Genomic DNA, 55696 nt, shown 5'->3' on the forward strand with positions numbered 1-55696 from the left:
GCCCGGTCCCATTCCGAACCCGGAAGCTAAGGCCACCTGCGCCGATGGTACTGCACTCGACAGGGTGTGGGAGAGTAGGACACTGCCGGAACATCTTTGCGAAAGGCCCTCCAACTTCGGTTGGAGGGCCTTTTTGCGTTCCGAGGACCGTCGCCTACAGTGCTTTGGGTGCGCCTCGTCATTGCTCGTTGCCAGGTCGACTATGTCGGTCGACTGACCGCCCACCTCCCGATGGCTCGTCGGCTGTTGCTGATCAAGGCCGACGGATCGGTGCTCGTGCACTCCGACGGCGGCTCCTACAAGCCGCTGAACTGGATGAGTCCGCCGTGCTGGCTGGTGGAGCAGGACGTGCCGGACGCGATGCTCGCCGAGCTGCCAGACGGTGTCACGCCACTGCGGGAGGGACAGACACCGGAGCCCGTGATCGCGAAGGCGCTGTGGGTGGTGACCAACAAGGCCGGCGAGGAATTGCGGATTACCATCGAGGAGATCGAGCACGATTCCTCGCACGAACTCGGCGTCGACCCCGGCCTGGTGAAGGACGGCGTCGAAGCGCATCTGCAGGAGCTGCTCGCCGAACACGTGACGAAGCTCGGGGAGGGTTACACCCTGGTGCGACGCGAGTACATGACCGCGATCGGCCCGGTGGACCTGCTGTGCCGCGATGCCGACGGTGCCACGGTGGCGGTGGAGATCAAGCGACGCGGTGACATCGACGGCGTCGAGCAGCTCACCCGCTACCTCGAACTGCTCAACCGAGACCCGCTGCTGGCGCCGGTGTCCGGGGTGTTCGCGGCGCAGCAGATCAAGCCGCAGGCTAAGACGCTGGCCGAGTACCGTGGAATCCGCTGCCTCACGCTCGATTACGACGAGCTACGTGGCACGGAGAGCAACGTTTTCCGCCTGTTCTAGGAGGAAGTGGGATGCCGCGACGTAAACCACGCACGGGACGTCCTACGGGGCCCGCGCCGATCGGCGACGTCTACGGCCGCACCGAGGACGGCCCTGGCGATGAAACCTATATCGTGCGAACGGTTCCCGGTGCCCGCGCGGTGAAGACCTACCGGTGTCCCGGCTGCGACCACGAGATCGCGGTCGGTGTCGCCCATATCGTCGCCTGGGCCGCCGAGGGCGGCGAGGACGACCGCAGGCACTGGCACCAGGGTTGCTGGAACGGCAGGCGTACCCGCGGCATCACCCGCCGCTGGTCCTGACGCGCAACCGACCAGCATACGAAGAAAACCGAAGGCCGCCTCGATTATTCGAGGCGGCCTTCGGTTTTCCAGGTGAATGTCGTGACGAGTCCGACAGACTGATTAGTTGACGTCGGCGCTCTCGCGGTCCTCGTCGACGATGTCCTCGTCGGCGACCTCCGGGATGGCTTTGTTCTGGCGCGAGCTCGACACCGACTTGTTGCTGTTGCCGTTGCTGATCGACTTGCGCTCGGGGGTGCCGTCGAGCAGCTCGCTCTCGCGGTTGACGGCGGCGAGCATGGCGGGCACCGAGTCGAGCTGACCACGGATACCGAGCAGCTGGGCCAGGACCCGGCCGCGCAGCACGCGCATCTCCTCGGCCAGTTCCTTCGCGTGCGCGATCTTGCGCTCGGAGGTCTGGGTGGCGGAGCTGATCAGGCGGTTCGACTCATCGGTCGCGTCCTTGATCCGCTGAGCGGCCTCGGCGCGACTGGTGGCCTCGAGCTCCTCCATGGCACGGGTCAGCTTGGTGCGCCGATCGTTCATGGTGGCCTCGAAGTCCTGCTGGGTGGCCTTGCGCTTGGCCTCGGCCTCCTTGCCGAGACGTTCCACATCGGCCTGGGCGGCCTCGATGATCTTGGCGGACTCGGTGCGCGCGTTCGCGAGGGTCTGCTCGAACTCGATCTCGAGCGCCTCGCGCTTCTCCTTGGTCTCCGCGAGCAGCGACTCGTACTTGCCACGCATCTCGGTGGCCTGCTGCTCGGCGATCGACACCATCTCGGCGGCTTCGGCCTGCGCCAGCGCGCGGACCTCGGACGCTTCGTCCGAGGCCAGGCGCAGCATGCGCGAGATGCGGTCGGACATGCCTTCGGCGGTGGTCGGCGGCACGGAAAGCCGGTCGACCTCCTTGCGGAGCTCGTCGATCTCGTCACGTGCATCTTCCAGCTGGCTGGCGAGATTGCGGGCCTGCGCTGCGGCAGCGTCCCGGTCGGTGGCGGTGACGCGGAGCTCAGCGTCGAAGCGGTCGAAGTAGTTGCGCACCTCGTCTTGCGCATAACCCTTGCGCACAACGGTGAAGGGCAGTGCAACGAAGCGATTGCGATCGGACTCAGGTGACGACATGGCACACAAAATACAGCCTCGAGCGAGGCTATGGAGACTCGACCGTGATTGTGATCTCGCCGAGATTTACCGACAGTACCGGCGTACTAGTGCGTAACATCCGGGTTCGGCTCCACGAGCTCGACCAGCACACCGCCAGCATCCTTCGGATGGATGAAATTGATGCGGGAATCCGCGGTCCCGTGGCGGGGGGCTTCGTACAGCAAACGCACGCCGCGCCCGCGCAGGAAGTCCGAAACCGCCTCGATATCGGTGACCCGGTAGGCCAGCTGCTGCAGTCCGGGGCCGCTGCGGTCGATGAACTTGGCGATGGTCGACTCGGCGGTGAGCGGGGCCAGCAACTGCAGGGCGGTCGCGCGGTCGGCGGCGGCGGGGCATGACAGCATGGCCTCCACGACGCCCTGGGCCTCGTTCACCTCGCGGTGGGTCTCGACCATGCCGAGATTGTCGGTGTACCAGGCCACCGCGATGTCGAGGTCGGGCACGGCGATACCCACGTGGTCGATGGCGATGACGTAGTCGGCGGGGATGAACTTCTCGTTGGTCACCCCACGAAGCTAGCGCTTGTGTGTGCGAGTGGGGAGCCCGCCCGCGCGTTGCGCACGGCCGCAGCGTAGACGCAGGTACGCCGACCTGCGTGCCGGGCGCGGGCCGATACCGGTTACCGTGGAGGTCAACTCCTGAACCCGTGCGGCGATGCCGCCTGCGTCCGGCGAGGTTCGACTCAATGAATGCGAGGCTTTCGTGACCACTTCTGTCATCGTGTCCGGTGCGCGTACCCCGGTCGGTCGGCTGCTCGGCGGTCTGAAGGGCTTCAAGGCCTCGGATCTGGCCGGTGTCGCGATCAAGGCCGCGCTCGAGAAGGGCGGCGTCGCGCCCGAGCAGGTCGACTACGTGATCCTCGGCCAAGTGCTGCAGGCCGGTGCGGGGCAGCTGCCCGCGCGTCAGGCAGGCATCGCCGCGGGCATCCCGATGGATGTGCCGTCGATCCTGATCAACAAGGTCTGTCTGTCGGGCATCAACGCGATCGCGCTGGCCGATCAGCTGATCCGCGCGGGTGAGCACGAGATCGTGGTCGCCGGTGGCATGGAGTCGATGAGCCAGACCCCGCACCTGCTGCCCAAGAGCCGTGAGGGCTTCAAGTACGGCGACACCACCCTCGTCGACCACATGGCCTACGACGGTCTGCACGACGTGATCACCGACCAGGCCATGGGCCTGCTCACCGAGGATCGCAACGACCTGGACAAGGTGAGCCGCGAGGAGCAGGACGCGCTGGCCGCGGCCTCGCACCAGCGCGCTGCCGCCGCGTGGAAGAACGGTCTGTTCGAAGACGAGGTCGTGCCGGTCGCCGTGCCGCAGCGCAAGGGTGAGCCGGTCTACGTGACCGAGGACGAGGGCATTCGCGCCGACACCACCGTCGAGTCGCTGGGCAAGCTGCGTCCGGCCTTCCGCAAGGACGGCACCGTCACCGCGGGTACCGCCTCGCAGATCTCCGACGGCGCGGCCGCGGTGATCGTGATGAGCAAGGCCAAGGCCGAAGAGCTGGGTCTGGAGTGGATCGCCGAGATCGGCGCCGCGGGCCAGGTCGCCGGTCCGGATTCGACCCTGCAGGACCAGCCTGCCAACGCCATCCTCGCCGCGTGCGCGAAGGAGGGCATCACGCCCGCCGATCTGGATCTGATCGAGATCAACGAGGCGTTCGCGGCCGTCGGTGTGTCTTCGACCCGCAAGCTCGGCTTCGACCCGGAGAAGGTCAATGTCAACGGTGGCGCGATCGCGATCGGCCACCCGCTCGGCATGTCCGGCGCGCGCATCCTGCTGCACCTGGCGCTGGAGCTGAAGCGTCGCGGCGGTGGCGTCGGTGCGGCCGCCCTGTGCGGTGGTGGCGGTCAGGGTGACGCGCTGATCATCCGTGTTCCTGCCTGATCCTGTTCGACCACGAAAGCCCTGGTATTCCTCGCGAGTACCAGGGCTTTCGTTGTGACCGGTCCAACTACTCGGTGTCGTAGATCATGCTGCACAATGGGGGCCATGGGTTTCTTCGATTTGCGGTCAACGGCCAGTCGGTTTCGGTTCTTCGCGGTGCTCGAGGCACTGTCCTGGATCGGGCTGCTGACCGGTATGGCGTTCAAGTACCTGCCCGCGGAGGGCAACGAGATCGGCGTGAAGATCTTCGGACCGGTGCACGGGGTGATCTTCGTGCTGTTCGTGATCACGGCGCTGCTGGCCTCGCGCGAACTGAACTGGAACTGGAAGACCACGGTGCTGGCGCTGGCGTCGAGCATTCCGCCGCTGTTCACCGTGATCTTCGAGGTCTGGGCAGTACGCACCGGTCAGCTGGGTGAGCTGAGCGCCGACGCGAGCAAGGGCTCCGCGGCTGCCACGCCGACGGCTTCGTGACAAACTGGAAAGCGTGACTCGACCCGCTGCCCGCCGTCCTTCGCCCACCGCTGCCGCCGCCATGTCCGGTGCGGTGGATCTGTCCGCGCTGAAGCAGCCGCCCGCCGCACCCGGCGGTGCCGCTGCTCCGGCCTCGGGGAACCACACGGTCACCGAGGCGGATTTCGAAGCCAAGGTGATCCGGCGCTCGACGCAGGTGCCCGTGGTGGTCGTGCTGTTCTCGCAGCGCAGCGCGGGCAGCGTCGAGCTGGTCGGCACGCTGGAACGGTTCAACGCCGAAGACCGCGGTGCCTGGGATCTGGCCGTCATCGAGGCCGAATCCAACATGAACATCGTCCAGGCGCTGCGCGTGCAGGGCATTCCGACGGTGATCGCGGTGGCGGGCGGGCAGCCGCTGGCCGATTTCGAAGGCGCGCAGCCGGACCCGCAGGTGCGCCAGTGGCTCGACGCGGTGATGGACGCGACCGCGGGCAAGCTCGAGGGCGACCCCGACGCGGCCCCCGCCGAACCCGAGGTCGAGGACCCGCGCTTCGTCGACGCGGAGGACAAACTGTCCGAGGGTGACTTCGCCGGCGCCGAGGCGGCCTACGAGGCGATCATCGCCGAGGAGCCCGGCAACGAGGAAGCCAAGGCCGCCTTGCGTCAGCTGCGCTTCCTGACCAGGGCCCAGCAGCTCGACCCGGCCGTGGTCGCCACCGCCGACGCCGACCCGGCGAACCTGGACGCCGCACTCGACGCCGCCGACATCGAAATGTTCGAGCAGCGCCCCGAGGCGGCCTTCGAGCGGATCATCGCGATCATCAAGCGCACCGCGGGCGATGACCGCACCACGGCACGCACCCGACTGCTCGAGCTGTTCGAGCTGTTCGACCCCGCCGAGCCCTTCGTGATCGCCGCCCGTCGCAAGCTCGCCGCCGTCCTGTACTGACACCCGACTTCGAAGCCGCCCCGGCCGAACACCGCTGGGGCGGCTTCGCTGTGTGGCACCGGTGCTACGGTCGAAATATGGCGTCCAAGAACGATATTCAGCATCGGATCGTCACCGCGATGCAGCGGCGGCTCAACCCGATCCTGGGCAGGCTGCCCGGTCAGCAGCTGCTCGAGACGGTCGGTCGGGTGAGCGGGCAGCCGCGGGTCACACCGATCGGTGGCCGGCGCGTCGGCGACGAGTTCTGGCTGGTCTCCGAGTTCGGGGATCGCTCGCAGTATGTGCGCAATATCAAGGCCGACAGCAAGGTCCGGGTGCGACTGGGCGGGCGCTGGTACCCGGGGACCGCCGTGCTGCTGCCCGATGACGATGCGCGGGCCAGGCTGCGGCAGCTGCCGCGCTACAACAGCACCGCGGTACGGGCGTTCGGTACCGACCTGCTGACGATCCGGGTCGACCTGGAGCGTTAGGCCCTTCGCCGCGGCCGTGCGGATCAGGGCTTCGAGGACAGCCAGAGGGCGCTGTGGGGAGCCATGGTAACGGTGGCCGAGGCGGGGTGGCCGTGGCTGGGGGTGCTGCCCGCGGTGACGATGCCGAGGTTGCCGATGCCGGAGCCCGCGTATTCATGGGCGTCGGTGTTGAGGATCTCGTGCCAGGAACCGGCGTGGGGCAGCCCGATGCGGTAGTTCTCGCGGGTGGAGCCGGAGAAGTTGAAGACGGCCGCCACCGCGCTGCCGTCGGTGCCCCAGCGGAGGAAGGCGAAGACGTTGGCGGTGCTGTCGTCGGCTTCGATCCAGGAGTGGCCGCCGGGGGTGGCGTCTTGCGTCCACAATGCGGGGTGGGCGGTGTAGGTGCGGTTCAGGTCGGCGACCATGGTTGAAATGCCCTGGTGGAGTGGATTTTCCAGCTCCTGCCAGTCCAGGCCGCGGTCGTTGTCCCACTCGCGGAACTGGCCGAATTCCTGGCCCATGAACAGCAGTTGCTTGCCGGGGTGGGCCCACATGTAGGCGAGCAGGGCGCGCACGCCGCTCGCCTTGGCGAAGTCGTCGCCGGGCATGCGGGTCCACAGCGTGCCCTTGCCGTGCACGACCTCGTCGTGGCTGATCGGCAGCACGTAGTTCTCGCTCCACGCGTAGACCAGCGAGAACGTCATCTCGTTGTGGTGCCAGGAGCGGTGGATCGGGTCGCGGCCCAGGTAGCCGAGGGTGTCGTGCATCCAGCCCATGTTCCACTTCATGCTGAAACCGAGGCCGCCGACGTCGGTGCCGCGGGTGACGCCGGGCCAGGTGGTCGACTCCTCGGCGATGGTGACCACGCCGGGATGGGCGCCGTGCACGGTGTCGTTGAGTTCCTGCAGGAACTCGACCGCCTCCAGATTCTCCCGGCCGCCATAGATATTCGGCTCCCAGCCGCCTTCGGGGCGGGAGTAGTCCAGGTACAGCATCGAGGCGACGGCGTCCACGCGCAGGCCGTCGATGTGGAACTCCTCGATCCAGAAGGCGGCATTGGCGACCAGGAAGTTGCGGACCTCGTTGCGACCGAAGTCGAAAACGTAGGTGCCCCAGTCGAGTTGCTCGCCGCGGCGCGGGTCGGGGTGTTCGTAGAGCGGGGTGCCGTCGAAGCGGGCCAGTGCCCATTCGTCGCGGGGGAAGTGCGCGGGGACCCAGTCCAGCAGCACCCCGATGCCCGCGTTGTGCAGGTGGTCGACGAAGTAGCGGAAGTCGTCGGGGCTGCCGAAACGCGAGGTCGGGGCGTAATACGAGGTGACCTGGTAGCCCCACGAACCACCGAACGGGTGCTCGGCGACCGGCAGCAGTTCGACGTGGGTGAATCCGGTCGCGCGCAGGTAATCGGCCAGCTGGTGGGCCAATTCGCGGTAGTCGAGGCCGGGTCGCCAGGAACCGAGGTGGATCTCGTAGGCGCTCATGGGGGAGCGGACCGCGTCGGTTCTCGCGCGCTGGTCGAGCCAGGCGCTGTCGGTCCACACGTGGTCGGCGCGGGTGACCACCGACGCGGTCGCGGGCGGTACCTCGGTCGAAAAGGCAAGGGGGTCGGCGTGATCGACGACACGTCCGTCGGCGCCGCGGATCCGGTACTTGTAGCGCGTACCGGGTCCGACACCCGGCACGAACACCTCCCACACCCCCGAGCTGCCGAGCGCGCGCATCGGCGCCGAAGTGCCGCTCCAGTGGTCGAAATCGCCGAACACGGTGACACCGCGGGCATTCGGCGCCCAGACCGCGAAGGAGGTGCCGTCGACCTCGCCGTCGAGGGTGGTGTAGTGGCGTGGGTGGGCACCGAGTACTTCCCAGAGGCGGGTGTGCCTGCCTTCGCCGATGAGGTGCAGGTCGAATTCGCCGACGGTGGGCAGGAAGCGGTAGCCGTCGGCGGAGATCACGGTCTGGCCGCCCGGGTACTCGGCGCGGATCCGGTAGTCGTCGATCTGCGGATAGGGCAGGACGGCGTCGAAAATGCCGTGGCCCAACGACTTCAGCCGATGTTCGGACGCACCGACGAGCACTGTCACCGTGTCGGCATGGGGGCGCAGGACCCGGACCGCGGTGCCGTCGGCATGAGAATGCGCGCCGAGGACGGTGTGCGGGTCGGTATGGGTGCCCGCGGCCAGCAGCATGAGGTCGCGGCGCTTCATCACAGTGTCTCGCGGTAGGCCAGCGGTGCGCGGGCGGCGGCGGGGACTCCCGGAAGCGACAGGATGTGGGCGACCGCGCGCGCGGGGTCGAGGCGCACGAAATTGCGCTGGCCCCAGTGGTATTCCTCGCGGCTGACCTCGTCGAAGACCACCGGATGGTCGTGCCATTCGCGGCCGATAGCGGGGAGATCGAGCGAAATGTGGCCCTGCTCAGCGGCATAGGGGTTCAGGTTCACGATGACCAGGACCGCGTCGCCGGTGACCGGATCGATCTTGGAGTAGGCGATCAGCGCGTCGTTGTCGACGTGATGGAAGTGGATGCTGCGCAACTGTTGCAGCGCGGGGTGATTGCGGCGGATCTCGTTGAGGCGGGTGAGCCACGGTTCCAGCGATTCGCCGCGTTCGAGGGCGCCGGCGAAATCGCGAGGACGCAGTTCGTACTTCTCCGAGTCGAGGTATTCCTCGCTGCCCTCGCGGACGGCCTCGTGTTCGAACATTTCGAAACCGGAGTACACGCCCCAGGTGGGGGACAGGGTGGCCGCGAGGGCGGCACGGATGGCGAACATGCCGGGGCCGCCGTATTGCAGGCTCTCGTGCAGGATGTCGGGGGTGTTCACGAACAGATTCGGTCTGGCTTCGTCGGCCTTGGCGGCGATCTCGCAGCCGAACTCGGTGAGTTCCCACTTGTGCACGCGCCAGGTGAAATACGTGTACGACTGGCTGAAGCCGCGGCGGGCCAGGCCGTAGAGACGGGCCGGGCGGGTGAACGCTTCGGACAGGAAGATCACGTCGGGGTCGGTGCGGCGCAGCTCCGTGATCAGCCACTCCCAGAAATCGGCAGGCTTGGTGTGCGGGTTGTCGACACGGAAGATGGTGACGCCCAAGGAGATCCAGTGCCGGACCACGCGCAGGATCTCGGCGTAGAGACCGTCGGGGTCGTTGTCGAAGTTGACCGGGTAGATGTCCTGGTACTTCTTCGGGGGGTTCTCGGCGTAGGCGATGGTGCCGTCGGGGAGGGTGGTGAACCACTCCGGGTGGGCCGCGACCCAGGGATGGTCGGGGGCGCATTGCAGGGCCAGGTCGATGGCGACATCGAGGCCGAGAGCCGTTGCCTCGGAGACGAATTCGACGAAGGCCGCTTCGGTGCCGAGTAGCGGGTTCACGGCATCGTGTCCGCCGTCCGCCGAGCCGATGGCCCAGGGGGAGCCCACGTCACCCGGTTCGGTGGTGAGGGCGTTGTTGCGGCCCTTGCGATTGATCTCGCCGACCGGATGGATCGGGGGGAGGTAGACGACGTCGAAGCCCATGCCCGCGATCCGGGGGAGTTCGCGGGCCGCCGTGGCGAAGGTGCCGTGAATCGGGTTGCCCTCGGCATCGCGGCCGCCGGTGGAGCGCGGGAAGAATTCGTACCAGGAGCCGACCAGCGCGCGGCGGCGTTCGACCAGGACCGAGAACTGGGTGCCGCGGGTGACCATCTCGCGCAGCGGGGTGGCGCGCAGGATCTCGGCGACCTCCTCGGAGAACGCGGGGGCGACCCGGGACGGGAGCTGTTCGTCGCCGCGCAGGGCGGTGGCGGCGGCGCGCAGGCGTTCGAACTGCTTCTTCGGGACGGCTTGGGCGGCGCGTTCGAAGAGGATGGCGCCGGTCTCTAGGTCGTTGGCCAGGTCGGCGGCGGTCTGGCCGACGGACAATTTCGCTTCGACGGCCGAGCGCCAGGTGGCGATGGGGTCGCTCCAGCCTTCGATGCGGTAGGTCCACACGCCCGGAGTGTTGGGGGTGAACAGGGCGTTGAAGACGTCGGGTTGGTAGTCGGGGGACATGCGGACGCGGGTGATCCGGGAGGAGCCGGGGGCCCGGACTGCCAGGGTGGCGGCTACCGCGTCGTGACCTTCGCGCCAGACGACGGCGCGGACGGGAAACACCTCGCCGACTGCGGCTTTGGCCGGGCGGCCGCCGGGGATGGACGGGGCGATGTCATCGATGGCAATCCGGCCGGTCACTCGGCTAACTTACTGCATTTTTGCTGGGTGGGGAGCGTTCGTGGCCGGGGGTCAGGCGATGCGTATGCCCGCGAGGAGCCGGTCGAGGGCGGCGATGGTGTCGGTCAGCGCGTCGGGGTCGGTGGTGGTGGCCAGCCACAGCGCGGCCTCGTTCATCGCGCCGGAGAGCAGTTGGGTCAGCGGGGCGATCGGTTGGGGAGGAAGAACACCGTCGTCGACGAGCGATTGCAGGGCTTCGCGGAGGTGGCGGGCCGAATTGGCCTCGTCCATGGCGCGCCATTCGTGCCAGCCGAGGACAGCGGGGCCGTCGATCAGCAGGATCCGTTGGACCAGGGGGTCGGCGCAGGCGCGCAGGAACGCGGCGCAGCCGGTGGTCAGCTGCGTCCATGGGTCGGCCTCGGTGTCCGCGGCGGCGGCCACCTGCGCGCCGACCTCCTCCTGCACCTGTGTGAGGACCGCGCGGAACAGGTCGGCCTTGCTGTCGAAGTGGTGATACAGCGCGCCCTTGGTCACCCCGGCCGACGTCACGATCTCCGACAACCCCACGGCGGCATAGCCTTTCGCGGCGAACAACGCCCGTGTCTCGGCCAGCAGGACGCGCCGCGTCTCCTCGCGCTGCCGCGTCCGTGTTGTCGATGTCATCGACCGTCCTCCCATTGACCTACCGGTGGTATGTGAACTATCGTACGATACATACCGACGGTATGTGAAAGGTGATCCCATGAAACTCAGCGGCTACTACCCCGTTCTCGCCACACCCCGGATCGCGGAATCGCGCGACTTCTACACGACCTGGTTCGGCTTCGAGATCGTCTTCGAGGCGGACTGGTACATCAGCCTGCGGCGGCCGGGCGCCGACGACGAGCCGACCTACGAACTGGCCTTGCTCGACCCCACCCACCCCACGATCCCGGCGGGCTTCGGTAAACCGGTCCAGGGCGTATTGCTCAACTTCGAGGTCGACGACGTCGACGCCGAGTGGGACCGGCTCGTGAAGACCGGCGGCCTGCACCCCGAACTCGAGCTGCGCACCGAAGACTTCGGCCAGCGCCACTTCATCGTCGCCGACCCCGCCGGCGTCCTGATCGACGTGATCACCGAGATCCCGCCCAGCTCCGAGTTCGCCGCACTGTTCACCTGAGCCCCCCGCGCGGGCGCGATCGTTTATTCTTCCGGGGTGAAGGCACTTCGTCGGTTCACTGTCCGTGCCCATTTGCCGGAGCGGCTCGCCGCGCTGGGTGAGTTGTCGACGAACCTGCGGTGGTCGTGGCACGGCCCGACGCAGGATCTGTTCGCCGAGCTCGACCCGCAGTTGTGGCGGACAGTCGGCCAGGACCCGGTGCGGATGCTCGGCGAGGTGCCCGCCGAGCGGCTCGACGAGCTCGCCGCCGATCCCGGGTACACCGGGCGGGTCGACGCGGCCGCCGCGGGATTGCGCGACTATCTGACTCGGCCACGTTGGTTCCAGGAGCAGACCGGCACCGACATCGCGGGGATCGCCTACTTCTCGATGGAGTTCGGCGTCACCGAGGTACTGCCGAACTACTCCGGCGGTCTCGGCATTCTCGCCGGTGATCATCTCAAGGCCGCGTCGGATCTCGGGCTGCCGCTGATCGGCGTCGGGCTGCTGTATCGCTCGGGGTATTTCCGGCAGTCGCTGTCGGCGGACGGCTGGCAGATGGAGCACTACCCGGCGCTCGACCCGCAGGGTCTGCCGCTGCGGCTGCTCACCAGCGACGGCTCGCCGGTGCTCATCCACGTCGGCATGTCGGAGGGCCGGGTGCTGCGGGCCAGGGTGTGGATCGCGCAGGTGGGCCGGATTCCGTTGCTGCTGCTCGATTCCGATATCGCCGAGAACGATCCCGAACTGCGCGCCGTCACCGACCGGCTCTACGGCGGCGACCAGGACCACCGCATCAAACAGGAGATCCTGGCCGGAATCGGTGGCGTCCGCGCGGTGCGCGCCTACACCCGCGCCAACGGACTCCCCGATCCCGATGTCTTTCACATGAACGAGGGTCACGCGGGTTTCCTCGGTCTCGAGCGGATGCGTGAATTCATCGCGGGCGGACTGGATTTCGAGACCGCGCTCGCCGCGGTGCGGGCCGGCACCGTGTTCACCACCCACACCCCGGTTCCCGCGGGCATCGACCGGTTCCCGATGCCGTTGGTGCGCAGGTACTTCGGTGGCTCGCACGGTGAGTCCGAATCAGCGTTGCTGCCGGGACTTTCCGTCGACCGGATCCTCGCCTTCGGCCGGGAGGGCGATCCCTCGGTGTTCAATATGGCGCACATGGGTCTGCGAATGGCTCAGCGCGCCAACGGCGTATCGAAACTGCACGGTGAAGTCAGCCGGGAGATGTTCGCGGCGCTGTGGCCGGGATTCGACGCGGCCGAGGTGCCGATCGGCTCGGTCACCAATGGTGTGCACGCCCCGACCTGGGCCGCGCGCGAGTGGATCGACAAGGCGCGCGAACTCGTCGGCCCCGAACTGGTCGAGGAGGCGCGGGGCTGGGAGAAGCTCAGCGATGTCGACCTCGGTCAGCTGTGGTCGACGCGAAACACGTTGCGCGGCGTACTGATCGCCGAAGTTCGGCGCAGGCTGCGCGAGTCGTGGCGACAGCGCGGCGCCGCCGACGCCGAACTCGGCTGGATCGACGACGTCTTCGATCCGAACGTGCTCACCATCGGTTTCGCCCGTCGTGTACCCACCTACAAGCGACTCACCCTCATGCTGCGCGACCCCGACCGTCTGCGCGCGCTGCTGCTCGACCCCGAACGTCCGGTGCAACTGGTGGTCGCGGGCAAGAGCCACCCCGCCGACGACGGCGGCAAAGCGCTGATCCAGCAGGTCGTGCGGTTCGCCGACGACCCCGAGGTGCGCAGGCGCATCGTCTTCCTGCCCGACTACGACATGTCGATGGCCCGCTACCTGTACTGGGGTTGCGATGTGTGGCTGAACAATCCGCTGCGCCCGCTCGAAGCCTGCGGGACCTCGGGCATGAAGTCCGCGCTCAACGGCGGTCTCAACTTGTCCATCCGCGACGGCTGGTGGGACGAGATGTTCGACGGTGAGAACGGCTGGGCCATCCCCACCGCCGACGGCGTCCGCGACGAGGCCCGCCGCGACGACCTCGAGGCCTCGGCACTCTACGAACTCGTCGAACGCACTGTCGCGCCGCGCTTCTACGACCGTGACGGCAGTGACGTGCCGGTTCGCTGGACCGAGATGGTGCGCCACACCTTGCAGACCACCAGCCCCAAGGTCCTGGCATCGCGGATGGTGCGCGATTACGCCGAGCAGTACTACGGACCCGCGGCCGCCGCGTTCGCGCGAGCCGCCGCCGACAAATTCACGGGTGCCGTCGAGGTCGCCGAATATCGCAGGCGGGTCGACGCCGCGTGGCCGTCGGTACGGATCGCGCAGGTGGACAGCTCGGGCCTGCCCGACACCCCGGTGATCGGCGCGGAACTGTCGCTGCACGCGCGCATCGAACTCGGCGGGCTCGCGCCCTCGGATGTGGTGGTGCAGGCGGTACTCGGCCGGGTCTCGCCGACCGACGACCTCTCCGACACGACCACCCTCGAGATGCACCACACCGGCGCCGACGACGGCAGCGAGCTGTATTCGATCCAGGCTCCGGTCCCGCTGTCGGGCGCTGTCGGGTACACCGTTCGTGTGCTTGCCCACAACGCATCGCTCGCCTCCGACGTCGAACTGGGCTTGGTGGCCGTCGCGGGCGCGTAACCGTACACGGTGACCCGAGTGCCGGGTTATTCGATTCAGTGAACTTTCCGCTACCGTTCCGAGGTCGAACATAGAGGAGAGTCATGGCCAGCGATGTCGTCACCCGCGCCCGAGGGCGCATCGACGGATATTTCGGTATCTCGTCGAGCGGGTCCACCTTCAAGCGCGAGGCGATGGCGGGCACGGTCACGTTCCTGGCGATGTCGTATGTGCTGGCGGTGAATCCGTCGATCCTCGGTGACGAGGGCGCCCTCGGCGACAAGGGCATCCCGATGCAGGCGGTCTTCACGGCCACTGCCGTCGCCGCGGTCTTCGGCACTCTCGTCATGGGCATCTGGGCGAAGTACCCGATCGCGCTCGCGCCGGGCATGGGCCTCAACGCGTTCTTCGCCTACACGGTGGTGCTCAGCATGGGCATCCCGTGGCAGGTGGCGCTGTCGGGCACCTTGCTGTCGGGCATCATCTTCTTCATCTTGGCGGTCACGAAGGTCCGGGAACGGATCCTCAACGCGATTCCGTTGCAGATGAAGTTCGCGGTCGGCGCGGGTATCGGTTTGTTCGTGGCGTTCCTCGGTCTGAAGAACGCGGGCATCGTCGTCAACAGTGACGCCACCCTGGTGGCCCTCGGCGATTTCACCAAGGGCACCACTCTGCTGGCCATGTTCGGCCTGATCGTGACCGTGATCTTCCTGGTGATCGGCTGGCACGGCGCCGTGCTCTACGGCATCGTCGCGACCACGATCCTGGGCATGGTGACCGGTCTGGTCGGCGTGCCGGACGGCATCGCCGAGATGCCGAAGGGCCTGGATCAGACGTTCGGCCAGGCGATCATCCACCTGCCGGATGCCTTCACCGGGCAGATGATCGTGGTCGTTCTCACCATGCTGTTCGTCGACTTCTTCGATGCCTCGGGCACTCTGATCGGCGTCGCCAACCAGGCCGGTCTGCTGAACAAGGACGGCACCCTGCCGCGCGCGGCAAGTGCGCTGGCCGCCGACTCGGTCGGCACGACCGCGGGCGCGATCATCGGTACCTCCACCACCACCGCCTATGTCGAATCGACGGCGGGTGTGTCGGCGGGTGGTCGAACGGGACTCACGGCGGTGACCACCGCGGGCTGGTTCCTGCTCGCGATGTTCTGCTATCCGATCTTCTCGGTGGTCGCCGCGTCGGCCGAGATCACCTCGGCCGCGCTGATCGTGGTCGGCATCCTGATGGCGCGTTCGCTGGGTGATATCGATTGGCAGAATCTCGAGTACTCGGTGCCCGCGTTCATCACTGTGATCATGATGCCGCTGACGTATTCGATCGCCAACGGGCTGGCGATGGGCATGATCTTCTACCCGATCGTGATGGTCGCCAAGGGTCGCATCAAGGACGTGCACCCGGCCATGTGGGCGCTGATGGTGCTGTTCCTCGCCTACTTCATCTTCCTGGTCGAGTAGACGTTCCGGCCATAGGTGTGTCTATACTCAGGCTAGCCTAGGCTTGCCTAACTAGAGGAGATCTACCCATGAAGCGCTCGCTTGTTGCCGCGTCGATGGCGTTTGCCACCATCTTCGCGCCGGTCACCGCGGCCGTCGTCGCCACCGCCCCCGCCGCGATCGCCGCGCCGGCCACGCCCTCGGCTGGTCAGCTGTACGGCAAGCTGCAGGCGGCCATGAACGGCTCGTCGGCAGAGCTCGAGTCGGGCAACGCGGGCGGCCTCTCGGTCGTGCGCGACACCGTGAACCGGATCCCCGGCTACAGCTGGGATGTCTCCGGCCCGGTCACCGTCGACGGCGATACCCTCTCGGCCACCCTGAACAGCCGCCTCGGCGACTACGCCTTCCCGATCCCGGTGACCTGGAAGAACATCGACGGCACCTGGAAGCTGTCGCAGGAGTCCGAGCAGACTCTGGTCAGCTACGCCACCATGGCGTGGTGATCTGAGGAATTATTTCGATCAGGGCCGTCCCGGTGGGGCGGCCCTTTTCGATCGATTGTGACTGGGATCACATAATTGCCGGGAATGGCGTGAAATAGTGGTACTGGACCCAGGGTTGTGATCGAGGAAGGCAATCGGACCACGGTCCGGTTGCGGGCATGTTTCGAATCGCAGATGAGGACACGATGACCGACACCGCTACCCGCACCACTCCTACCGTCACCACCGACGAGACCAACGCCGCAGGCATCGGCCTGCTGGTGTTGCGCCTCGGCTTCGGTGGACTGATGGCCGCCTACGGATCCCAGAAACTGTTCGGCTGGTTGCACGGACCCGGCTGGCGCGCCAATGCCGACGGCTTCACCGGCATGGGCTACAACCCCGGCGAAGTCTTCGGCACACTGGCCGGGCTCGCCGAACTGGTCGGTGGGCTGTTGCTGGTGTTCGGGCTGTTCACGCCGCTCGCCGCGGCCATTGTGCTCGGGACGATGATCAATGCCATCAACCTGCTGTGGAGCAGTGGGCTTTTCCCTGCCGATCCGTCGGTGCAGGGGTTCTCGACGCCGCTGCTGTTCGCGCTGGCCGCGACCGCGTTGGCGTTCACCGGGCCGGGTCGTTTCTCGCTCGACGCCGGGCGGCCGTGGCAGCGACAGGGCGTGGTGTGGGGCGCCGGGGCCGTCGCGCTCGCCGTCGTGGCCGCGGTGGTGACGTTGATCTTCAAGGCTGTGCTCTGATCCGATCGTGGTCAGGAGGCGGCGCGGTGACCGGGATCTCGGTTGCCGCGCCGCCTCTTTCGTTCGACGCCGAGTCGATTCGTCATCGGTCGTATGCCCGTGGTTCCACCGAGCACGCGCGGGGAGTCGGTGGCAGCGATTAACCTCGTGGCGGCGCTTGTTCTCAGCGGCGCCACCGCATTGTCCGTGCATGGAAGAGGAGAGCTGCGATGAAGGCTTACGACCTGGGTTTCGGGGACTCGGCGGACAAACTGGCCGAGACGCCCGATGGTGATCCGCTGGCTCTGGACGCGCCGGTGCGCTCCGGCTGGATCGGCAGCGAAGGCCCGGCGATCGATCCGGCCACCTGGCCGCGCGGACCCGTCACCGGCCTGCCGATGATGCACGCGCTCACTCTGCGTCTGCCCACCGATTTCCAGCGCCGCGGCTCCGGGTTTCCCGCGATCGCGCTCTTTCAGGGCGAGGGGCAGTTCGCCGGTACCGATGCGGTCGAGGCCGACGCGTCGTCGGACGATCCCCTTGCCCGCGATGTGGTCGCCACCCGCCCGCACCCGAAATCGCAGATCATGCACGACGAGATCGGCGGCGCTTTCGCCCTGATCTGGCTCACCGAAAAGGAATTCGCCGGCGGCCCGGTCGCCCCGCCCGCCGACATTCGCAGGCCCGGATCGCCGACCGCGAGCGATGAAGGCTGCAACGCCTGGGATGATGTCCACCCCACCATCGGTGTCTGGCTCGCCGAGCGCACCGCCGACCCCAACGTCGGCATCCCTCCGGTCGAATACGAGCCCGACACCAAGTACCAGGACCCGCTCACCGAGGACTCCGGCTGGACCACGTGGGCCGAGCCGCTCTTCGGTCGGTCCCACCTCGGTGGCACCGCGTTCCCCGTCCAGGCTCTGCCCGAGGGGCTGACCCCGTACTACCTGGAGATCGAAGAGATCTCCGGCATGAACTTCGGCGGCGGCAATGCCCAACTCGACTTGGAGTCGGGCGTTTTCGATTGGTCCTGCGGGTAGTTCAGTTCATCATCGCCGGGCGGTCGTCGTCGGGGTGCGAGGCGGCGGCGGCCCGGGTTCCGGGTGAAAGTTGTTCAGGGACAGGGAGATCGATAACCGGCTCGATGGGGGCCGGGGGTAGCTTGCGCGTGCGCAGGTGCAGGGCGATGCCTGCCAGGGTGATCAGGTAGATGATCACATAGATGTTCATCAGGACCTGGGGCAGCGGCCACCACGGGGGAAGCAGGAAAGTGCCCACGCTCACCCAGGTGGGGGTGTAGGTGTAGGTCCAGGCGGCGGTGGCCACGTAGAGGGCGGCCGCGGCGAGCCACCAGGGGGCGCGGGTTTGGGCGCGGTGGATCAGGTAGACGAGGAGCGGGACGAACCAGACCCAGTGGTGGCCCCAGGAATACGGGGAGACGGCGCAGGCGGTGAGACCGCCGAGGGTGACCGAGAGCAGGGGTTCGCCGCGGCGGACCAGCACAGCCGAGAGCCACAGGGCCACCAGTACGATCGGTATCGCGATCAACAGCCACAACCACACCGGCGCGGGGCCGTTGGTGAGGTGGGCGACGGCGCCGCGCAGGGACTGGTTGGCGGGGTGGACGTCGGGGGCGATGCGCCCGGAATGGAAGAACGTCGACGTCCAGTACTGATAGGAATCGCTCGGCAGCACCAGTGCGGTCAGGCCGATCGACCCGATGAAGGTGAGCGCGCCCGTCGCGGCGGCGCGCCACTGCCGTTGGGCGAGGTACTGGGCGATGAAATACAGCGGGGTCAGCTTGATGCCCGCGGCGATGCCGACGCCGATACCGCGCAACGTGCTGTTCTCGGCGCGAGAGAAGTCCCACATCACCACCAGCATCAGCACCAGATTGATCTGCCCGTAGTAGAGCGTGGTGCGCACCGGTTCGGCGAACGTGCAGGCCAGGGTCAGTAGCGCGCTGACGGCGGCCAGCTTGGGGGTGGCACGGTAGCCGAGCATCCGGAAGCTTTGCAGGACAACCCCGAACAGCACGAGCAGGTTGAGCACCATCCATGTCGTGGTGACGTGCGCCCACGGAACCAGCAGCAGCGGCAGGAACACCAGGGCCGAGAACGGTGTGTAGGTGTAGAGCAAGCCGTAGTGCGTCGGGTCGATGTAGAGCGCGCGTTCGTGCACCACCCGCCAGCCGCCGTCGCGGTAGATGTGGACGTCGAGACCACCGACGAGAATGCCGCCTTTGTCCATCCACGGATCCATGGTCGTGAACAGCAGTGTCACGCCTGCGACAGCGGTGCCGAGTAGCAGAAGCAGCGTCAGGGTCGTGCGCGGTAGTGCCACGCCTCGAGATCTCTCCGCCACGGCCGTGCTACCGGCCGGCCCGCATCGTATGCACGACTAAGAACTTACCGCGCCGGGTCGACGGCGGTCGGTGGCGGACCGACTTCGGTAGGAAAACGACATGAAAGCGGGTACGACTGTCGGCGAAGCGTTCTCGACGGCCGCCGAGCGCTCTGTACCCGCGCCCATCAGGCGGCCGGACGCAACGTCAGCATGGTGTCGGCGCCGTGGTGGAACTCATATCCGGTCTTTTCCAGGGAGGTGGAGATGCCCTTGTCGTGGAGTTCGGTGCGCAGGTGGTCGATGAGGTCGTCGAGCGGGGCGCCGGTGTAGTCGAGCAGCGGGTAGACGCGGGTTTCGGTGGTGGCGACGCGAGCCAATTCGAGCAGGGCGGCCAGATGGAAGTCGGCGTCGAGCCGGTCGGCGTAGCTGAACAGCAGGTGCGAGCTCAGGGCCAGATCGAACGCGTCGTCGGGGCAGGGGAGTGCGGGTAAGGAGCCGGCCAGGTAGCGGTGGGGCGCGGCGCGCACATCGTCGGCGAAGCGGGCGGCGGCGCCGCGGCGGATCGCGGCGTGCTCGGTGGTGGAGCCGTACCAGTCCCAGCGGTAGCGATCGGCATGGGAGTGCGCCCAGGCCACGGCGCGTTCGGTTTCGGGGGTCGCGCGGGCGGCCAGTTCGATCGGTGGGGTGGCGTAGATGGGATCGATCGCGGTGACCTCGGCGCCCAACGCGCTCGCCTCGGCCGCGAAACTCGCTGCGCCGCCGGGACAATCGAGGACACGACGACCGGAAAGATCATCGTCGGAGAGATGGAACATCGCGCGGTACTCGGCCAAAGATCGTGCACTGACCAGAAATTCGCCGAGTACCTCGCCATCGGCGTGGTGCATCATCACCACACGTTCTCACGAGTTGCGTTCGCACGCTCGCGGATTCACGAGTGTGGTCATCGTGATTGCAAGACTCGACTTGCAAATATCGCTGTCGCTCAGGCGGTGTCGGTGAGCCGACGCAGTGCCTTGGCGACCACTTCGGGATCGCTGGTCTCCCAGTACGGCGGCAGCGACGCGCGCAGGTAGCTGCCGTAGCGGGCGGTGGCGAGACGGGAATCCAGGATCGCGACCACGCCGCGGTCGTCGACGCTGCGCAGCAACCGGCCGGTGCCCTGGGCCAGCAGTAGCGCGGCGTGATTGGCGGCCACGGTCATGAAGCCGTTGCCGCCGCGCGACTCCACCGCCCGCTGACGCGCGGTGAGCAGCGGATCGTCGGGCCGCGGGAACGGAATGCGGTCCAGGATAACGAGACTCAGCGACGGGCCGGGCACGTCGACGCCCTGCCAGAGGGTGAGGGTGCCGAACAGTGAGGTGGCCGGGTCGTCGGCGAATTTGCGCACCAGCGCGCCCATCGAATCGTCACCCTGGCACAGCACGGGGGTGTCGAGCCGTTCGCGCAGCGCCTCGGTGGCGGCCTTGGCGGCGCGCATCGAGGAGAACAGGCCGAGCGTGCGGCCACCGGCGGCGGTGATGAGCTGTTCGATCTCGTCGAGGTAGGCGGGCGAGAGCCCGTCGCGGCCCGGCGCGGGCAGGTGTTTGGCGACGTAGAGGATGCCGGACTTGGCGTGGTCGAAGGGGGAACCGACGTCGAGGGCGTTCCAGCGCACCGATTCCAGGTCGGCGGGTGCGGTGGCGCCGTTGGCCATGGCCGGATCCACCTTGCCGCCCGACTGCGACGGCAGGCCCCAGGTGATCGCGAGCCCGTCGAACGAGCCGCCGATCTGCAGGGTGGCCGAGGTGAGCACCACCGTCGCGGTGCCGAACAGCCTGCTGCGCAGCAGTCCGCCGACCGACAGCGGTGCCATCCGCAAAGTGCGGCGGGCGACGCCGCGCATCTCGTCGGCCGACAACCAGATGACATCGCGGCGGGCGGCGGGGTCGGCCTCCTCGAAGGCGGTGAGCGCGCGGACCGCGGCGTCGTGCACGTCGTCGATGGCGGCCACGGCCATGGTGCGGGCGGCGGCGTTGTCCGGGTCGTCCTGGGTTTTGACGCTGCCGGTCGGCGCGATGGCGGTACGTGCGTTCCAGGCCGCGTCGCGGACCAGGGCGAGCACGGGCGCGATGCCGTCGGGCAGCTGGTCCCAGCGGCCCGGCGGCAGGTCTTCGAGCGCCTGGTGGAAGGCTTCCGCGGCGCCTTCGAGCCGGTCGACCTCGCGTTCGTCGATCAGTTTGGTGCAGCGGCGGGCAGCGGCGCTGATCGCGGTCGCGGCCAATTCGGCGGTGGCGACGCCGGTGACGCGGTCGACCAGTTCGTGCGCTTCGTCGATCACCACCACGTCGTGTTCGGGCAGGATCTGGATGCCGCTGATGGCGTCGATGGCCAGCAGCGCGTGGTTGGTGACCACCACGTCGGACTGGGCCGATTCCGCGCGCGCCTTCTCGGCGAAGCAGTCCTGGCCGAACTGGCAGCGCGACTTGCCGAGGCATTCGCGCGAGCCGACGCTCACCTGGCGCCAGGCGCGGTCGGTGACGCCGGGGGCGAGTTCGTCGCGGTCGCCGGTTTCGGTGTCGGAGGCCCATTCGTTGAGGCGCTGGACTTCGCGGCCGAGGCGGGAGATGGCGAAGGCGTCGAACAGTTCAGCCTCGCCGCCGGTGTCCTCCGGGATGACGCTGTTGATCTTGTTCAGGCAGAGATAGTTGTTGCGGCCCTTGAGGATCGCGAACTTGGGCACCCGGCCGAGTGGTTTGGTGAGCGCCTCCGCCAGACGCGGGAGGTCGCGGTCGACGAGCTGGCGTTGCAGTGCGATCGTGGCGGTGGAGACCACCACGGTGCGGCCGGTGCGCACCGCGTGGCGCAGGCTCGGGATGAGGTAGGCCAGCGACTTTCCGGTGCCGGTGCCCGCCTGGACCGCGAGGTGTTCCTTGGTGTCGATCGCGTGGTCGACCGCGGTGGCCATGGTGGTCTGCCCGGTGCGTTCCTTGCCGCCGAGGGCATGCACGGCGGTGACGAGCAGGTCGGCGACGGCAGGAAGTTCGGGCACGCTGGCAGCTTATCCGCACCCTCGGACACGTTCGCCCGAGCTGCGGCGAGCCCGGTCAGGACTCGCGGACGAAGTCGTCGATGTGGTCGCGGACGTAGTCGAGGACTCGCTGTTCGAAGTCCTGGGGTTCGTTGATGTCGTAGATCTCGTCGGGGTCTTCGGCGCGGTCGCCGGTGGGTCGGCGGATCTGGTCGGGGTTGGCGAGGGTGTGGTGTTCGTCTTCCCAGAAGCGGTCGAGGTCGTCGTTGGGGGAGCTGATGGAGGCGTCGCGGGCGGCGATGATGGCCGCGGCGGCCAGTTGGGGCATGCCTGCTGCCCGCAAACCCCTTGTTGCCCAGGGGAGTTCGCTGCGGCGGGCTTTCAGGTAGCTCGAGAAACCAGCGTCGAGGACGCTGGTGTGCAGGCTCGACAGTGCCAGCAGGTGCGAGAAGGCTGGGGGGAGCTTGCCGAACGCGCCGATGCCGAGGCGCTGGAGATCGTCGGTGGCCGGGTTCGACCAGAAGACGGTGTCGGCGGCGTCGTGGATGCTGTCGGTCTCGGCGAGTGCCTTCGTCAGGGCGGATCGGGTGTGCGCCGGGAATCGATAGTCCATGTGGCAAGTATTCAGGGGCGCAGGCGGACGCCCGCATCGCGGAGGGTGGCCAGGGCGGATTCGGTCGTGTGGGGGGCGACGCCTGCGGTGAGGTCGAGCAGGACGGTGGTGTCGAATCCGGCTTCGGCGGCGTCCAGGGCGGTGGCGCGGACACAGTGGTCGGTGGCTATGCCGACCACGTCCACGGCGTCGATGTTGTGGGCTCGGAGCCAATCCGTGAGGGTGGTGCCGTCCGCTGACGTGCCTTCGAAGCCGGAGTACGCGGCGGTGTATTCGCCCTTGGAGAACGTTGCCTGGATGGACGAAGTGTCGAGAGCCGGGTGGAAGTCGGCGCCGGGGGTGCCCACTCGGCAGTGGGGTGGCCACGAGTCGACGTAGTCGGGGTCGGTGGAGAAGTGGGGGCCGGGATCGATGTGCCAGTCGCGGGTGGCTACCACCGCGTCGTACTGCTCACCTGCGACGAAATCGGTGATCGCGGCGGCTACCGCCGCGCCGCCCGCTACCGCGAGGGAGCCGCCCTCGCAGAAGTCGTTCTGTACATCCACGATTATCAGGCCGCGTGCCATGTCATCCTCCACCTCGTTCGACCCGACCATTCTCCGCCGCGAAACGCCGAGCGGCCACCCGGCTACGCGGTACTCAGCCGAGGAACGTCGTCGGCACGGCGGGCTCGCCCGCGGAGAGTTTCAGCCCTTCCCACGGCAGGCTGACCAGGCCGCGCGCGACCAGGTCGCGACTCTGCGCCAGCGTCGCGACATCGTCGACCACCTTGCCGCCGCGAACCAGCGGAACCTGCAGCTCCCGCACCTGAAAACCGTTGGTACCCGGTGCTTCTCCGCCTTCGGGGTAGACGATCTCCTCGACGATCGTGCCGGTGGCGCGGGCCAATCGCACCGCCTTCTTTGTCCCGCCGCGCGACTGTTTGTGGCTCGACCGTTTGGCGACCGGGATGCCGTCGACCTCGACCAGCTTGTAGACCATGCCCGCGGTCGGGGCACCCGAACCGGTGACCACCGCCGTGCCGACGCCGTACACGTCGACCGGTTCGGCACGCAGTGCCGCGATGGCGTATTCGTCCAGATCGCCGGAGACCACGATGCGGGTGCCGGTGGCGCCGAGCTCGTCGAGCTGGTCGCGGACCTGCCTGGCCAGCACGCCGAGGTCGCCGGAGTCGATGCGCACACCGCCCAGTTCGGGACCCGCCACCTCGATGGCGGTGGCGACGCCCCTGGTGATGTCGAAGGTGTCGACCAGCAGCGTGGTGCCGATGCCGAGCGCGTCGATCTGGCTGCGGAACGCCGCTGCCTCGTGTTCGCCGTCGGCGCCGCTGTGCAGCAGGGTGAACGCGTGGGCGCTGGTACCCGCGCCGGGCACGCCGAAGCCGCGCACGGCCTCGAGGTTGGAGGTGGCGTCGAAGCCGGCCAGATAGGCGGCGCGCGAGCTCGACGGCGCGGCGAGTTCGTGTGCACGCCGCGACCCCATTTCGATCATCCGCCGACCGGCCGCCGCGCTCACCATGCGCGCGGCCGACGAGGCGATCGCGCTGTCGTGATTGAAGATCGACAGCGCGAGGGTCTCGAGGAGCACGCATTCGGCGAAACTGCCGCGCACGGTCAGGATCGGCGAGCCGGGGAAATACAGCTCGCCTTCGGCATAACCGTCGATATCGCCGCCGAAGCGATATTCGCGCAACCATTCGACGGTGGCCGGGTCGAGGAACTTCGCGACCACGGCCAGCTCGTCGGGGCCGAAACGGAAACGGGCCAGCGCGTCGAGCAGGCGGCTGGTGCCCGCGACGACGCCGTAGCGGCGACCGTTCGGCAATCGCCGGGCGAACACCTCGAAGGTGCACTGTCGGACGGCCGAACCGTCGGCCAGCGCCGCGGCCAGCATGGTCAGTTCGTACTGGTCGGTCAGCAGCGCGGTGCTGGCGAACTCGTCACGGATCTGCACACCAGAAACTCTAGTCACCGCGGGTGTTGTTTCCTGCGGGCTGCGTCGTACCCTGGTTTTCATGGCCGTGTGCAATTCCGTTCGGGCCGGCGCCGTCACCGACGCTGTGAACGCCGCACTGTCGGCACCGCAGGCGACGCCGGAGACCACCGAATACACCGAGATCCTGGAGGCCGAGGACAGGCCCTGGGTCACCGTCGTCTGGGACGATCCGGTGAACCTGATGCACTACGTCACCTACATCTTCCAGAAGCTGTTCGGCTACAGCAAAGCCAAGGCGACCGAGTTGATGATGCAGGTGCACAACGAGGGCAAAGCGGTGGTGTCCTCTGGTTCGCGCGACAAGATGGAGCAGGACGTGCGCCGATTGCACGCCGCGGGGCTCTGGGCAACCATGCAGCGCGACTGACGACTCGACTAACCTGAGCCTGTGCGTAAGTGGAGCAGGAAGAACTCACTGAGTGGCCTGAAGCTTCGATCCGAAATGGACGAGCACGAGGCCACTGTCCTTCGCTCCCTGATCGGCGCGGTGTCCGGGCTGCTCAGTGACCGCGCCGCCGACGCCCCCGAAGACGAACTCGCCGCGCTCACCGGCTTGCGGACGGGCAACACCACCCCGCCCGACGATCCACAACTGCTGCGCCTGCTGCCCGATTTCCACCGCGCCGAACCCGGTTCCCCCGATGCCAAGCGCGCCGATCTCAACAGTGCGCTGCGCAGCCTGCACGAGCCGGAGATCATCGACGCGAAACTGGCCGCTGGGCAGGCTGTGCTCGACAGTTGCCCGGAAGTGGGCGGCAAGATCGTGCTCTCGCCCGAGCAGGCCGACGCGTGGCTGGCCGCGCTCACCGACGTTCGTCTCGCGCTGGGCACGCTGCTCGACATCGACGACGACACGCCCGACCATTTCGATCCGGAAGATCCGCGTGCTCCGCATCTGGACGTCTACCACTGGCTGACCTGGATGCAGGATTCACTGTTGCAAGCGCTCGCGCCCTGACCGGATCACACGAAGGACGAGATGATGCGCAGCGGCCCCGGGGCACGCAACTCGATTACTGATGTCGCCGGTGTGCTGGTAGGCCACCACCAGGCGCTCGACGCCGAAGTCACGCTCGGTACCGGCGCCGCGACGGGCTGCACCGTGGTGCGGGTCCCCGGCGGCGCGACCGCCGCGGTCGACGTGCGCGGCGGCGGCCCTGGCACCAGGGAAACCGACCTGCTCGACCCGGCCAACACCGTCCGCCAGCTCGACGCCGTGCTCCTCACCGGCGGTAGCGCGTACGGCCTTGCCGCCGCCGACGGAGTCATGCGCTGGTCGGAGGAACACGGCGAGGGCATTGCGATGGACCCCACCGACCCGAGCCGCGTGGTGCCGATCGTGCCGGGTGCGGTGATCTTCGATCTCCCGGTCGGCGACTGGGGCATCCGGCCCGACGCGGACTTCGGCTATCGCGCGGCCGCGGCGGCGTCGACCGAGTTCGCCAGGGGCACGGCGGGCGCCGGTGTGGGTGCGCGGGCGGGTGCGCTCAAGGGCGGAATCGGTTCGGCGAGTGTGGTTCTCGCGGACGGTCCCGGCGCGGGTGTCACCGTCGGCGCGGTGATCGTGGCCAATCCCGTCGGGTCGGTCGTCGATCCGCGTACCGGATTGCCGTGGGGTGTCGGCACCGACGGGCCCGACTTCTTCGGGCTGCGGCCGGGGACGCCGGCGGAAATCGCCGCGCTGACTGCCATACCGGTGAAGGGCACCGTCTTCAACACCACGATCGGTGTGATCGCCACCGACGCCGCCCTCGACCCGGCGGGTTGCCGGCGCATGGCCGCCACCGGGCACGACGGACTCGCCCGCGCGATCCGGCCCGTGCACTCCCCACTCGACGGCGACACGCTGTTCGCGCTCGCCACCGGGGCGGTCGAGGTCGCACCGCTTCCGCTGCCCGCCGCGTTCCCCGGCGATCTGCTGCTGCTCGACCAGCTGTGCACGGCCGCCGCGGTGGTGGTCGAACGCGCTGTCGTCGACGCCGTGCTCGCCGCGACCTCCATCGCCGCGATCCCGGCCTACCACGATCTGTTCCCGCGCTGATCAAGCGTGGTGCGGGGACCGGAGTGCGCACCCGGCGGAATACCCGAATAGGGTGAGTGGTTGTCGAGGGTTGGTGCTCGACAACGCTCGAGCAGGATGTGGAAAGGGTCGACAAGTGCTGGTGATCAGGGCCGATCTCGTTGACGCGATGGTGGCACACGCCCGCGCCGACCACCCGGACGAGGCCTGCGGCATCATCGCCGGGCCCGAGGGCAGCGACCGTCCCGAACGCTTCGTCGCGATGGTCAACGCCGAACGTTCGCCCACCTTCTACCGGTTCGATTCCGGTGAACAACTGCGCGTGTGGCGCGCGATGGACGACGCCGACGAAGTGCCGGTCGTCATCTACCACTCGCACACCGCCACCGAGGCCTACCCGAGCCGCACCGACATCTCCTACGCCGCCGAACCGGACGCGCACTACGTGCTGGTCTCCACGCGCGATCCGCAGTCCCACGAACTGCGCAGCTACCGCATCGTCGACGGCGAGGTCACCGAAGAACCGGTGCGCATCGTCGATTCCTACTGAACCCGTCCGAGAAAAGCCACCACCCCCGAGGAGTCCCTCATGCCGGTAACCGTGTCCATTCCGACCATCATGCGTGGTATCACCGGAGGTGAGAAGCGAGTGCAGGGCGAGGGCTCGACCCTGTCCGCGCTCATCGCCGACCTCGACGCGAACCACCCGGGGCTGGCCGAGAAGCTGCTCTCCGAGGGCAAGCTCAACCGCTACGTCAACATCTACGTCGACGACGAGGACGTGCGCTTCTCCGGTGGGCTGGAAGCCGAGGTGCCCGCGGGCGCGTCGGTGACCATCCTGCCCGCCGTGGCCGGCGGCGCCTGACACCGTGGCCCGCTACGAATCGCTGATCGCGACGCTGGGTAACACCCCGCTCGTCGGATTGCAGAAACTGTCACCGCAATGGGACGGCGACGATCATGTGCGGCTGTGGGCCAAGCTGGAGGACCGCAATCCCACCGGGTCGATCAAGGACCGTCCCGCGCTGCGGATGATCGAACAGGCCGAGGCGGACGGGCGGCTCACGCCCGGGTGCACGATTCTGGAGCCGACCAGCGGCAATACCGGGATTTCGCTCGCCATGGCGGCCAAGCTCAAGGGTTACCGGATCGTTTGCGTGATGCCGGAGAACACCTCGGTGGAGCGGCGTCAGCTGCTCACGATGTTCGGCGCCGAGATCATCGACTCGCCCGCCGCCGGTGGGTCGAATCAGGCGGTCGCGAAGGCCAAGCAGATCGCGGCGGAGAATCCGGATTGGGTGATGCTGTACCAGTACGGCAATCCGGCCAACGCGCTCGCGCACTATGAGGGAACCGGGCCGGAATTGCTGGCCGATCTGCCGGAGATCACGCATTTCGTCGCGGGGCTCGGTACTACCGGGACCCTGATGGGCACCGGGCGCTACCTGCGCGAACAGGTGCCGGGGATCGAGATCGTGGCCGCTGAACCCCGGTACGGCGAGCTGGTCTATGGCCTGCGCAATATCGACGAGGGGTTCATTCCCGAGCTCTACGACGAGAAGGTGCTCACCACCCGATTCTCGGTCGGGCCCTACGACGCGGTGAAGCGGACGCGCGAGCTGGTCGGCGAGGAGGGAATCTTCGCCGGGATTTCCACCGGGGCGATCCTGCACGCCGCGCTCGGTGTCGCCAAGAAGGCGCAGAAGGCGGGCAAGCGGGCCGATATCGCGTTCGTGGTCGCCGATGGTGGCTGGAAATACTTGTCCACCGGGGCATACGACGGCACGCTGGACGAAGCCGAGGAGAAGCTGGACGGGCAACTCTGGGCCTGACCCGATGTCACCCGGCTTCGGTACGCTCGGATCAACGGGCTGTTCGACGGTCCCTTGCCGGAGTGGAGGCGATGTCGGTGAGCGGTGGGGTGGGTGCCTCGTTCGGTAACGCGAGTCCGGGAACCGGTGCCTCGCGCGGCGGGTCGTGGGTTCGGGCGGCGGTGGCGATTCTGGGCTTCGTAGGAGCCCTGTACGTGATCGAGGGCGTCGATATGGTGCTCTCCCACGACCGGCCGCCCGGGGCGCCCGGCGAACTGGACGCGGCAGGCATCGAGCCGCGTGAGGTAGCGGGGCTCGACGGCATTCTGTGGGCGCCGTTGCTGCACGGCGGGTGGGAACATCTGTTCGCCAACACGCTGCCGTTGCTGGTGCTCGGGTTTCTCGTGTTGCTCTCCGGGCTCGGGCGGGGGATCGCCGCGACAGCCATCATCTGGGTGATCGCCGGCGTCGGCACCTGGCTCACCGGGTCGGCGGGGAGCGTGCACGTCGGAGCGTCGTCGATCGTGTTCGGCTGGCTGACGTATCTGATCTGCCGTGGGTGGTTCGCGCGCAATGTGGGGCAGATCGTGGTGGGGCTGGTGATCCTCGTGTTCTACGGCTCGATGCTGTGGGGCGTGCTGCCGAGCGACCCTCGAATTTCTTGGCAGGGGCATCTTTTCGGGGCGGTGGGTGGAGTGCTCGCGGGCTGGGTACTCTCGTCAGATGAACGTCGACGCCGCCGTGGAGCATCGGTCGGCCGCGCAGTACCAACGCGGTAGCCGGGGATCCGGTCTGGAAATTGGGGGGATCCTGCAGTGAGTACCAGCACGTCGTGGCAGCATGGGGGCATGCGCCTTACCGTCCTCGGGTGCTCGGGCAGTGTGTCCGGCCCGGACTCTCCAGCGTCGGGCTACCTGCTGACGGGCGCTGATATGCGGCCGATTGTCATCGACTTCGGTCCCGGGATCTTCGGCGCGCTGCAGAAGCACATGAACCCGGCCGATGTCGATATCTTCCTCACCCACCTGCACGCGGATCACTGCCTGGATCTGCCCGCACTGCTGGTGTGGCGTCGCTACCACCCGAATCCGCCGACCGGCAAGGCGCTGGTGCGCGGGCCGTCCGACGCGCCGCTGCGGATCGGAAACGCGTCCGCGGAGATCGGGGGCGAGACCGACGATTGGTCCGATGTGATCGACTCGCAGACTTGGGTCGAGAACACGCCGATCCCGTTCGGGCCCGGTCATACGGTGGAAGCTCGGCGGATGTTCCACCCGCCGGAGTCCTACGGGCTGCGGATCACCGCGGCCGACGGCCGGGTCTTCGTCTACACCGGCGACACCGCCATGTGCGATGCCGTTGTCGAGTTATCGCAGGGTGCCGACGTGCTCATGGCTGAGGCGTCGTGGACCCACGATCCGGCCAATCGTCCTGCGGGGATTCATCTTTCGGGCACCGAGGCGGGCGAGATCGCCACTCGTGCCGGGGCCAAGGAGCTGTTGCTGACCCACATCCCGCCGTGGACCGCGCGCGAAGACGTCATCGCGGAGGCCAAGGCGGCCTTCTCGGGACCGGTGCACGCGGTGTCGCCGGGGGAGACCTTCGACCTGTAGTCCCCGAACCCCGACCGGCGGGGCCGCGAACTCGCGCGCGCCGACGCTCCAACTAAGCTGTCCGCTGTGTCTAGACGAGCTGATGGTAGGGCGGATGACGAACTCCGCGACGTGAAGATCACTCGGGGTTTCACCACGCACCCGGCGGGGTCGGTGCTGGTGGAATTCGGGCAGACGCGGGTGATGTGTACCGCGAGCGTCACCGAGGGGGTGCCGCCGTGGCGCCGGGATTCGGGCCTGGGCTGGCTCACCGCGGAGTACGCGATGCTGCCCGCCGCCACGCACACCCGCAGCGGGCGGGAGTCGGTGAAGGGCAAGGTCGGTGGGCGGACGCAGGAGATCAGCAGGCTGATCGGGCGGTCGCTGCGGGCCTGCATCGACCTGGCCGCGCTCGGCGAGAACACGATCGCGCTCGACTGCGATGTGCTGCAGGCCGACGGCGGCACCCGCACCGCCGCGATCACCGGCGCGTACGTGGCGCTCTCGGATGCGGTGACCTATCTGGCCGCCGCGGGCAAACTGGCTGACCCGCAGCCGATTTCGTGCATGATCGCCGCGGTCAGCGTGGGCGTGGTCGATGGGCGCGTTCGCCTCGACCTGCCCTACGAGGAAGACTCGCGCGCCGAGGTCGACATGAACGTGGTCGCCACCGACACCGGAACTCTGGTCGAGATCCAGGGCACCGGCGAGGGCGCGACGTTCCCTCGGTCGACCCTGGACAAGATGCTGGACTCGGCCTTCGCCGGCGCCGAGCAGCTGTTCGCGATCCAGAAAGCGGCACTGGCGCTGCCGTACCCGGGCACCCTGCCCGAGCCGTCCGCGAAGAAGTAGTCGTGGCCGCGCGTGTGCTGGTCGCCAGCCGAAATGCCAAGAAGCTGAAGGAGCTTCGCCGGATTCTCGATGAAGCCGGTGTCGCCGGAGTCGAATTGGTGAGCCTGAACGAGGCGCCGCCCTACGCGGAGGCACCCGAAACCGGCGCCACCTTCGAGGAGAACGCGATCGCGAAGGCGCGTGACGGTGCCGTCGCGACCGGATTGCCGTGCGTGGCGGATGATTCCGGCATCGAAGTGGACGCGCTGAACGGGATGCCCGGGGTGCTGTCGGCCCGTTGGGCAGGCGGCCACGGCGACGACGCGGCGAACAACACCCTGCTGCTCGCCCAGCTCGGCGACGTCCCCGACGACCGCCGCGGCGCCCGCTTCGTCTCCACCTGCGCGCTGGTCCTGCCCGACGGCACCACCACGGTGGTGCGCGGCGAATGGCCGGGCACCATTGCCCGCGAACCTCACGGTGACGGTGGTTTCGGCTACGACCCGCTGTTCCTCCCCGAGGGTGGCACCGGCAGCGCCGCCGAACTCACCCCCGCCGAGAAGGACGCGATCTCCCACCGGGGCCGCGCCCTCACCCAGCTCATCCCCGCCCTGGCCGCCCTGGCCTGAGGTAGAGGCGTACAACGACAGCGCCGCCGCTCCGGATTACCGGGGCGGCGGCGCTTTTCGTCGAGGTCAGAGGCTGTATTGCTGCTTGACGTCTTTGGCGTTGCGGTGTTCGACGAAGAAGGAGAGCAGGGGGATGGTGCCTGCGATGAGCGTGCCGACAGTGCGGCCGATGGGCCAGCGGACCTTCACGGCGAGGTCGGCGGTGACCAGCAGGTAGGCGAAGTACACCCAGCCGTGCACGACCGCGATCCAGCTGGGGGTGTCGACGCCGAAGCCGTACTTGGCGATCATCTCGATGGTGAGCAGCAGCAGCCACAGGCCGGTGACCCAGGCGAGCACGCGGTAGCGCTGCAGGGCGGAGGCGATCTTGGCGATGGGGGCGCTGCCCGCGGCAGGGGCGCTGTCCGCGGGGGCGGCGGTGTCTTTGTCCAGCGACGGTGCGGTGGTGTTGTTGTCGGTCACCCGGCGTTCCTCTCGGGGGTGTGCAAGCCGGCGGTGCGGACCTGCGCATCGATGTCGCTGGCGTGCAGTTGCGCCAGGTACTGGTTGTAGGCGGCTGTTTCCGGGTCGTCGGACGGTGCGGCTTTGGGCCGTTCCGGCAGGATGCCCGCGGGGATCTCGCGCGGCGCCTCGGCTTTGCCCGTGCCCGGCGGGGCGGGCTCGTCGGCCTCGCGTTCCAGTCGCACGAACCGCACATAGGCGAACACCGCGAACGCGGCGAACAGCGGCCACTGCATCGCGTAGCCGAGATTCTGGCCGGTCCCCGACGCCGATTCGAACCGCTCCCACTGCCACCAGGCCAGCGCCAGACAGCCGAGCGCGACGACACAGACCAGCGCGATCAGGGCCGGACGGTTGTACGCCGGGCGGGGAGGTGGAACGGACACGCGCTCCACGGTACCCGCCTACTACAGGCTGCGTAGGAGCAGGTCGCCGCGCTCGGCGCTCACCGCGAGGTCCTGGCGTGGAAGGTCTGGCGGTAGGCGGTGGGGGAGACGCCGATGGTGGTGGCCAGGTGCTGGCGCAGGGATGCCGCGGTGCCGAGGCCCGCGTCGGCGGCGACGCGGTCGATCGGGAGGTCGGTGGCTTCGAGGAGGTGGCGGGCACGGTCGACGCGTTGCTGGGTGAGCCATTGGCCGGGTGGGAGGCCGGTCTCCTCGCGGAAGCGGCGGCAGAAGGTGCGCACGCTCATGCGGGCGTGGGCGGCCAGCTCGGCCAGCGGGAGCGGGCCGTCGAGGTGGGTCAGCGCCCAGGCGCGGGTGGCGGCAGTGGTCGCGGAGGTGGGTTCGGGGATGGGACGGTCGATGAACTGGGCCTGTCCGCCTTCGCGCCAGGGCGGCACGATGCACAGCCGGGCGACGTGATTGGCGACCACGCTGCCGTGGTCGCGGCGCAGCAGGTGCAGGCACGCGTCGATCCCGGCGGCGCTGCCCGCCGCGGTGAGGATGCGTCCTTCGTCGACAAACAGTACGTCAGCATCCATTCTGACCTGGGGGAACCTGCTGCGGAACCGGTCGGCGGCCTTCCAATGTGTGGTCGCTTGTCGGTCGTCGAGCAGGCCGACGGCGGCGAGCGCGAATGCCGCAGTGCAGATCGAAACGATGCGGGTGTCGGGCCTCAGCCGACCCAGTACGCGAGCCAGTCCGGCGGGCATCCACTCGGATTCCGGCGCGTCACACGTGGAGAACGGCGGAATCACGACGGTGTCGGCCTCGTCGAGCGCGCTGCTGTCGTATTCGACGGCGATGGTGAAGTCGGCATTGGTCAACACCGGCGCGCCGTCGAGACTGCAGGTGCGGACGTCGTACAGCGCGGCACCGTCGGTAGCGGTCGCCGAGCCGAAGACTCGGGCCGGTATCCCCAATTCGAACGGATAGACCCCGTTCAGTGCCAGAACCACCACACGATGCATGGCAAGATTCTTGCACATATTGGCGTTCTTGCCACTCGTCGCAGTCGCGCCGACCCGGCATCGTCGTCATCACACAGCCGAATCACTTCGAAACGGCGTGCGAGACAAAGGGAGACGAGCCATGCGGGCAATCGGTCAGGACACCTTCGGCGGGCCCGAGGTCCTGCGCGTGATCGAGGCCGACAAGCCGACTCCGGGACCGGCGGAGGTGTTGATCCGCGTACACGCTGCCAGCGTGAACCCGACCGATTCCTGGCACCGCAGTAGCGGTGGACTGTTCGGCGCGATCATCCCACTCGGCTGGGATGTGTCCGGCGTGGTCGAGGCAGTCGGTCTCGGTGTGACGCTGTTCGCCCCCGGTGACGAGGTGTTCGGCATGCCTCGTTTGCCGCACGCCGCGGGCACCTACGCGGAGTACGTCACCTCGCCGGCGCGCCACCTCGCGCGCAAGCCCGCCAACCTCACTCACACCGAGGCCGCCGCGCTGGCGCTCGTCGCACTCACCGCCTGGCAGGCGCTCGTCGACACCGCCGACGTGCAGCCGGGTCAGCGTGTGTTGATCCATGCCGGCGCTGGCGGGGTCGGCCACGTCGCGGTGCAGATCGCCAAGGCGCGCGGCGCGTACGTCATCGCCACGGCGCGCGCAGACAATCACGACTTCGTCCGTGAACTCGGTGCGGACGAGGTCATCGACTACACGACAACAGATTTCGTAGACGAAGCCCGCGATGTCGACGTGGTCGTCGACACCATCGGCGGCGAATACGGGCCCAGATCCCTGCGGGCCCTTCGCCCGGGCGGCATCGTCGTATCGCTGGCCTCCCCGGCGGAAGCGGCCTTGGTCGAGCACGCCCGCCCGCTCGGAGTGCGTGCCGGGTTCATGATCGTCGAGCCTGACGGGGCGAGCCTGCGCGCCATCGCGGACCTGGTCGAAGCGGGGACGCTGCGACCCCACGTCGAGACCGTCCTGCCGTTGGATCTCGTGAGCAAGGCCCACGAGATCAGCGACAATCAGCGCACCCGCGGCAAGATCGTGCTCTCGGTCGTGGCGTGAATTATCAAAACTTGTAGCTGATCCCGGTCATCCGCTCGGATTCCTCCCACAGCCTGCGCAGCAGTTCCGGATCGCGCGAGATCTTGCTCGACGGGCACGCCTCGACCGGCCCCTGGGACTGCATCCACCTATTGGGGCCCCAATAGGTGGTGGGATCGGCATCGGGTTCGGTCGCCCCGAACAGTGTGGAGTGCGCGGCCTTGGCGGGCGCATGGCCGATGAGCTTGATGAACGGCTTGCTGACCCGATCCAGCGGGGTCTCGGTGCGGGCGAACAGATCCGTCGCCGAGACTCCGGGGTGCACGGCATAGGATTTCTTCGCCGAACCGGCCTCGGTGAGCCTGCGCTGCAGTTCACGGCCGAACATCAGGTTGGCGAGCTTGGCCTGGGCGTAGGCGAGATTGCGCTGGTAGCGACGGTTCTCGTAGTTGAGATCGTCGATCCACAGCTTCGGCGTCTGCTTGTGCGCGATGCTGGCGATCGACACCACCCGGTCGCGGACGCGGTCGAGCAGCAGTCCCGTGAGCGCGAAATGGCCGAGGTGGTTGACGCCGAACTGGGTTTCGAAGCCGTCGGCGGTGCGTGAGAACGGGATGTTCATCAAGCCCGCGTTATTGATCAGCACATCGAATTCGCCCTGCTGGGCGGCGAATTCGCGCACGGAAGCCAGATCGGCCAGATCTAGCGCGGCCACCCGCACGTCGCCGGGGATGGCGTCGGCGATCGGCTGCGCCTTGCTCGCATTGCGGCAGGCCATGATCACGGTGGCGCCCTTACCTGCCAGCACCTTGGTGGTTTCGGCACCGAGGCCGCCGTTGGCCCCGGTGATCACGAACGTGCGCCCGGACTGGTCCGCGATGTCAGTTGGTTTCCATGCCATGCGCCTATCTTACTCTGGAGTAAGATAGGAGGGAAGGGTCACCCCAGCAATCCGGTCAGCGTACGGGCACAGGCGGGTTTGCGCAGTTTGGCCATGGCTTTCGCCTCGATCTGGCGCGCCCGCTCGCGGGAGAAGCCGAGCACCGAACCCACCTCCTCCAGCGTGCGCCCTTCGCCGCGATCGAGGCCGAAACGCAGTCGGATGACGGCGGATTCGCGTTCGGTGAGCGCGGCCAAGGCCGCCTCGACGTAGCCGCCGAGCATCCGATCCGCGACCACATCCGCCGGCGCGGGCGTGGTGTCGGGGAGCAGCGAGCCCAGATCCGTGTCATCGCCGACCGGCGCGTGCAGCGATACCGGCTCGGCTTCGTGCCGCAGCACCGCCTCGACCTGCGCGACGGTGAGCTCGGCGCCCGCGGCCAGTTCCTCCGTCGTGGCCGCGCGCCCCAGCTGATGGGCCAGCTCGCGCCGGACCCGGATCACCCGGTGCAGCACGTCGGCCACATTCGAGGGCAGCCGGATCGTGCGCCCCTGATCGGTGAGCGCGCGACCGATCGACTGCCGGATCCAGTACGTCGCGTAGGTGGAGAGCTTGAGTCCGCGCTCGTGGTCGAACTTCTCCACCGCGCGCATCAGCCCGAGCGTGCCCTCCTGGATCAGATCGAGCAGCGACATCCCGGTGTTGGTCGGGAACCGCCGCGCGATGGAGACGACCAGGCGCAGATTCGCGCGCACCATCTGATCTTTCGCGCGCAGACCGTCGAGTTCGGTGCGGCGCAACAGCTCTCGCCGTGCTGCGGTGAGTTCGACACCGGCTGAATCATTCTCGGCCGCTTCGGCGCGGGCGGCGACACCCGCGGCGATGCGTGCTCCGAGGGCGTATTCCTGCTCGGCGGTCAGCAGGGGAGTGCGGCCGATGGCGGTCAGGTAGTCGCGAATGGGGTCGGTGGTGACGGTCAAGAGAACTCCCGGGGTGTGCGACGAAAAGGGTGGGCCGGTAACCGGTGGGGCGAGTGGATCGCCCCACCGGTCGGGTTGCTCAGCGTCCGGGGATGCGGATCGGACGGCGCACGGTGGTCGAGCGGGTCTGCGCACCGCGGATGGCCGACCCGGCGCCGCTTCGACGCGTGGACGGGAACTGTGCGGCGGTGCGTGCCCGGCGCGGGGTCGGCAGGGTCAGCGGTTCCGGCGCGGAGAGTGCGTCGCGGAATGTCGTGTATCGGGCCATATCGGCTGCTCCTTCATGGGTGGAACGGGTGCTGAGGGGCTCGGCGGCGATATCGGTTCCGTGCGGCATGCGCTGTCTCCTTCGATCGTGTCGCTTGCGGCGACGAGCACAAACTTAGAACGAACCTAAAAATATGTCAAGAACAAATTTAGGACGATTTCAGATACGCTGGTGACATGACGACGCAACCGGGCCTACGGGCGAGGAAGAAGCAGCAGACCAGGGAGCAGATCTCGGACCGGGCGACCGAGCTGTTCCTGGCGCGGGGATTCGACCGGGTGACCATCGCCGAGGTGGCGGCAGCGGCCGACGTCGCCAAGATGACCGTCACCAACTACTTCCCGCGCAAGGAAGACCTCGCCCTCGACCTGGGGGAGATCTACATCGACCAGCTCGCCGCGATCGTGCGCGAACGCGCGCCGGGCCAATCGGCACTGGCCGCGCTGCGCCACGCCTACCTGGCGGCGGTAGCGGCGCAGAGCCAGGTCATCGGCTTCAGCGGAGAGCCGTTCGCGAGAATGATCGCCGACAGCCCCGCGCTGACGGCGCGCGTGCGCGAGTTCCACGACGACCGTCAGACGGCGCTGGCGAAAGCGCTCGCCACGGAGACGGGCGCCGACCCGGGCGATATCACCCCGCGCGTCGCCGCGGCCCAGCTCGCCGGTGTCCAGCGGGTGTTGTTCGACGAGATCACGCGCCGCACGCTCGACGGTGAATCCGCCACCGAGATCGCCGCCGCGCTGACCCGCGATGCCGAGATCGCCTTCGCCGCGCTCGAACCGGGCCTGGGAAGCTACGCCGTGCGCTGAGTGATCGGTGGCGATTGCTGCCGTGTCACTGGGCTCTGGTGCTGGACCCGAAAGCCCATACTGGGGCAATGCCGGATGGTGTTGCTGTAGACAAGCCTGTCGAGCCGATGAGCAAGGCGAAGATCAACATCATCTTCGCGACCGTCGTACTCGGCATGCTCATGGCCGCACTCGACCAGACCATCGTGTCGGCGGCGCTGCCCTCGATCGTCGCCGACCTCGGTAGCGCCGGGCACATGGCCTGGGTGGTGACCGCCTATCTGCTCGCCGAGGCCGTCGCGACCGTGCTCGCGGGCAAACTCGGTGACCTGTTCGGCCGCAAATTGCTGTTCCAGATCAGCGGCATCATCTTCATCGCGGGCTCGGCACTGGCCGGTGTCGCGGGTGGCATGGTGATGCTGATCGTGGCGCGCGGGATCCAGGGCGTCGGCGCGGGCGGGTTGATGGTCACCTCGATGGCGCTGATCGCCGACACCATCCCGCTGCGTGAACGCGGCAAATATCAGGGTGCGCTCGGCGCGGTGTTCGGTGTGACCACCGTCGTCGGGCCCACCCTCGGCGGGCTGTTCACCGACCACGCCAGCTGGCGCTGGTGCTTCTACGTGAATGTGCCGATCGCGATCATCATGGTGGTGATGGCGGCGCGCACGCTGCCGCACCTGCGCGCGGTCGCCCGGCCGGTGATCGACTACCTCGGCATCGGCCTGATCGCGCTCGGGGTCTCGGCGCTGATCCTCGGGCTCGAGTTCGGGGGCAACGAATATCCGTGGGGCTCTTGGCAGATCATCGGTTTGTTCGTGCTCGCCGTGGTGCTGATCACCGGGTTCGTGCTGGTGGAGAACCGGGCGAAGGCGCCGATGCTGCCGATGCGGTTGTTCGGCAGCCGGGTGTTCACGGTGTCGTCGGTGCTCAGTTTCATCGTCGGCTTCGCGATGCTCGGCTCGATGACCTACCTGCCCGCCTACCTGCAGTATGTCGACGGCGCGACGGCGACGATCTCCGGTGTGCGCACGCTGCCGCTGGTGGTCGGGCTGTTCATCACGTCGATCTTCTCCGGTCAGGTCGTCGGAAAGACCGGGCAGTACCGGTACTTCCCGATCGTCGGCATGGCGGTGATGGCGGTGGGTCTGGGCCTGATGTCGACGATGGGGTACGACACGAGCATCTGGCTGGAATCGCTGTACATGCTGATTCTCGGCGCCGGGCTCGGCTTGTCGATGCAGGTGCTCACCATCGTCGTGCAGAACACCGTGCCCTACGCCGATCTCGGCACCGCTACCTCGGGCGTCACCTTCTTCCGCACCCTCGGCAGCGCGTTCGGCACCGCGGTCTTCGGCACGCTCTACACCAACCAGAGCACGACCGCGCTGGAGAACGCGTTGAGACAGACGCCGGGCGTCTCGCCCGAGGTGGCGGCGAATCCGAAGCTGCTGCGGGAGCTGCCCCACGAGCAGGCGGCGCCCATCGTCGACGCCTACGCGCAGTCGATCGACCACGTGTTCCGCTGGGTCGTTCCGGTGGCACTGGTCGGCTTCGTCGTCGCCTGGTTCCTGCCGCAGGTGCGGCTGCGTGACAGCGCCCGCCACGGTGCCGGCGACGTCGGCGAGGGCTTCTCGGTGCCCGATTCGCACGACCGGGTGGTGCAGCTCGAACGTGCGGTCGCCACGACGGTGCGCAAGGCCAGAGCGGAGAAACCGCTCATCCCCGAGCTCATCGCGGCCTCGGACAGCACCCTGACCCCGGACGCGGCGTGGGCGCTGGGGCAGGTGTACCTCTACGCCAAGGAAGGCGCTCCGGCCACGGTGTACGCCATCGCCTACCGGCACCGGCTGCCGGTGGAGGTGCTTTCGCCGGTCTTCCGCCAAGCCGCCGACGCGGGTCTGCTGCGCGAAGACGCGGGCACCCTCACGCTGACCGGTGACGGTAGCGCCGAGGTCGACAAGCTGCGAGCGGGCTGGCGGCGCTGGCTCGGCGACCGCCTCGACGACTGGAATTCCGAGGATCCGGTGGACCGCGCGCTGCTCGACGAGGCGCTGTCGAAGATCGCGGCGAAGCTGCTCGATCAGGGCGCTGATAGCAGCGAGGTATCGAAGGTCTGAATTCGGCTGTCCACTCCGCTGGACAAACCTTGCCCGCCAAATACTCGTAGACGTATATTCGTAGACGAGTAAGGAGGCAGTGATGGCTACGAAGCGCAAAGTGAACAACCTGCTGGCGCTCGCCGTGCTCTCGGTGATCGTGCAGCGTCCGATGCATCGCTACGAGATCGCCGCCACCCTGCGCGCCCACGGCAAAGACCGCGACATGGACATCAAGTGGGGCTCGCTCTACACCGTCGTGCAGAACATGGAGAAAGCCGGATTCCTCGAGGTGATCGGCAGCGAACGCGACGGCGCTCGCCCCGAGCGGGTGATCTACCGGATCACCGACGCTGGCCGCGCCGAGATGGCGGACTGGACCCGCGAACTGCTCGCCGCGCCCGAGCCCGAACATCACCGGTTCACCGCGGGCCTGTCGATCCTGGCGGTGCTGCCACCGGACGAGGTGGTCGTCCTGCTCGGCACGCGGATCGCGGCGTTGGAGCAGACCATCGCGACCACTAGGTCCGAGCTGGCCGAACTGACGCTGCCCCGCCTGTTCCTGGTCGAATCCGAATTCGGCCTGGCGATGCTGGAAGCCGAGGCGAACTGGGCGCGCTCCCTGCGCGACGAACTCGCCGCGGGCACCTTCGAGGGCCTCGAGCTCTGGCGGCAGTGGCATGTCGACGGCATGCCCGCCGAGCAGATTCCCGAACTCGGCGAGAGGGGGAACGACTAGCTCCGCCAAGACCCCGGACCCGGTGGTGTGCGGCAACACCCCACCGAGCCCGAGAAACCGTCCCGAAACCAGGCGCACCCGGCCACGAGGCTGGCAACCACAGGATAGCTGGGTGGCGCTGACACAGATCTGGAGATCACCCATGTCCACCACCCGTTCCGCATTGATCATCGGCGGCGGCATCGCCGGACCCGTCGCCGCCACCGCCCTGCGTATGGCAGGCATCGACGCCCACGTCTACGAGGCCTATTCCGGTCCGTCCGAGGGCATCGGCTCCGGGCTCGCGCTGGCACCCAACGGTGTCGCGGCGCTCGACATCATCGGCGCCGGTGACGCGGTGCGCGAGATCGCCCTGCCGGTCGCGCAGATGCGACTGCGCGTCGGCGGTCGCGAACACGTCCTGCCGGTCCTGGCCGACCAGCCGCCGCTACAGGCGGTCGATCGCGGCGAATTGCACCGCGCCCTGCACGATCACGCGGTCGCCGCGGGCGTGCCGTTCAGCTACGACAAGCGGCTGACGCGGGTCGACGAACACCCCGACGGCGTCACCGCGCACTTCGCCGACGGCTCCACCGCGACCGCCGACGTCCTCGTCGGAGCCGACGGAATCCGTTCCACCGTACGAAGTTTGATCGACCCGGCCGCGCCGGGACCCGACTTCACCGGAATGCTCGGCTTCGGTGCCCTGGTCGAATCCGACCTCGACCTGCCCGACGACACCATGGTGTTCGCCTTCGGCGCCAAGGCCTACTACCTGTACTGGAAGCTGGCCGACGGTCGCGTGGCGTGGGGTGCGAATCTGCCGAGCAAGCAATACCTTTCGCTCACCGAGGCACGTGCCGTGCCCGCGCAGCACTGGCTGGAGGTACTGCGCGAGACCTACGCCCCCGACTCGCCCGGCGCCGAATTCGCCCGCCGCACCACGGCGCAGAACCTCGAGATCACCGGCGCCCTGCACATCATGCCGCCGGTGCCGCACTGGTATCGCGACCGCATGGTGCTGGTCGGTGACTCGGTGCACGCACCGTCGAACAGCTCGGGACAGGGTGCGTCACTGGCGATCGAGAGCGCCGTGCAGCTGGCGCGCTGCCTGCGCGATATCGCCTCGCCCACCGAGGCTTTCGCGGGCTACGAGCAGTTGCGCCGGGCCCGGGTGGAAGGCATCGCGGCTCGCGCGGCCAAGATCAACCACAGCAAGACTCCTGGCCCGTTCGCCCGCAAGATGATGAACGCGATGATGCCGCTCATGGTCAAAACGGTGATGAACCCGGAGAAGACCATGGGTGCCGAACGGCGTTACCGCATCGATTGGAACGCGCCGGTGCAGGACGAATTCGCCACTGTCGCAGGCTGATCCGGCCGCCCTCGGTCGTTGCTCAGCTGCGACCGAGGGCTTGCCGCGTTCGCCCGGAGCGAGCTCTCCGGCGCGATCAGCGACGGGTCGCGCGCAGCGCCAGAATGCGGGCGGTTTCCGCGTCGGCGGGCAGGAACGCCTCGAGGTGAAGTTCGGCGATGGTGACATCGGCGGCGGTCGCGAAGGAGGTGAGGGTGGTGATCAGGCGGAGGTCGCCGTCTGGGGTGTGCAGGTGAAGGGGGAACGTGGTCGGGTCCAGGGCACGGGGCGGGGAGGTAGCCGGCCAGCTCGGCGACGAGCTGGCCGAGGGCTGGATCGGGGTGTGCGCGGCGTGGTGTGACCTGCCCTGCTCGAGGAAGCTCAGATAGCGCTGACTCGTTTCGGCCCGAATCGCCAGGTCGAGCTGGCTGACCCGGCGCAGTGTGCGCCAGCGGCGCAGTTGCGGGCCGAACCCGGGTGCCGGCGGCGCGGTCGTCATGATCAGAGTCAACCGCGTCGACGACCGCCGCCATTCCCGTCAGGAATCAGCTGTCGTCAGTTCGGCGCCATCCGCCCATACCCTGCGGGAATCGGCTGCCGTGAGCTCCGGCGCGGGAATCGGCGACCGGATCACCGCGAGCTACTTCGTCCATTGGGTCGACGGTCCGCAAACCCTCGCCACCGCCGCCGAACAGTACGGCGCAAACTACAACGGATTTCTCGCCACTTACATACTCATCGAAGAGGATTCGATCGTGCACGTGCCTGCGCATCTCACCGATGCGGAGGCGGCGACCCTGAGTTGCGCGGGCCTGGTCGCCTGGTCGGCGCTAGCCCGCACCGGGTACAACACTGCCGGACAACCCGTTCGGTTCCTCCTACCTGGCCATCCGGCGCATCGCGGTCGGCAGCCGCGCCGGTTTCGAGGCGATGAACCGGGTGATCACCGAGCACCGCCTGCGCCCGGTGATCGACCGCGAATTCGATGTCGACAAGGCCACCGACGCCTACGACTACCTGCGTTCGGGCGCGTCGTTCGGCAAGGTGGTGATCGCGGTGGGCTGAGGGCACAGCACGCGGGTGAACACGGTGACACACAGGACGAGCCACAGCAGCCCGATGATCCAGCCCGCGAGCACATCGGTGGTCCAGTGCACGCCGAGGTAGATGCGCGACAACCCGACGGCGACGGGAAAGGCGACCGCGAGGACGGTCGCGGCCGTCCGGAGCCAGTGCTTGGTGATCTGGGGAACCAGGACGATCGCCACGATGCCGACGACCACCGTGGAGCCGAGCGTGTGCCCCGACGGATAGGACAGGCTTGGCTCGAACACCAGCCGCGACGTCTCCGGCGGCCGATGGCGCCCGACGAGACGTTTGATCACCCACACCAGCACGCCCGCCCCCAGCGACGTGATCGCGACCAGGGCGGCCACCGGCAGATTGCGCCGCAGCGCGAACCAGCCGACGGTGAGCGCCGCCAGAATCGTCATCGACAGCGTGTCGCCCAGGTCGGTGATCACCGTGGCGATGCCGGTGAGCGGTTCGCCGCGGTGCGCGATCATCCAGTCGAGTACCGCGGTATCCATCGCGCTGATGCCGCTGGTGACCTGCCAGGTGAGGGCGGTGATCAGCACCGCCGCGGTCGCGATCAGAGCTGCCACGATCGGCGTCCGGCGGCACAGCGAGGTCCAGGCGACGTCAGGGGGCGGAGGCTGTCGATAGGCAGTCGGCATAGCTACCAGATTGCCAGCTCGAGCCTCAGGCTTCGAAGACGACCGTGTTCCCGGCGACGTCGCGGGTGCCCGCGACCTTCTTGATCGCCTTCACGAGGTCGGCGACGCAGTCCCAGGTGCGGGGAGGTTCGCAGTCGATATTGCCGATCGTGTACCAGGTATCGGTGCCGCGATAGCGGACGAGGCCCTTGCCCGCGTCGTCGAGCATGACATCGAGCTCGCCGGACACCGTCCCTTCCTCTTCGGTCATGACTGCGCTCTCGGCGGTGATCTCGATGTGTTCGCTTATTTGAACTCTCCTCGGCGGAGGCAGTCATCGACTGCGGTGCGCAACGCGGTGTGCTCGGCGGTATCAACGGTCAAGGCGTATTTTACCTTCACCTTGACGTAGTGCTCGACATAGGCACACCGGAAGTTGCCCGGCGGCAAGTAGTTCGCGGGATCCTGATCACCCTTGGATCGGTTGGCCGACGGGTCGGCGGCGACCAGATTCATCGAGTCGTTGGCGATGCGGCGGCGGGTGTCCTCGTCGCGGTCGGCGGCACCGGATCGCCACGCTTCGGCAAGGGCCACAATGTGTTCGGCGTCGACCTTGGACGGATCGGTGATGAACTTGTAGGGCCCGAGTTCGCCGGTCTTCTTGTCGATGAAGCCGTAGTGGTCCTGCCAGCCGCCGCCGGCCGCCACCTTCAGGTCGCAGGTCTTGGCGTCGAGGGTGACCTTGCCGTTGGCGTCGCGCAGCATCATCACTTCGCGGCTGGTGCATTTCGCGTACTGGGCCAGGTCGCCGGTGAAGCCGTGCTCGGGCTTGTTGGTGTCCCAGTGCGGGAACTTCTCGCGCGTGTAGCCCGTCATCGGGCCTTCCTTCGCGACGACGAGGGTGGCGACCAGGTCGCCGACTTCCTTGCCCGACACCGTCGCCGCGCCCGCGGCGGCAGGCCCCGGACTCACCTTGTCCAGCAACGAGTTCGAACAGGCGACCACCACGGCCAGGCATACCGCCGCGGCGAGGGCGAGCAGGGCTCGCCCCAGGGGAGAACCGCTGACCGAAGACCACTTCATGCCCGTACCACCCAGATGATTCGTCGAAAATGAACCGGCACAACCTAACGGCCGCACCGGGTGTCGTCAGTGATTGTCCGCTATGAGGTTCCGCACTCCGCAGCGCGGACCGGTTGCGGCTCAATAGCGTTCGTCTATCGACGGAGGTGACCGGTTGCTCCCGCGCGCAAACCGATGGTGATGAATATCACAATCGATCAGTCGGACAGCGATCCCGATTCCGGCGGAATTCCGGTGTCCAGGAACCGGATCAGCCGTGCGATGCGGGCGGCATGGTCGACGCAACGCTGGAACTGACTGCCGAGCAACGCCATATCGATCGCGGCCTCGGTGCTCACGTCGGCATCGGTGAGCGCGGTGCGCAATTGCTTGCACAGCGTCTCCATCGCCTCGTTGTCGCTGCCGTCGTCGGCGGCGAACCGGCCGCTGGCCACCGACGCGCTCACGCGCCCGACGCAGTCGGCCGCGAGCGTGCCCATCGACACCAGTTCGGTGATCACCGATACCGGCGCGACCACACCCGGATGCGCCCGATATACGTACTGCCCAGCGGTTTCGGTGCGCCGGCCGATCCGCGACAGCTCACCCGCGACCTGAATCGCGGTCACCACATGACGCAGATCGCGCGCGACCGGCGCCTGCAACGCGAGCAGTGCCATGGTGCGGGATTCGCAGGCGGCGAACATCAGCTGTAGCCGCTCGTCGAGCGCGAACACCTCATAGGTGGCGGTGAGGTCGGCGCCGGCCAGCGCAGCGGTGACCCGCTCGGTCGCGTCATGAGCGACGCGCGACATCAGGGTGAGATCGTTGGCCAAAGCGACGAGCTCGAGGGTGAACTGGGTCCGCACGCGCTGAATTGTTCCCCATCGAGTGGGTGTGAGTGAATCCATCGCCGAGATCCATCCGGCGACGGATCCGGGTGCGCCCGGCCGTAGCTGGAAGGATGGGGGCCATGATTGCCGCGTTGACGACTAAATGGACCATGTACGTGCCCATCCTCGCCGCGCTCGTACTCGTACTCAGCTGGGGTCGTTCGGTACCGGGATTGATTGTCGTGCTGGTGAGTGTCGCTCTGGTCGGCGCGGTGCTGGCGGCGGTCTATCACGCCGAGGTCGTGGCCCACCGGGTCGGCGAACCCTACGGTTCGCTGGTGCTCGCGGTGGCGGTGACCGTGATCGAGGTGGCCCTGATCGTCACGATGATGATCTCCGGCGGCGACAAGGCGGCGTCGCTGGCCCGCGACACCGTGTTCGCCGCGGTGATGATCACCTGCAACGGCATCTTCGGATTGGTGCTGCTCGTCGGTGCGTTGCGCAGGCGGGTCGCGGTGTTCAACGCGGAAGGCACCGGTGCGGCGCTGGCCACGGTCGCGACCCTGGCCACTCTGAGTCTGGTGCTGCCGACCTTCACCACCAGTGCGCCCGGCCCGGAGTTCTCGCCCGCGCAGCTCGCCTTCGCCGCCGTCGCCTCGCTGGCGCTCTACGGCCTGTTCGTGATGGTGCAGACGGTGCGTCACCCCGACGATTTCCTCCCGGTGGAGGACGGCGGCGCGGTCGACGACAGCGACGCCAACACCCACGCACCGTCCAACCGGGCCGCGCTGATCAGTCTCGGCATGCTGGTGCTGGCTCTGGTCTGCGTGGTCGGCCTGGCCAAGGTCGTCTCGCCCGCGCTCGAGTCGGCGATCGCCTCGGCCGGATTACCGCCGTCGGCGGTGGGTGTGGTGATCGCGATGCTGGTGCTGTTGCCCGAGACCATCGCCGCGGTGAACTCGGCGCGCCGCAACCAGGTGCAGATCGGGCTGAACCTGGCGCTCGGTTCGGCGATGGCCAGTATCGGCCTGACCATTCCGGTGATCGCGATCGCGACCATCTGGCTCAGTGGTCCGCTGGTGCTCGGTCTCGGCGCCACCCAGATGGTGTTGCTCGCGCTGACCGTCGTGGTCGGCACGCTGACGATCGTTCCGGGTCGCGCGACCTTGCTGCACAGTGGCGTTCACCTGGCGTTGTTCGCGGCTTTTGTGTTCCTCGCCGCTAGCCCGTAGCTGGAGTGTTGCGGATCACATGGCGTGTAGATCTGTCATGGAAACCGCGAAATAGCGACGAGGGTCACCCACTGGAAATTTTGTTGTGACGCAGAGTACCGGTTAGCTTGCTGGAGTTGGCAAAGACGCCGAAGCCAGAGAGTGCGGTATGAAAATCACCAAGCCCCGTGCTTCACGAGCGGCCCGGAGGCATCCCTGATGTCTGTCGATCTGCACTCCGCGAAGCCGGATTCCGCTACCCAGATCGTCCGCAAGAACTTCACCGACACCGTCGTGTCGTCGCTGCGGACCTTCGGGCGTGCGGTCGATCTCGCACAGCAATCGGTCGGCGGCTCGTTCTCCGACATCGCCCGCAGGCAGTTCCAGTGGCGTGAGACCCTCGTGCAGGCCTGGCGCCTGATCACGGTCACCGCCATTCCCGCGGTCCTGATGGCGATCCCGTTCGGCGTGATCGTCTCGGTCCAGGTCGGCAACCTGATCCACAGCCTCGGCGCCGACTCCATGCTCGGCGCGACCGGCGGCCTCGGCGTGATCAAGCAGGGCGCGCCCATCGCCACCGGCTTCCTGCTCGGCGGTGCGGGGGCGGCGGCGATCGCGGCCGACCTCGGCGCGCGCACCATCCGCGAGGAGATCGACGCGCTCAACACCATGGGTATCAACCCGGTGCACCGGCTCGTCATCCCGCGCATGGTCGCGATGCTGATCGTGGCCCCGATGCTCAATGTGCTCATCATCTTCGTCGGCGTGCTGGCCGGTTACGCGGTCGCCGTCGGCGGTCAGGGCGTGACGCCGGGCAGCTACTGGTCGACCTTCGGTTCGTTCGCGACCACCGCCGACGTGTGGGTGTCGCTGCTCAAGGCACTGATCTTCGGCTTCCTGGTCGTGATCATCTCGTGCCAGCGCGGACTGGAAGCCAAGGGCGGACCGCGCGGTGTGGCCGACGCGGTGAACGCGGCGGTGGTGCTCTCGGTGGTCTCGATCGCGATCGTGAACCTGCTGGCCAGCCAGATCAGCGCCATGTTCCTGCCGACGAAGCTGGCGTGATGGCTGCCTCTTCGTATATCCCCACCTCGCTGCACTGGCTGCGCAAGCCCGCCCGCATCGGCAAGCGGTTCGTCTCCGCCGGTGAGTCACTCGGCTTCGTGGCGGTGTTCGTCTGGCAGGTGCTGTCCTCGGTACCGCTGACGCTGCGCCGCTACCGCGAGGAAACGCTGCGCGCGGTCACCGATATGACCTGGGGCCGCGGGTCGATCATCGTCGGCGGCGGCACCGTCCCGATGATGATCGTGCTCGGCCTGGTGATGGGCGCCTCGGTGGGCGTCGAATCGTTCGCCACGCTCGACATGCTCGGCATGGGCCCGGTCTCCGGCGTGATCTCGGCCTACGCCACCACCCGTGAGCTGGCTCCGATCGCCGCCGCCATCGGCTTCGCCGCGCAGGCGGGTTGCCGGATCACCGCCGAGATCGGCGCGATGCGCATCTCCGAGGAGATCGACGCGATCGAGGCGCTCGGCCTGCGTTCGGTGCCGTTCGTCGTCACCACCCGCGTGATCGCGGGCGCCATCGCTATCGTGCCCACCTTCCTGATCGCGCTGATCCTGTCCTACGGCGCCTGCCGCGGGCTGCTCACGATGGTCTACGGGCAGTCCGCCGGTGTGTACGACCACTACTTCTTCCAGTTCGTCACCGGCTTCGACGTGATCGCCGCGGTGGTCAAGGTGGCGGTGTTCGGCACGGTCGTGATCCTGGTGCACAGCTATTTCGGGTTCTTCGCCACCGGCGGACCCGAGGGCGTCGGCATCGCCTCGGGTCGCGCGGTGCGCGCCAGCTCGGTGGCCATCATCGCCATCGACATGGTGCTCTCGATCGCGCTGTGGGGCTTCAACTCGGCGATCAGTTTTACGGGGTGACTCATGCCTAACTACGGAATGCCGGGCGTCGCGGCCGATCGGCGCACCGCGCGCACGACCGGCGCGATCATCCTCGGCCTGATCGCGGCGGTCGTGCTCGGCGGCGTCGCTTACGACAACCTGAGCGCCGAAGACGGCCTGCGCATCGCCGTACACACCGAACACCTCGGTGACGGCATCAGCGCGGGCAGCCAGGTCCGCGTCGACGGCGTGACGGTCGGCGAGGTCGCCGAGGTGACCCCCGGCGAGCGCGGCACCCAGCAGATCGCGCTGCTGCTCGACTCGAAGCGACTGGTCGGCATCGACGACAGCCTCGCGCTCGACTATGCCCCGACCAACCTGTTCGGCATCGCCGAGATCGAATTGCGCCGTGGCGCGGGCGGTTCGCCGCTGCGCGAGGGCTCGGTGCTCGATCTGACCGGCGCGAACGGCGACCGGGTCTACGACGCGACGATGAGCGCGATCCTGCGCAGCCTCTCGCAGGTCGGCATGACCGTGACCAGCCCGCAGATGGCGACCGTCATCTCCCAGCTGGCCGCCGACTTCAAGGCCTTCACTCCGCTGGTGCAGGCCCTGATCACCGTCTCCAAGACCATCGCCGACAACCAGGACGTGATGCCCTCGGAGCTGTTCGGCAAGCTCGGCCCAGCCTTCGACGGCGGCGGTCAGTTCGCGGGCGCCACCATGCACGTGATCGACCAGCTCAGCGAGATCCGGATCACCCAGGTCGACAAGGAGCGCTACGACATCGGCGTCGGGGTGATCGGCGGCGCCATCCTGCCCGCCCTCAGCACCACCTTGACCACCGCGGGCGGGCACTTCGCCGAGACCACCGACATGCTCGCCCCGATGCTGCTCGCGCTGGCGCAGATGTCGCCGAACCCGCGCCGGACCGGCGCCGACCTCACCGCCCTGCTGCAGAACCTGCGCGGCGCAATGCCCGACGGCCCGAACGGTCCTGTCCTCAACCTCGACGTCGAGCTCAGCGGTGTCCCCGGCATCGCGGTGCCGCTGCTCGGAAAGGCCGGTGGGCGATGAAGATTCGCGCAACCGCACTGCGCCTGGGCGTCTTCACCCTGGTGATGATCACCGTCCTCGGGTTCGTGTTCACCCTGATCAAACGTCCGGTCGACGGTGACACCAACGCCCACGACGCGCTGTTCACCGACGCCAACGGCCTCAAGGTCGGCAACGACGTGCGGATGTTCGGCGTGCAGGTGGGCAAGATCGAGAAGATCAGCCTCGAGGGCGACAAGGCCAAGGTCGCGATCACGGTCAAGACCGACACCCCGATCTACGACAACTCCAAGCTGGCCATCCGCTACCAGAACCTCACCGGCCAGCGCTACATCGACCTGCAGCAAGCGCCCAACCCGGGCAAGACGATCGCCGCGGGCGCCAGGATCGGCGCGAACATGACCGTCCCGTCCTTCGACGTGACGAGCCTGTTCAGCGGCCTGAAGCCGGTACTCGCCACGCTGTCGCCGGAAGCGATCAACCAGTTCACCGCGAGCATGCTCGCCGTCATCGAGGGCGACGGCACCGGCCTCGGCCCGGCGCTGTCCGCGATCGACCAGCTCGCGACCTATGCCGATGACCGCCAGCAGGTGATCGGCACACTGATCCGCAACCTGTCCGACATGGGCGACCGCCACGGTGGCCGGGTCGGGTACCTGCTGCCGCTGCTGGCCCGCCTCACCGACATCTTCGAGGCGATGCAGCGCAATATCGGCGGCGTCGCGCAGTTCGCGATGACCGCGCCCTCGGTGCTGGCACCGGTGGACCGGTTGCTCGCCTCGCTCGGCCTGGTCGAAGGCGGCGGCGCCGATGTCGACGCGATGATCCGCGGGCTGTTCCCGAATCCACAGGAAGCGGTCGAGGTATTCGGCAAGCTCCCCGGTCTGCTGGCCACCGTCGACGCCTCGCTCGCACGCGGCTTCGCCGACTTCACGCCGCACTGCAGCAATGGCGCGGCCGAGGTGCCCGCGCCGCTGCAGGTGCTGATCGCCGGACAGAAGGTCACCGTATGCAACCGCTGAAGAAGCTCACCGGGATGTTCGCCGGTGATCGCCCGATCCTCGATGACGCGGGCAAACGCGCACGGGAACTGCGGATGGGGATCATCGGCCTGAGCCTGGTCGTGCTGTTCATCATCGCCGCGGGCGTGGTCTACGTGGTGCCGCTGGGCAAGCACACCTACACCGCCGAGCTCAGCGAGGCGCAGTCGGTGCGCGAGGGCGACGACGTACGCCTGGCGGGCATCTCGGTCGGCAGCGTCACCTCCCTGGAGCTGAAGCCCGACAAGGTGCTCATGCGGTTCACCGTGAACAACGAGGTGTTCGTCGGCGACAAGACCTCGCTCGATGTCCGCATGCTCACCGTGGTCGGCGGCCACTACGTCGCGCTCTACCCGGCCGGCTCGGCACCACTGGGCGACAAGGCGATTCCCGCCGACCGAATCCGCTTGCCCTACAGCCTGATCGAGACCTTCCAGGATGCCACCGCGCCGCTGGCCGCCGTCGACGGCGATACCGTGCGCAACAACCTGGCCGCCGCGAATTCCGCGATCGCGACCTCGCCGGAGGCGCTGCGCACCACGCTTGACACCGTCGGCAAGTACGTCGACATGCTCGATCGGCAGCGCACCCAGGTGTCGAAGTCGATCGCGGTCGTCGACGAGTACGTCTCCATGTACGACGGCGCCAAGTCCGATCTGGGCAGGCTGATGGGCAACGTCAACCTGCTCGAAGACCTGCTGCTGAGCAAGAAGGCCGAACTGGCCGAAGCGGTGCGGTTGCTCACCTCGGTGGTGAATCGGCTGGCCGGCCTGGCTCCGAGCTGGGATTCCACCCTGGAACCGCAGGCGCAGGCGCTGGCCGACGCACTGCCGCGGCTCGGCGAGCTCGGCGGTCAGCTGGAGCCGGTGATCGGGACCGTCCATGCCCTGCAGACCAAGTTGTCGCAGCTGGCGACCCCCGAAGCCGGTGTCGTGGTCGACCAGTCCAGCGCCCGCGTGTGCGTGCCGCTGCCCGGGAAGGCGTGCTGATGCTGAAACGACTGCTCGGATCCCAGGCGTTCATGTCGATCGCCGGTGTCGCGGTGCTCGTCGCGCTGGTGACCGGCGGCTACTTCGTCGCTTTCGATCCGCTGAAGAAGACCGAATCCTATTGCGCGCTCATGCCCGACGCGATCGGCCTCTACCCGGGCAATCACGTCACCATGCGCGGCATGGACGTCGGCCAGGTGACCGCGGTGCGCAACGAGGGCGCCAAGGTGCGGGTCGAATTCGAGGTCGACGCCGAATTCCCGGTCTACTCCGATGCTTCCGCGACCACGGTCGCGTACTCGGTCGCGGCGGACCGCAATCTGGCGGTGCTCACCAGCGGCAAGGCCGCGCCCCCGCTGGCAGGTGGCTGCATCACCAAAACGCTGACCCCCAAGAGCATCACCGAAACCCTCACGGCGCTGGCGAGCCTGTCCGATCAGCTCTCCGGCGGTACCGCGGGGGAGCCGAGTGCCCTGTCCGACGGCTTGTCCTCGCTCAACCGTGCGACCGAGGGCACCGGCCCGACGGTCAACGAACTCATCCACAAGCTCGGTTCGGCGATGACCAAGCCCGATGCCGACATCGGCCATCTCGCAAGCCTTTTCGACGCGTTCGCCTCGGTGTCGAACCGGGTCGCCGCCAACTGGGGTGACCTGCAGACGATGCTGGTGCGCTTGGCTCCGCTGCTCAATATGGCCGCCGACGACCTGCTCATTCCGGCCACTTCGCTGTTCGACGGTCTCGGCGAAGTGCTGCCGATGCTCAACGACATCGCCATCATCCTCGGTGACCCGCTGATCGGCGCCCTCGACGACGCGGTCCCGTTGGTGAAGTTGTTGCGCGCCAACGTCGGATCCCTGAGCGAGATCGTCGCGAAGATGCCCGCGCTCGTCTCGGCCTTCCGTAGCGCCACCGATCCCGCGGGCGGCACCGCGATCACCTACGCGCCGCCGAAGGTCGCGCTGCCCGGCGGCGAGGCCGACCAGGTGTGCACCGCGGTGAACGCGCTGATTCCGGGGGAGTGCCCGGATCCGGCGCAGGGACTGGCCGATGTGAATCTCGTGCAGGTCGTGCTGGGAATGGCAGGTGCTCGATGAACGCCCGAAAGATGTTGCGGCACAGTGTTATAGCCCTCGTTGTCGCGGCCGGACTCGCGGTCGGCGGCTGTGGTTTCGACCCCGCGGAGGTGCCGGTACCCGGCTCGACCGTCAACGGGTCGACCTACCGCGTGCAGATCGAGTTCAGCAGCGCGCTGAACCTGCCCGCGAAGTCGAAGGTGATCGCCAACGGCGCCGAGATCGGCATCGTCGACGGCGTGCGGGTGGTCCAGCCCGCCGACGCGCCAGCGGGCCGCGGCGGGTACGTCATCGTCGAGGCCGACATCCTCGACACGGTGGCGTTGCCGACCGAGTCCATCGCCGAACTGCGCCAGGACACCATCCTCGGCGATATCCACCTCTCGCTCACCACCCCGAAGGACGGCTTCGGCGAGCTGTTGCGCGACGGCGGCACGATCCCGATCGAACGCACGAAACCGCCTGTGCAACTCGAGGACACGATGGCCACCATGGCCCTGTTCGTCCAGGGCGGGGCGATCGGTCAGCTGCAGGAGATGCTGGGCCGGATCAACTCGGTGATGCCACAGGATCCGAAGGAGACCGCGCGCATCTCGGCGGTGATGGGCGCCGACGCCGCCGATCTGGCCGCGAATCTGGACCAGGTCGACCTGCTGGTCAACGGGCTGGCCCGCAATGCGGCGATCTTGCACGACGACACCGAACAAGCACTGACCGACATCCTCACCCCCGGGGCCGTTGCCGCGCTGACGGGCACGCAGGACTCGATCGCCAAGACCATGAAGATCTTCGACGCACTCGGCCCGGTCGGTTCCTCGCTCACCTGGCTTGCCCCGATCGCGAGCTCCGGTGACGCCGCCGCGACCGCGTTCCTGCCGCTGGCCACCGGTGGCTCGGCAGACCTGCGCTCCTCGACCAACATGGCGCTACTCACCGCCCTGCTGCGCGAGAAGATCATTCCCTTCGCCGAGCGCGGACCGAAGGTGAACGTCACCGGTATCGAGGTGTCCGAAGAAGACCAGCTGGCGCAGATCGTCACCGCGCTGCGGATGATCGGAATGGTGCGATGAAGATCGGTGCACTGGCCTCCCTCGGCGGCATCGCCGCCATCACCGTGCTCGGCGCGAGCTACCTGACCTTCGGGGTGGTGCGCGTCGACCCGTTCGCCGACTACACCGCTGCGACGATCGAGATCGCGAATTCCGGTGGCCTCAGCATCGGTTCGCCGATCCTGCTCACCGGTATCGAGATCGGCGAGGTCACCGGTGTCGATACCTCGGCGAGCGGTCGCGTACAGGTCGGATTCCGGTTCGGCGCCGACCACAAGGTGCCGATGAGCAGCGTCGTCACCGTCGAGCACCTGTCCTCCCTTGGCGAGCCGTATGTGCAGTTCGTGCCGCGCGACGCCAACGGCCCCTATCTCACCGACGGGCAGCGACTGTCCGGGGAGAACGTGCGTACCCCGATGTCGATCCCCGAGGTCGCGCGACTGGTGACCAAGACCGTCGAGCAGCTCGATCCCGCGGTCGTCGGCTCCCTGGTCGACACGCTCGGCACGGCGATGGTCGGCACCGAGAACGTGGTCCCCGAGCTGGCGAGGGCGGGCGACCTGCTCGCCGCGGCGCTCATGAGCCGCGCCCCTGCCATCGGCGAACTACAGAACAACTTCGAATACGTGTCCGGCGACATCGGCTGGGCAGGGCCCGCCACCTCCGCGGCAGCGCCTGCGTTCATCCGCTTGAGTCAGGTGCTCGACCAGTTCGTCGAGGCGGTGGGTCGGGCAAGCGGCGGCGATCCGCAGGTATACCTGCGCGACGGCGGTCTGGTGCCGCTGCTCGAGCAGCTCACCGCCAAGCTGAACGAGCTCGGCCCCGAGCTCTCGGCCTTGCTGCCCGGGCTGCGCCCACTCACCGAATCGGTCACCGCGACCGCGCCGCAGCTCGACCTGAGCGCGCTGATCGCGCAGGCTCTGCACAACACCGACGCCGACGCGGTGAAGGTGCGGGTCGCGATCAAGTAAATATCTGGCAACCATCGTATATAGGTATCTGCCCTGGCCATTGGTTGTTCGGCCGAGCCGGGTGGCCCACGAGCAACCGTGCGGTAGCCTGCTGGACGGGGGACCTGGTCCGCGGAGGCGGTGCGATGGCAGAGAGCAGCGAGGGTCCCGAAACACGGACCGGCAGCAGTACTCGGATGATCGCGATCGCGGCGGTACTCGCCGCGATACTCGCGCTGGTGGTGGCGCTCGGTTTGGTACTGCGCGCCGACCAGGGTGACGACAACCCGTCGGTGAACCCGATGGGATCCGACGTCAACGGACCCCCGATCGCGGGAGCCGATCAGCAAGCCGCCGACGACGCCAAGGAATTCGCGCCACCGTGGCCCGCCCGCCGGATCGGCGGAAACTGCTCGGCCGGTGGCATCACCGCGCACTGGCGCGTCCACGACGACGGCAAGTGGCAATGCACGGTGACCACCCCCGATGTCCAGCCACCGGTACAGGCTCCCGCACCACCACCTCCGCCCCCACCTCCGCCGCCCGGACCCGAACCGGCCCCCGAGCCCGTGCCCGTCGAGGCACCTCCGCCGCCTGCCTTCGAGCCCCCGCCGCCGCCTCCGGTCTACGAGCCGCCCGCCTACGAGCCGCCGCCGCCCCCGCCTGTCGAACCGCCACCGGTCTTCGAACCCGAACCGGCCCCGGCGCCACCCCCACCGCCGCCACCACCCCCGGTTCTGCAACTCCCGTTCCCGCTCCCGCCGATTCTGCTCCCACCGGCGGCAGCCGTCCTTCCCTGATCCACCGCGCCTCGCTGTCGTGGGTGACTCCGCCTCGGCCGGTCTGGCGGCCGAGGCACCGTCGACGCGGGTGCGTCTAGTCCGCCGTTCGCGCCCCTGACCGGCGGCGGGTCGATCCCCGCCCACCGCCGACGTCGGTGAGACTGGTCAGCTATGGACCAGTTGGTGCTGACTCTGGTGATCCTGCTCGCGGCCGTGCTCGCCGAACCGCTCGGTGCGCGCATCGGTCTCGCGCCCTCGATCCTGATGACCCTGTTCGGCTGCCTGCTCGCCCTGATCCCGGCCGTGCCGAGCCTGCACATCCCGCCCGAGCTGATCCTGCCCCTGGTCCTGCCGCCGCTGCTCTACGCCGCCGCCCGCCGCACCTCGTGGCGGCAGTTCGCCGAGAACTGGCAGATCATCGCGTTGCGCGCGGTCGGCCTCGTCATCGCCACCGCGATCGCCGTCGCCGCGGTCTTCC

61 protein-coding genes and 1 rRNA gene (1 of these 62 cut by a window edge) are annotated in these 55696 nt (G+C 67.9%); 40 read left to right on the plus strand and 22 right to left on the minus strand.

The genetic code is table 11. The features are described from left to right. From rrf to ACFWPK_RS30335, 3 genes are all read left to right on the plus strand, one after another. A 5S ribosomal RNA gene (gene rrf / locus ACFWPK_RS30325) occupies positions 1 to 91 on the plus strand; the annotation flags it as partial. A 77-nt stretch (positions 92 to 168) separates the two neighbouring features. Continuing rightward, entirely contained in the window at positions 169 to 912 is a 744-nt protein-coding gene (gene nucS, locus ACFWPK_RS30330) for an endonuclease NucS (protein WP_378921590.1), read from the plus strand. An 11-nt stretch (positions 913 to 923) separates the two neighbouring features. Next, positions 924 to 1214, plus strand: a complete 291-nt coding sequence (locus ACFWPK_RS30335; protein ID WP_378921592.1) for an ATP/GTP-binding protein — start codon at positions 924 to 926, stop codon at positions 1212 to 1214. A gap of 102 nt (positions 1215 to 1316) precedes the next feature. On the opposite strand, the gene ACFWPK_RS30340 is transcribed toward ACFWPK_RS30335, so the two are convergent. Together ACFWPK_RS30340 and mce are read right to left on the minus strand one after the other, a co-directional pair. After that, positions 1317 to 2315, minus strand: coding sequence for a hypothetical protein (locus ACFWPK_RS30340; RefSeq protein WP_378921594.1), 999 nt, complete (start codon positions 2313 to 2315; stop codon positions 1317 to 1319). 86 nt (positions 2316 to 2401) lie between these two features. Beyond that, a complete protein-coding gene (mce, locus tag ACFWPK_RS30345; protein WP_378921596.1) occupies positions 2402 to 2863 on the minus strand; it encodes a methylmalonyl-CoA epimerase in 462 nt (153 codons plus the stop codon). 196 nt (positions 2864 to 3059) lie between these two features. Between mce and ACFWPK_RS30350 the strand changes: the two genes are divergently transcribed. The 4 genes from ACFWPK_RS30350 (at position 3060) to ACFWPK_RS30365 (ending at position 6116) form a co-directional block, all read left to right on the plus strand. After that, positions 3060 to 4244: an acetyl-CoA C-acetyltransferase gene (locus ACFWPK_RS30350; protein WP_378921598.1), complete on the plus strand. Its 1185-nt coding sequence runs from the start codon at positions 3060 to 3062 to the stop codon at positions 4242 to 4244. Positions 4245 to 4349: 105 nt separating this feature from the next. Beyond that, a complete protein-coding gene (locus tag ACFWPK_RS30355) occupies positions 4350 to 4718 on the plus strand; it encodes a DUF3817 domain-containing protein (protein ID WP_378921600.1) in 369 nt (122 codons plus the stop codon). A 61-nt stretch (positions 4719 to 4779) separates the two neighbouring features. After that, the gene (locus tag ACFWPK_RS30360) at positions 4780 to 5646 is read left to right on the plus strand and encodes a tetratricopeptide repeat protein (protein WP_378921711.1); all 867 of its coding nucleotides are present in this window, start codon (positions 4780 to 4782) and stop codon (positions 5644 to 5646) included. A gap of 77 nt (positions 5647 to 5723) precedes the next feature. Beyond that, the gene (locus ACFWPK_RS30365; protein WP_378921602.1) at positions 5724 to 6116 is read left to right on the plus strand and encodes a nitroreductase family deazaflavin-dependent oxidoreductase; all 393 of its coding nucleotides are present in this window, start codon (positions 5724 to 5726) and stop codon (positions 6114 to 6116) included. Positions 6117 to 6139: 23 nt separating this feature from the next. On the opposite strand, the gene glgB is transcribed toward ACFWPK_RS30365, so the two are convergent. From glgB to ACFWPK_RS30380, 3 genes are read right to left on the minus strand one after another with little or no spacing between them, the layout of a single operon-like run. Beyond that, positions 6140 to 8296: a 1,4-alpha-glucan branching protein GlgB gene (glgB, locus tag ACFWPK_RS30370; RefSeq protein ID WP_378921604.1), complete on the minus strand. Its 2157-nt coding sequence runs from the start codon at positions 8294 to 8296 to the stop codon at positions 6140 to 6142. Beyond that, positions 8296 to 10296, minus strand: coding sequence for a maltotransferase domain-containing protein (locus ACFWPK_RS30375; RefSeq protein ID WP_378921606.1), 2001 nt, complete (start codon positions 10294 to 10296; stop codon positions 8296 to 8298). The genes glgB and ACFWPK_RS30375 overlap by 1 nt, the downstream gene beginning before the upstream one ends. A gap of 51 nt (positions 10297 to 10347) precedes the next feature. After that, complete coding sequence (locus ACFWPK_RS30380) at positions 10348 to 10938, minus strand: TetR/AcrR family transcriptional regulator (protein ID WP_378921607.1); 591 nt, start codon at positions 10936 to 10938, stop codon at positions 10348 to 10350. 79 nt (positions 10939 to 11017) lie between these two features. Here ACFWPK_RS30380 and ACFWPK_RS30385 point away from each other — a divergent pair, with 79 nt between their 5' ends. The 6 genes from ACFWPK_RS30385 to ACFWPK_RS30410 all read left to right on the plus strand — a co-directional run bounded on the left by ACFWPK_RS30385 (position 11018) and on the right by ACFWPK_RS30410 (position 17724). After that, positions 11018 to 11437 (plus strand): VOC family protein, encoded by a 420-nt coding sequence (locus tag ACFWPK_RS30385; RefSeq protein ID WP_378921609.1) that lies wholly within the window; start codon positions 11018 to 11020, stop codon positions 11435 to 11437. A gap of 36 nt (positions 11438 to 11473) precedes the next feature. Further along, complete coding sequence (glgP, locus tag ACFWPK_RS30390) at positions 11474 to 14044, plus strand: alpha-glucan family phosphorylase (protein ID WP_378921611.1); 2571 nt, start codon at positions 11474 to 11476, stop codon at positions 14042 to 14044. Positions 14045 to 14127: 83 nt separating this feature from the next. Continuing rightward, entirely contained in the window at positions 14128 to 15489 is a 1362-nt protein-coding gene (locus ACFWPK_RS30395; RefSeq protein ID WP_378921613.1) for an NCS2 family permease, read from the plus strand. 68 nt (positions 15490 to 15557) lie between these two features. Beyond that, positions 15558 to 15971 carry a hypothetical protein gene (locus ACFWPK_RS30400; protein WP_378921615.1) on the plus strand — a complete coding sequence of 138 codons (414 nt, stop codon included), beginning with the start codon at positions 15558 to 15560 and terminating at the stop codon, positions 15969 to 15971. 185 nt (positions 15972 to 16156) lie between these two features. Then, positions 16157 to 16705, plus strand: coding sequence for a DoxX family protein (locus ACFWPK_RS30405; RefSeq protein WP_378921617.1), 549 nt, complete (start codon positions 16157 to 16159; stop codon positions 16703 to 16705). A gap of 209 nt (positions 16706 to 16914) precedes the next feature. Further along, entirely contained in the window at positions 16915 to 17724 is an 810-nt protein-coding gene (locus tag ACFWPK_RS30410; RefSeq protein WP_378921619.1) for a hypothetical protein, read from the plus strand. Position 17725: 1 nt separating this feature from the next. Here ACFWPK_RS30410 and ACFWPK_RS30415 read toward each other — a convergent pair whose 3' ends face one another. The 6 genes from ACFWPK_RS30415 to ACFWPK_RS30440 all read right to left on the minus strand — a co-directional run bounded on the left by ACFWPK_RS30415 (position 17726) and on the right by ACFWPK_RS30440 (position 24606). Continuing rightward, positions 17726 to 19027, minus strand: a complete 1302-nt coding sequence (locus ACFWPK_RS30415) for a glycosyltransferase 87 family protein (RefSeq protein ID WP_378921621.1) — start codon at positions 19025 to 19027, stop codon at positions 17726 to 17728. Between the two features lie 188 nt (positions 19028 to 19215). Further along, positions 19216 to 19920, minus strand: a complete 705-nt coding sequence (locus ACFWPK_RS30420; RefSeq protein ID WP_378921623.1) for a hypothetical protein — start codon at positions 19918 to 19920, stop codon at positions 19216 to 19218. 95 nt (positions 19921 to 20015) lie between these two features. Continuing rightward, positions 20016 to 22061: an ATP-dependent DNA helicase gene (locus ACFWPK_RS30425; protein ID WP_378921625.1), complete on the minus strand. Its 2046-nt coding sequence runs from the start codon at positions 22059 to 22061 to the stop codon at positions 20016 to 20018. Positions 22062 to 22116: 55 nt separating this feature from the next. Continuing rightward, positions 22117 to 22653 carry a hypothetical protein gene (locus tag ACFWPK_RS30430; RefSeq protein ID WP_378921627.1) on the minus strand — a complete coding sequence of 179 codons (537 nt, stop codon included), beginning with the start codon at positions 22651 to 22653 and terminating at the stop codon, positions 22117 to 22119. An 11-nt stretch (positions 22654 to 22664) separates the two neighbouring features. After that, entirely contained in the window at positions 22665 to 23219 is a 555-nt protein-coding gene (locus tag ACFWPK_RS30435; protein ID WP_378921629.1) for an isochorismatase family protein, read from the minus strand. 73 nt (positions 23220 to 23292) lie between these two features. Next, entirely contained in the window at positions 23293 to 24606 is a 1314-nt protein-coding gene (locus tag ACFWPK_RS30440) for a nicotinate phosphoribosyltransferase (protein WP_378921631.1), read from the minus strand. A 61-nt stretch (positions 24607 to 24667) separates the two neighbouring features. Here ACFWPK_RS30440 and clpS point away from each other — a divergent pair, with 61 nt between their 5' ends. The 10 genes from clpS (at position 24668) to rdgB (ending at position 31531) form a co-directional block, all read left to right on the plus strand. Beyond that, on the plus strand, positions 24668 to 25015 hold the full coding sequence (gene clpS / locus ACFWPK_RS30445; protein ID WP_378921633.1) for an ATP-dependent Clp protease adapter ClpS: 348 nt from the start codon (positions 24668 to 24670) through the stop codon (positions 25013 to 25015). A gap of 21 nt (positions 25016 to 25036) precedes the next feature. Continuing rightward, a complete protein-coding gene (locus ACFWPK_RS30450) occupies positions 25037 to 25606 on the plus strand; it encodes a DUF2017 domain-containing protein (protein WP_378921635.1) in 570 nt (189 codons plus the stop codon). Between the two features lie 21 nt (positions 25607 to 25627). Continuing rightward, positions 25628 to 26689, plus strand: a complete 1062-nt coding sequence (locus ACFWPK_RS30455) for a P1 family peptidase (protein WP_378921637.1) — start codon at positions 25628 to 25630, stop codon at positions 26687 to 26689. 115 nt (positions 26690 to 26804) lie between these two features. Continuing rightward, on the plus strand, positions 26805 to 27218 hold the full coding sequence (locus ACFWPK_RS30460; protein WP_378921639.1) for a Mov34/MPN/PAD-1 family protein: 414 nt from the start codon (positions 26805 to 26807) through the stop codon (positions 27216 to 27218). A 39-nt stretch (positions 27219 to 27257) separates the two neighbouring features. Next, complete coding sequence (locus tag ACFWPK_RS30465; RefSeq protein WP_378921641.1) at positions 27258 to 27533, plus strand: MoaD/ThiS family protein; 276 nt, start codon at positions 27258 to 27260, stop codon at positions 27531 to 27533. Positions 27534 to 27537: 4 nt separating this feature from the next. After that, positions 27538 to 28500, plus strand: coding sequence for a PLP-dependent cysteine synthase family protein (locus ACFWPK_RS30470; RefSeq protein ID WP_378921643.1), 963 nt, complete (start codon positions 27538 to 27540; stop codon positions 28498 to 28500). 71 nt (positions 28501 to 28571) lie between these two features. Next, a complete protein-coding gene (locus ACFWPK_RS30475) occupies positions 28572 to 29258 on the plus strand; it encodes a rhomboid family intramembrane serine protease (RefSeq protein ID WP_378921645.1) in 687 nt (228 codons plus the stop codon). Positions 29259 to 29327: 69 nt separating this feature from the next. Beyond that, complete coding sequence (locus ACFWPK_RS30480; RefSeq protein ID WP_378921647.1) at positions 29328 to 30092, plus strand: cyclic nucleotide-degrading phosphodiesterase; 765 nt, start codon at positions 29328 to 29330, stop codon at positions 30090 to 30092. 66 nt (positions 30093 to 30158) lie between these two features. Next, a complete protein-coding gene (gene rph / locus ACFWPK_RS30485) occupies positions 30159 to 30923 on the plus strand; it encodes a ribonuclease PH (RefSeq protein ID WP_378638916.1) in 765 nt (254 codons plus the stop codon). A 2-nt stretch (positions 30924 to 30925) separates the two neighbouring features. After that, a complete protein-coding gene (gene rdgB / locus ACFWPK_RS30490) occupies positions 30926 to 31531 on the plus strand; it encodes an RdgB/HAM1 family non-canonical purine NTP pyrophosphatase (RefSeq protein ID WP_378921649.1) in 606 nt (201 codons plus the stop codon). Positions 31532 to 31597: 66 nt separating this feature from the next. Here rdgB and ACFWPK_RS30495 read toward each other — a convergent pair whose 3' ends face one another. The 3 genes from ACFWPK_RS30495 to ACFWPK_RS30505 all read right to left on the minus strand — a co-directional run bounded on the left by ACFWPK_RS30495 (position 31598) and on the right by ACFWPK_RS30505 (position 33443). Continuing rightward, positions 31598 to 31906 (minus strand): DUF3817 domain-containing protein, encoded by a 309-nt coding sequence (locus ACFWPK_RS30495; protein WP_378921713.1) that lies wholly within the window; start codon positions 31904 to 31906, stop codon positions 31598 to 31600. Between the two features lie 83 nt (positions 31907 to 31989). Next, positions 31990 to 32418: a transcriptional regulator gene (locus ACFWPK_RS30500; protein WP_378921651.1), complete on the minus strand. Its 429-nt coding sequence runs from the start codon at positions 32416 to 32418 to the stop codon at positions 31990 to 31992. Positions 32419 to 32477: 59 nt separating this feature from the next. Continuing rightward, a complete protein-coding gene (locus ACFWPK_RS30505; protein WP_378921653.1) occupies positions 32478 to 33443 on the minus strand; it encodes a GlxA family transcriptional regulator in 966 nt (321 codons plus the stop codon). A 121-nt stretch (positions 33444 to 33564) separates the two neighbouring features. On the opposite strand from ACFWPK_RS30505, the gene ACFWPK_RS30510 reads away from it, so the two are divergent. Next, positions 33565 to 34497: an NADP-dependent oxidoreductase gene (locus ACFWPK_RS30510; RefSeq protein ID WP_378921656.1), complete on the plus strand. Its 933-nt coding sequence runs from the start codon at positions 33565 to 33567 to the stop codon at positions 34495 to 34497. Positions 34498 to 34501: 4 nt separating this feature from the next. Here the strand turns inward: ACFWPK_RS30510 and ACFWPK_RS30515 are convergent, their stop codons facing one another. The 3 genes from ACFWPK_RS30515 to ACFWPK_RS30525 form a co-directional block, all read right to left on the minus strand. Continuing rightward, positions 34502 to 35377 carry an oxidoreductase gene (locus ACFWPK_RS30515; RefSeq protein ID WP_378921658.1) on the minus strand — a complete coding sequence of 292 codons (876 nt, stop codon included), beginning with the start codon at positions 35375 to 35377 and terminating at the stop codon, positions 34502 to 34504. 38 nt (positions 35378 to 35415) lie between these two features. Then, positions 35416 to 36336 carry an RNA polymerase sigma factor RpoD/SigA gene (locus ACFWPK_RS30520; RefSeq protein WP_378921659.1) on the minus strand — a complete coding sequence of 307 codons (921 nt, stop codon included), beginning with the start codon at positions 36334 to 36336 and terminating at the stop codon, positions 35416 to 35418. A 79-nt stretch (positions 36337 to 36415) separates the two neighbouring features. Then, complete coding sequence (locus tag ACFWPK_RS30525) at positions 36416 to 36673, minus strand: hypothetical protein (protein WP_378921661.1); 258 nt, start codon at positions 36671 to 36673, stop codon at positions 36416 to 36418. Between the two features lie 107 nt (positions 36674 to 36780). Between ACFWPK_RS30525 and ACFWPK_RS30530 the strand changes: the two genes are divergently transcribed. The 4 genes from ACFWPK_RS30530 to ACFWPK_RS30545 all read left to right on the plus strand — a co-directional run bounded on the left by ACFWPK_RS30530 (position 36781) and on the right by ACFWPK_RS30545 (position 41584). Next, complete coding sequence (locus tag ACFWPK_RS30530; RefSeq protein ID WP_378921663.1) at positions 36781 to 37413, plus strand: TetR/AcrR family transcriptional regulator; 633 nt, start codon at positions 36781 to 36783, stop codon at positions 37411 to 37413. Positions 37414 to 37481: 68 nt separating this feature from the next. Then, the gene (locus ACFWPK_RS30535) at positions 37482 to 39512 is read left to right on the plus strand and encodes an MDR family MFS transporter (RefSeq protein ID WP_378921665.1); all 2031 of its coding nucleotides are present in this window, start codon (positions 37482 to 37484) and stop codon (positions 39510 to 39512) included. A gap of 82 nt (positions 39513 to 39594) precedes the next feature. Continuing rightward, entirely contained in the window at positions 39595 to 40230 is a 636-nt protein-coding gene (locus tag ACFWPK_RS30540) for a PadR family transcriptional regulator (protein WP_378921667.1), read from the plus strand. Between the two features lie 142 nt (positions 40231 to 40372). Then, complete coding sequence (locus ACFWPK_RS30545; protein WP_378921669.1) at positions 40373 to 41584, plus strand: FAD-dependent oxidoreductase; 1212 nt, start codon at positions 40373 to 40375, stop codon at positions 41582 to 41584. Positions 41585 to 41660: 76 nt separating this feature from the next. Here ACFWPK_RS30545 and ACFWPK_RS30550 read toward each other — a convergent pair whose 3' ends face one another. Continuing rightward, positions 41661 to 42062 carry a helix-turn-helix domain-containing protein gene (locus ACFWPK_RS30550; RefSeq protein WP_378921671.1) on the minus strand — a complete coding sequence of 134 codons (402 nt, stop codon included), beginning with the start codon at positions 42060 to 42062 and terminating at the stop codon, positions 41661 to 41663. 431 nt (positions 42063 to 42493) lie between these two features. On the opposite strand from ACFWPK_RS30550, the gene ACFWPK_RS30555 reads away from it, so the two are divergent. Next, entirely contained in the window at positions 42494 to 42628 is a 135-nt protein-coding gene (locus tag ACFWPK_RS30555; protein ID WP_378921673.1) for a zinc-binding dehydrogenase, read from the plus strand. Here the strand turns inward: ACFWPK_RS30555 and ACFWPK_RS30560 are convergent. The 4 genes from ACFWPK_RS30560 to ACFWPK_RS30575 form a co-directional block, all read right to left on the minus strand. Beyond that, positions 42577 to 43299: a phosphatase PAP2 family protein gene (locus ACFWPK_RS30560; protein ID WP_378921675.1), complete on the minus strand. Its 723-nt coding sequence runs from the start codon at positions 43297 to 43299 to the stop codon at positions 42577 to 42579. The two genes, ACFWPK_RS30555 and ACFWPK_RS30560, sit on opposite strands and share 52 nt — an antisense overlap. Before the next feature lie 25 nt (positions 43300 to 43324). Further along, positions 43325 to 43549 (minus strand): hypothetical protein, encoded by a 225-nt coding sequence (locus tag ACFWPK_RS30565; protein ID WP_378921676.1) that lies wholly within the window; start codon positions 43547 to 43549, stop codon positions 43325 to 43327. Between the two features lie 35 nt (positions 43550 to 43584). After that, positions 43585 to 44361 (minus strand): HNH endonuclease family protein, encoded by a 777-nt coding sequence (locus ACFWPK_RS30570; RefSeq protein ID WP_378921678.1) that lies wholly within the window; start codon positions 44359 to 44361, stop codon positions 43585 to 43587. 197 nt (positions 44362 to 44558) lie between these two features. Further along, complete coding sequence (locus ACFWPK_RS30575; protein WP_378921680.1) at positions 44559 to 45209, minus strand: phosphate uptake regulator PhoU; 651 nt, start codon at positions 45207 to 45209, stop codon at positions 44559 to 44561. A gap of 104 nt (positions 45210 to 45313) precedes the next feature. Here ACFWPK_RS30575 and ACFWPK_RS30580 point away from each other — a divergent pair, with 104 nt between their 5' ends. From ACFWPK_RS30580 to ACFWPK_RS30630, 11 genes are all read left to right on the plus strand, one after another. Continuing rightward, positions 45314 to 46405 (plus strand): calcium:proton antiporter, encoded by a 1092-nt coding sequence (locus ACFWPK_RS30580; RefSeq protein WP_378921681.1) that lies wholly within the window; start codon positions 45314 to 45316, stop codon positions 46403 to 46405. Between the two features lie 198 nt (positions 46406 to 46603). Then, the gene (locus ACFWPK_RS30585; protein WP_378921683.1) at positions 46604 to 47449 is read left to right on the plus strand and encodes an MlaE family ABC transporter permease; all 846 of its coding nucleotides are present in this window, start codon (positions 46604 to 46606) and stop codon (positions 47447 to 47449) included. Further along, a complete protein-coding gene (locus tag ACFWPK_RS30590) occupies positions 47449 to 48315 on the plus strand; it encodes an MlaE family ABC transporter permease (RefSeq protein ID WP_378921685.1) in 867 nt (288 codons plus the stop codon). The genes ACFWPK_RS30585 and ACFWPK_RS30590 overlap by 1 nt, the downstream gene beginning before the upstream one ends. A 3-nt stretch (positions 48316 to 48318) precedes the next feature. Further along, entirely contained in the window at positions 48319 to 49353 is a 1035-nt protein-coding gene (locus ACFWPK_RS30595) for an MlaD family protein (protein ID WP_378921687.1), read from the plus strand. Continuing rightward, entirely contained in the window at positions 49350 to 50354 is a 1005-nt protein-coding gene (locus tag ACFWPK_RS30600; RefSeq protein WP_378921689.1) for an MlaD family protein, read from the plus strand. Before ACFWPK_RS30595 ends, ACFWPK_RS30600 begins: the two co-directional genes overlap by 4 nt. After that, a complete protein-coding gene (locus ACFWPK_RS30605) occupies positions 50342 to 51361 on the plus strand; it encodes an MlaD family protein (RefSeq protein WP_378921690.1) in 1020 nt (339 codons plus the stop codon). The genes ACFWPK_RS30600 and ACFWPK_RS30605 overlap by 13 nt, the downstream gene beginning before the upstream one ends. Further along, positions 51361 to 52458, plus strand: a complete 1098-nt coding sequence (locus ACFWPK_RS30610) for an MlaD family protein (protein ID WP_378921692.1) — start codon at positions 51361 to 51363, stop codon at positions 52456 to 52458. Before ACFWPK_RS30605 ends, ACFWPK_RS30610 begins: the two co-directional genes overlap by 1 nt. Continuing rightward, positions 52455 to 53507, plus strand: coding sequence for an MlaD family protein (locus ACFWPK_RS30615; RefSeq protein WP_378921694.1), 1053 nt, complete (start codon positions 52455 to 52457; stop codon positions 53505 to 53507). Before ACFWPK_RS30610 ends, ACFWPK_RS30615 begins: the two co-directional genes overlap by 4 nt. Beyond that, positions 53504 to 54457, plus strand: a complete 954-nt coding sequence (locus tag ACFWPK_RS30620; protein ID WP_378921696.1) for an MlaD family protein — start codon at positions 53504 to 53506, stop codon at positions 54455 to 54457. The genes ACFWPK_RS30615 and ACFWPK_RS30620 overlap by 4 nt, the downstream gene beginning before the upstream one ends. 125 nt (positions 54458 to 54582) lie before the next feature. Then, a complete protein-coding gene (locus tag ACFWPK_RS30625) occupies positions 54583 to 55236 on the plus strand; it encodes a hypothetical protein (RefSeq protein ID WP_378921698.1) in 654 nt (217 codons plus the stop codon). 153 nt (positions 55237 to 55389) lie between these two features. Beyond that, a protein-coding gene (locus ACFWPK_RS30630) for a Na+/H+ antiporter (RefSeq protein ID WP_378921700.1) crosses the window boundary here: on the plus strand, positions 55390 to 55696 show its 5' portion. 1265 nt of this gene lie beyond the right edge of the window; the window shows 307 of its 1572 coding nt (coding positions 1-307); the start codon lies at positions 55390 to 55392; its stop codon lies beyond the right edge, outside the window.

The organism is Nocardia sp. NPDC058519 (genome assembly GCF_042719755.1).
In the GTDB taxonomy this organism is placed as follows: domain Bacteria; phylum Actinomycetota; class Actinomycetes; order Mycobacteriales; family Mycobacteriaceae; genus Nocardia.

Coding starts and splice junctions, on each gene's coding strand:
- ACFWPK_RS30335 (WP_378921592.1), top strand. CDS start 924: ATGCCGCGACGTAAACCACGCACGGGACGTCCTACGGGGCCCGCGCCG.
- ACFWPK_RS30340 (WP_378921594.1), bottom strand. CDS start 2,315: ATGTCGTCACCTGAGTCCGATCGCAATCGCTTCGTTGCACTGCCCTTC.
- ACFWPK_RS30355 (WP_378921600.1), top strand. CDS start 4,350: ATGGGTTTCTTCGATTTGCGGTCAACGGCCAGTCGGTTTCGGTTCTTC.
- ACFWPK_RS30360 (WP_378921711.1), top strand. CDS start 4,780: ATGTCCGGTGCGGTGGATCTGTCCGCGCTGAAGCAGCCGCCCGCCGCA.
- ACFWPK_RS30365 (WP_378921602.1), top strand. CDS start 5,724: ATGGCGTCCAAGAACGATATTCAGCATCGGATCGTCACCGCGATGCAG.
- glgB (WP_378921604.1), bottom strand. CDS start 8,296: ATGAAGCGCCGCGACCTCATGCTGCTGGCCGCGGGCACCCATACCGAC.
- ACFWPK_RS30380 (WP_378921607.1), bottom strand. CDS start 10,938: ATGACATCGACAACACGGACGCGGCAGCGCGAGGAGACGCGGCGCGTC.
- ACFWPK_RS30385 (WP_378921609.1), top strand. CDS start 11,018: ATGAAACTCAGCGGCTACTACCCCGTTCTCGCCACACCCCGGATCGCG.
- ACFWPK_RS30395 (WP_378921613.1), top strand. CDS start 14,128: ATGGCCAGCGATGTCGTCACCCGCGCCCGAGGGCGCATCGACGGATAT.
- ACFWPK_RS30400 (WP_378921615.1), top strand. CDS start 15,558: ATGAAGCGCTCGCTTGTTGCCGCGTCGATGGCGTTTGCCACCATCTTC.
- ACFWPK_RS30405 (WP_378921617.1), top strand. CDS start 16,157: ATGACCGACACCGCTACCCGCACCACTCCTACCGTCACCACCGACGAG.
- ACFWPK_RS30410 (WP_378921619.1), top strand. CDS start 16,915: ATGAAGGCTTACGACCTGGGTTTCGGGGACTCGGCGGACAAACTGGCC.
- ACFWPK_RS30420 (WP_378921623.1), bottom strand. CDS start 19,920: ATGATGCACCACGCCGATGGCGAGGTACTCGGCGAATTTCTGGTCAGT.
- ACFWPK_RS30430 (WP_378921627.1), bottom strand. CDS start 22,653: ATGGACTATCGATTCCCGGCGCACACCCGATCCGCCCTGACGAAGGCA.
- ACFWPK_RS30435 (WP_378921629.1), bottom strand. CDS start 23,219: ATGGCACGCGGCCTGATAATCGTGGATGTACAGAACGACTTCTGCGAG.
- clpS (WP_378921633.1), top strand. CDS start 24,668: ATGGCCGTGTGCAATTCCGTTCGGGCCGGCGCCGTCACCGACGCTGTG.
- ACFWPK_RS30455 (WP_378921637.1), top strand. CDS start 25,628: ATGATGCGCAGCGGCCCCGGGGCACGCAACTCGATTACTGATGTCGCC.
- ACFWPK_RS30465 (WP_378921641.1), top strand. CDS start 27,258: ATGCCGGTAACCGTGTCCATTCCGACCATCATGCGTGGTATCACCGGA.
- ACFWPK_RS30475 (WP_378921645.1), top strand. CDS start 28,572: ATGTCGGTGAGCGGTGGGGTGGGTGCCTCGTTCGGTAACGCGAGTCCG.
- ACFWPK_RS30480 (WP_378921647.1), top strand. CDS start 29,328: ATGCGCCTTACCGTCCTCGGGTGCTCGGGCAGTGTGTCCGGCCCGGAC.
- ACFWPK_RS30505 (WP_378921653.1), bottom strand. CDS start 33,443: ATGCATCGTGTGGTGGTTCTGGCACTGAACGGGGTCTATCCGTTCGAA.
- ACFWPK_RS30510 (WP_378921656.1), top strand. CDS start 33,565: ATGCGGGCAATCGGTCAGGACACCTTCGGCGGGCCCGAGGTCCTGCGC.
- ACFWPK_RS30515 (WP_378921658.1), bottom strand. CDS start 35,377: ATGGCATGGAAACCAACTGACATCGCGGACCAGTCCGGGCGCACGTTC.
- ACFWPK_RS30525 (WP_378921661.1), bottom strand. CDS start 36,673: ATGCCGCACGGAACCGATATCGCCGCCGAGCCCCTCAGCACCCGTTCC.
- ACFWPK_RS30530 (WP_378921663.1), top strand. CDS start 36,781: ATGACGACGCAACCGGGCCTACGGGCGAGGAAGAAGCAGCAGACCAGG.
- ACFWPK_RS30535 (WP_378921665.1), top strand. CDS start 37,482: ATGCCGGATGGTGTTGCTGTAGACAAGCCTGTCGAGCCGATGAGCAAG.
- ACFWPK_RS30540 (WP_378921667.1), top strand. CDS start 39,595: ATGGCTACGAAGCGCAAAGTGAACAACCTGCTGGCGCTCGCCGTGCTC.
- ACFWPK_RS30545 (WP_378921669.1), top strand. CDS start 40,373: ATGTCCACCACCCGTTCCGCATTGATCATCGGCGGCGGCATCGCCGGA.
- ACFWPK_RS30550 (WP_378921671.1), bottom strand. CDS start 42,062: ATGACGACCGCGCCGCCGGCACCCGGGTTCGGCCCGCAACTGCGCCGC.
- ACFWPK_RS30555 (WP_378921673.1), top strand. CDS start 42,494: ATGAACCGGGTGATCACCGAGCACCGCCTGCGCCCGGTGATCGACCGC.
- ACFWPK_RS30560 (WP_378921675.1), bottom strand. CDS start 43,299: ATGCCGACTGCCTATCGACAGCCTCCGCCCCCTGACGTCGCCTGGACC.
- ACFWPK_RS30565 (WP_378921676.1), bottom strand. CDS start 43,549: ATGACCGAAGAGGAAGGGACGGTGTCCGGCGAGCTCGATGTCATGCTC.
- ACFWPK_RS30570 (WP_378921678.1), bottom strand. CDS start 44,361: ATGAAGTGGTCTTCGGTCAGCGGTTCTCCCCTGGGGCGAGCCCTGCTC.
- ACFWPK_RS30580 (WP_378921681.1), top strand. CDS start 45,314: ATGATTGCCGCGTTGACGACTAAATGGACCATGTACGTGCCCATCCTC.
- ACFWPK_RS30585 (WP_378921683.1), top strand. CDS start 46,604: ATGTCTGTCGATCTGCACTCCGCGAAGCCGGATTCCGCTACCCAGATC.
- ACFWPK_RS30590 (WP_378921685.1), top strand. CDS start 47,449: ATGGCTGCCTCTTCGTATATCCCCACCTCGCTGCACTGGCTGCGCAAG.
- ACFWPK_RS30595 (WP_378921687.1), top strand. CDS start 48,319: ATGCCTAACTACGGAATGCCGGGCGTCGCGGCCGATCGGCGCACCGCG.
- ACFWPK_RS30600 (WP_378921689.1), top strand. CDS start 49,350: ATGAAGATTCGCGCAACCGCACTGCGCCTGGGCGTCTTCACCCTGGTG.
- ACFWPK_RS30605 (WP_378921690.1), top strand. CDS start 50,342: ATGCAACCGCTGAAGAAGCTCACCGGGATGTTCGCCGGTGATCGCCCG.
- ACFWPK_RS30610 (WP_378921692.1), top strand. CDS start 51,361: ATGCTGAAACGACTGCTCGGATCCCAGGCGTTCATGTCGATCGCCGGT.
- ACFWPK_RS30615 (WP_378921694.1), top strand. CDS start 52,455: ATGAACGCCCGAAAGATGTTGCGGCACAGTGTTATAGCCCTCGTTGTC.
- ACFWPK_RS30620 (WP_378921696.1), top strand. CDS start 53,504: ATGAAGATCGGTGCACTGGCCTCCCTCGGCGGCATCGCCGCCATCACC.
- ACFWPK_RS30625 (WP_378921698.1), top strand. CDS start 54,583: ATGGCAGAGAGCAGCGAGGGTCCCGAAACACGGACCGGCAGCAGTACT.